The organism is Streptomyces sp. NPDC058751 (genome assembly GCF_042746485.1).
Lineage (GTDB): Bacteria > Actinomycetota > Actinomycetes > Streptomycetales > Streptomycetaceae > Streptomyces.
In genome coordinates this window covers 56,616-100,612 of the sequence record NZ_JBHYPZ010000037.1, presented here as the reverse complement: position 1 = coordinate 100,612, position 43,997 = coordinate 56,616, and the positions used below count along the sequence as shown (strand labels likewise).

The following is a 43,997-nucleotide window of genomic DNA, read 5'->3' as shown; positions in this document are numbered from 1 at the left end:
TGCGTCCGATTTTTATATGAGCCAGCCCCGGACCCGGCGGAGCGGGCGGGCCCCGGGCGGGCCTTCCCCGGCGGGCCGCGGGCCCGGGTCCAGGACACCGGCCCCGGGCCCCGGCCCGCCGCCGGCCGAGGACGGCGCCCTCACCAGACGAACGCCTCGCCCTCGCCCCGCTTCTCGATGCAGTACGTGCGAAAGGCCTGGGCCTTGGCGACGACGTCCTCGTCACCGCTGCGCCGCGCGGCCTGCACGTACCAGTCGAACGCCGCGGTGGCGTGCGCGTGCCGCTCGAAGTGCAGCTCGGCGAACGGACGGAAACCGGCCCGCATGGTCTCGAGGGTGAGCCCGGCGCCGGAGGCGATGAGCTCCTCCAGCTCCGCGTCGGCCGGCTCGGGGCGCTCGACGACCCGGATCGGCTCGGTCGCGGCGACGGTGCCGCGGATCTCGAGGGGCTCCCCGTCGTCCGCGAAGTCCAGGCAGAGCGAGAGCCGGGCGGTGCCGGAGGTGCTGCGCGCGGAGTGCGGATCGGTCGAGTGGATCTTCCACACCTCGCCGCGGCGGATGTGGTAGAGGATGTCGTTCTCGGAGTGCAGCGACTCCTCGCTGGTGCGCAGCGGAACCTGCAGCCGCGTGCCCGGCTTCGCCCACTCCAGGAAGTCCACGTGCGGGGCGATGATCCCCTCACGCAGGGCGAAGACGCGCACCCACTGCAGGCGGTCCAGCGGGAAGTGCCCGGTCACCAGCGACATGATGTTCGGCAGCTTCTTCCCCAGTTCGGTCAGGGAGAGGCTGCCGTCGTGGGGGCGGAAGGCGACATCGGAATCCGCGCCGCTGCCGTTGGCCAGCACATGCGACGACCAGGACCCGAAAGTGAAGGTGTCGTATTCGCCGCCGTACTCGTGCCCGTCGAGGATGGACAATTCCTCGGTCAGGTCGTACGAATCGATGGGCAGTACCGCAAGCCGTTCCGACTTCAGCAAGGAAATCCCCTCCAGCTCATGATTGTCTGACACGCCCCGAAACCACTGGGCGTTCCGCCCGATAACCGCTGGGCGTTCCACCCGATCGTCACCATAATTCTTCCCTGACGGGCAAGGCAACGAAGCTTCGGCGCACACGACTTGCGCCCACCGGCCGGTTCGGCCGCCATCCGTCATATGCTCCGGACGGGGCCGCGAGAACAGCGGACTGTCCTGCCGACAGGACAGCACGATGCCCGCCGGGCGGTCCGCACTGTCATCCCTTGCCCGGCGTTTCCCCGGCCATCTACCGTGGCAGCGCGGTGACTTCGGGCACGCCCGCCGAACGGGCGATCCATCACTTTCGGGTCTGTCGGGTCGCTGCGTCGGCCTTCCGGCAGCGGCGTGGACGGGCATTCCCGTCCGATCGAGGAAGGAAAAGGCTGGAAATGGAAACTTCGCCGAAGGTGGTCAACCGGCAGGACGGGCAGGATGCGACGCCGAAGAACGAGGCGGCGTCCTTCGGTGCGCCGGCATCGCTCGTCAGGGAAGTCTCGGCACTGTGGGCGAAACACTTCGGTGACCGCGAGGTCGGGCCGCAGGACGACTTCTTCGTGCTCGGCGGAAATTCGCTCACCGGAATCAAAATCATCGAGCAGGTGGCGAGGGACTACGGCGTCCAGCTGTCCGTGCGCGACTTCTACCTGGCGCAGACCCCCACCCGGGTCGCCGAGCTGATCGAGCAGGGGAGGAGCAGGACGTGAGGCTGACGCCCGGCCCCGCACGCGACGTCGACCTCGACACCCTCGACCTGTTCGACCTGGACCTGTACACCTCGGGAGATCCGCACCCGGTCTGGGACGTGATGCGGGCCAAGGCGCCGCTGCACCACCAAGTCCTGCCCGACGGGCGGGAGTTCTGGTCGGTCACCCGCCACGAGGACGTCTGCCGCGTGCTCGGCGACCACCGCGAGTTCACCTCCGAGCGCGGCACCACCCCCACCCACGTCGGGATCGACGACCCCGCGGCGGGCAAACTGCTGACCTCCACCGACCCGCCCCGGCACACCGAGGTCCGCCGGCCGCTCGGATCCAAGCTCACCGCCCGGGCGGTGAAGTCCTGGGAGGACTCCATCCGCGGCACCGTCGTGCGCTTCCTGCAGCCGGCGCTGGACGGCGAGACCTTCGACCTCGCCGAACGGGCACTGCTCCTGCCGGCGATGGTCACCGGCCCGCTGCTCGGCATCCCCGCCAAGGACTGGGAGGAACTGGTCCAGCTCACCGCGATGGTGACCGCCCCCTCGGACCCGCACTTCATGGTCGGCCACGAGGCCGCCACCCTGGCCATCTCCCACCACGAACTGGTCAACTACGTCACCGAGTGGGTCAAACGGCGCCGCGCGGCCGGCGGCGAGGACGACACCCTGCTCGCCCACCTCATGGGCGTCAGCGCGGGCGGCGCGCCGCTGAGCGACGAGGAGATCGCCCTCGACGGCTACAGCATCCTGCTGGGCGCCAACGTCACCACCCCGCACACCGTCTCGGGCACCGTGCAGGCCCTCGTCGAACGGCCCGAGCAGTTCGACAAGGCACAGGCCGACCCGACACTGATCCCGAACCTGGTCGAGGAAGGACTGCGCTGGACCTCGGCCGCCTGCAACTTCATGCGCTACGCGGTCGACGACGTGCACATCGCCGGCGGCACGATCCCGGCCCGCGCGGCGGTCGTCGCCTGGATCGGCTCGGCCAACCGGGACGCCTCCCTCTTCCCCGACCCGCACACCTTCGACATCACCCGACCGAACGCCAAGCGGCAGGTCGCCTTCGGGTTCGGGCCGCACTTCTGCATCGGCGCGCCGCTGGCCCGGCTGACCCTGCGGGTCTTCTTCGAGGAACTGCTGCACCGGTTCGGATCCATCGAGCTCGCCGGTGAACCCCAGCACCTGCGGTCGTACTTCATCGCCGGGATGACCCACCTCCCCATCGTCGCGCAGAAACGAAAGACGCCATGACAACCGGCCCCGCCGTCGCCCCCTCGCCGTGGTTCGTCCGGCCGCCCGCCGACCACCCGGCCCGGCTCTTCTGCTTCCCCTTCTCCGGATCGGGCGCCTCCGCCTTCAGCGCCTGGCCCACCGCGCTGGAGGACATCGAGGTCTGCCCGGTGCAGTTCCCCGGCCGCGAGAACCGGCTCGGCCACCCCCACTACGGCACCTACGAGAACCTCGCCGCCGACCTGGTCGAACCCCTCACCCCCCTGCTCGACCGGCCGTTCGCGTTCTTCGCGCACTGCGCGGGCGCCCTGCCCGCCTACGAGACCGCCCTCCAACTCGCCGAGGCCGGACTGCCCACACCGAACTGCCTGTTCGTCTCCGGCCAGCCCGCCCCCCACGACGCCTCCCGCGACCCGATGCTCACCATGACCGAGCCCCAGCTGCGCGACGAGGTCGAGGCGTTCGTCCGCGGCCGGGGCATCGAACCGCGCCCCGACATGCTCGACCTGGGCCTGATGGTCCTGGCCCGCGACCACGCCGCCGCCAAGAAGTACCGGCGCCAGACACCGGTCGCGGTGGACTGCCCCGTCGTCGTCGTGCACTGGCGCGACGACCAGGACGTGACCCTGGCCGACCTCCAGGGCTGGCGCCGGTACGCCGACTCCGTCGAGTTCCGGGTGATCGACGGCGGCCACTACGACTTCATGAACGCCCCCGACGAACTGTCGAAGCTGCTGACCCGCTGGCTGTGAACACGCTCCGGCCGCCCACGGCCCCGAGCACCCCGGCCGCGCGCGTGCCCGCCGTACACCGAAGAAACCGGAAGGAACACCCATGAGTGGCGCAGCCACCGATGTTGCCGTGATCGGGATGTCGTGCCGCTTCCCCGGGGTGCGCGGCGTGGCCGAGTTCTGGGACCTGCTGCGCGAGGGGCGGTCGACCATCGGCACGTTCCCCGGGCAGCGGGCCGCCGACGCGCAGTCGACGTACCTGTCCCACCCCGACGCGGCCACCCTCGGCTCGGGCTCGTTCCTCGACTCCGTCGACGGCTTCGACGCCGCCTTCTTCGACACCGCGCCCGGGGAAGCCGCCGCCATGGACCCCGTGCAGCGGCTCGGTCTCGAGCTCGCCTGGGAGGCCGTCGAGGACGCCCGCCTGCCCGCCGCCGCCCTGGCCGGCCGCGAGGTCGACGTCGTGGTCGGCGCCGGCTCCTCCGGTTACGAGATGCTGCGCAGGCTGTCCGGCAGCGACCGGGACGACCGCCACGCCGCGCTCGGCTCCAGCGGCGCGCTGGTCGCGAACCGGATCTCGCACCTGTTCGACGTCCGCGGCATGAGCCTGTGCGCGGACTCGGGCCAGTCCTCCTCCCTGGTGTCGCTGGCGCTGACGTGCGAACGGATCCGCGGCGGCGCGGCCGACATGGCGATCGCGGGCGGCGTGCACCTGATCGTCGACCCCGAGGCGGGAGCCGGGCTGGCGAATCTGGGCGCCCTGTCGCCCGACGGCCGCTGCTTCCCCTTCGACGCACGGGCCAACGGCTTCATCCGCGGCGAGGGCGGCGCGTTCGTCGTGCTGAAGCGGCTCGACCTCGCCGTCGCCGACGGCGACCACATCTACGCGGTGGTGCGCGGCTGGGGCGTCCGCAGCGGTGGCGCGTCCTCCCGGATGCCGGACCCGAGCCCCACCGGGCAGGCGTCGGCCGTGCTGTCCGCCGTGCGCCGCGCGGGCGTCGCGTTCGAGGACGTCGACTACGTCGAGGCCCACGGCACCGGCACCCGGCTCGGCGACCCGGCCGAACTGGCCGGCCTGCGGGAGGTGTTCCGTGCGACCGGCCGCGGCCGCCCGCTGGCCATCGGCTCGGTGAAGGCGAACGTCGGCCACCTGGAGCCGGCCGCCGGCATCGTCGGCTTCGTGAAGGCCGCGCTCTGCGTGGACCGCGCCCACCTGGTCCCCCACCCGGACTTCACCGCCCCCAACCCCGCCGTCCCCGACTTCCACGACGACTTCGACGTCCCGCGCGCCACGCGGCCCTGGCCGGGCGAACCCGGCCGGCCGCGCCGGGCGGGGGTGTCGTCGATCGGGATGGGCGGCACCAACGCCCACGTCCTGCTCGAACAGGCCCCCGCCCTGCCCGCCGAACCCCCCGCCGCCCGCGCCGGCGTGACCCCGGCGGTCGTCTCCGGCGCGGTGCCCTGGGTGCTGTCGGCCCGCTCGGAGCAGGCCCTGCGGCAGCAGGCCGCGCGGCTGCACGAGCTCGTGAGCGCCGACGCGTCCTTGTCGGCGGCCGAGATCGGGCACTCGCTCGTCGCGACGCGGTCCTCGTTCGAGCACCGGGCCGTCGTCCTCGCCGACGACCGCGAGGAGGCGCTGGCCGGCCTCGACCTGGTGGCGGCCGGAGGCGCGGCGGCACGGGCCGTGCGCGGCACCGCCACCACGGCCACGGGCCCGGTCGTCTTCGTCTTCCCCGGCCAGGGCTCGCAGTGGCTGGGCATGGGCAAGCAGCTGTACGCCGAGTCCGAGGTCTTCGCCCGCGCCATCGACGCCTGCGCGAAGGCGCTGGAGCCGTGGCTCGACTGGTCGCTGGTGGACCTGGTGACCGGGGCGGAGTCGGCGCCGTCGCTGGAGCGCGGCGACGCCGTCGTCCAGCCCGCGCTGTTCGCGATGATGGTCTCCCTCGCCGAACTGTGGCGGTCCCTGGGAGTGGTCCCCGACGTGGTGGTCGGGCACTCGCAGGGAGAGATCGCCGCGGCGTGCGCGGCCGGTGCGCTCTGCCTGCAGGACGCGGCACGGGTCGTCGCCCTGCGCAGCCAGGCGCTGACCGCGCTGGCCGGCCTGGGCGGGCTGAACGCGGTCGCCGCGCCCCTGACCTGGGTCGAGGAGCGGCTGGTCCGCTGGGCCGGGCGGCTGTCCGTGGCCGCCGTCAACGGACCGGCCTCCGTGGTGATCGCCGGAGACCTCCAGGCCCTGGAGGAGTTCGCCGCCCGGGCCGCCGAGGACGGCGTCCGGGTCCGCCGCGTCAAGATCGAGTACGCGTCCCACTCCCACCAGGTCGAACGCATCCGCGACCAGGTCCTTGAGGCCGCCGCCGGCATCACCCCGCGGGAGACGGCGGTGGAGTTCCACTCCACCGTCACCGCCGCACCGCTCGACACCCGCCGCCTCGACGCCTCGTACTGGTACGACAACCTGCGCTCGACCGTCCGCTTCGGCGAGGTCGTCGAGAACCTGATGCGCGAACGCGGCGGCGTGTACGTGGAGATCAGCCCGCACCCCGTGCTCCAGGTGGCGATGGAGGAGGCCGCCGACGCGCTGGCAACCGCGCCCCCGGTGGTGGGCACCCTCAGCAGACACGACGGGAGCGCGGGCAAGGTCCTGGCGTCACTGGCCGAACTGCACGTGCGCGGTGTGCCGGTGGACTGGACGGCGGTGTTCACCGCCCGGCGGCCGCGCCGGATCGGCCTGCCGACCTACGCCTTCCAGCGCCGGCGCCACTGGCTGACCGCATCCGCCGTCACGAACGACGAGGCGCGGCAGGCGGACGGCCGGGGCGCGCGCACGGCGGGCCCGGACTCGCCGTCGGCGGCCCGCGCCCTCGTGTGCGCCGAGACGGCCGTCCTCCTCGCCACGAAGGGCGTGGGGCTGACACCCGCCGATCTCGAGGCGCGGGCGGCCGACACCTTCAAGGCCCTGGGCTTCGACTCCTCGATGGCGGTGGAGCTGCGCAACCGGCTCAACGCGGTGGCCGCGGTGCGGCTCCCGGCCACCGTCGCGTTCAGCTACCCCACTCCGCAGCAGCTCGCCGACCACCTCTTCTCCCTCCTGCAGCCGCCGGCCCCCGACGCCGCGGAGCCGGTGGAGGAAGCAGGCCCGGAAGACCGTAGCGACGACGATCTCTACGCCTTGATCGACCGCGGATACCTGTAGCCGCACCCGTTCTTCTAAGTAACCGTTGAGGGAGGCCCCTGGTGGAGGAAGTCGACAAGCTCCGCTCCTACTTGCGACGTGCCGTCGGCGACGCGCAGGAGCTGCGCGAGCGGGTGCGCGAGCTGGAGGAGTCCGCGCGCGAGCCCATCGCCGTCGTGGGGGTGGGATGTCGCTTCCCGGGCGGGGTGACGTCCCCCGAAGGGCTGTGGGGAGTGGTGTCCGGCGAAGTGGACGCCATGGGCGACTTCCCCCTGGACCGCGGCTGGGACGTGGAGACGCTCTACGACCCCGACCCCGAGGCGCACGGCAGGACGTACACGCGCACGGGCGGCTTCCTGCCCGAACTCCCCGACTTCGACGCGGAGTTCTTCGGCATCAGCCCACGTGAGGCGCTGGCGATGGACCCGCAGCAGCGCCTCATGCTGGAGACGTCGTGGGAGGCGCTGGAGCGGGCGGGCGTCGACCCGGCCGGGCTGCGGGGTTCGGCGACCGGCGTGTTCACCGGTCTCTACGGCGTCGACTACGGCCCCCGGGTCGGCGGCGGCGCGGCCGGCGAGGTGGAGGGCTTCCAGCTCACCGGCACCTACCTCAGCGTGGCCTCCGGCCGCGTGGCGTACGTGCTGGGCCTGGAGGGCCCGGCGGTGTCGACCGACACCGCCTGCTCCGCGTCGCTCGTCGCGATCCACCAGGCCGTACGGTCCCTGCGGTCGGGTGAGTGCACGCTGGCGCTGGCCGGCGGGGTGTCGACCCTGCCGACTCCCGGGATGTTCGTGGAACTCGCCCGGCAGCGGGGCCTGTCGGCGGACGGCCGGTGCAAGGCGTTCGCCGACGCCGCCGACGGCACCGGCTTCTCCGAGGGCGCGGGCGTACTGGTCCTGGAGAAGCTCTCCGACGCGCTCCGCAACAACCGCAGGATCTGGGCGGTGATCCGCGGCTCGGCCATCAACCAGGACGGCGCGTCCAACGGGCTGACCGCACCGAACACGCTGGCGCAGCAACGGGTCATCCGGGCGGCCCTGGCCGATGCCGGGCTGTCGTCCGGGGAGGTGGACGCGGTCGAGGCCCACGGCACCGGCACCCGGCTCGGCGACCCCATGGAGGCCGAAGCCCTGCTGGCCACCTACGGCCAGGACCGGGACTCCCGGGAGCCGCTGTGGCTGGGGTCGCTGAAGTCGAACATCGGGCACACCCAGGCGGCCGCGGGCGTCGGCGGCATCATCAAGATGATCATGGCGATGCGGCACGGCGTGCTGCCCAGGACGCTGCACGTCGACCGGCCCTCGACGCACGTCGACTGGTCGGCGGGCGCGGTGGAGCTGCTGACCGAGGCCCGGGAGTGGACCACCACGCAGGACCGGCCCCGGCGCGCGGGCGTGTCGTCCTTCGGCATCAGCGGCACCAACGCCCACCTGATCCTCGAACAGGCGCCCGCCGCCGAGCCGGCCGAGAGCCCGGCCGGTGACGCCGCGCAGCCCGCCACCGGCGCGTCGCGTGCGGTGCCGTGGGTCCTGTCGGCACGGTCGGAGCAGGCGCTGCGCGAGCAGGCGCTGCGGCTGCGCGACAGCGTGGCCGCGGACGCGGACCTGACGGCCGCGGGCGTGGGACGGGCGCTGGTGACGACCCGGTCGCTGTTCGAGCACCGCCAGGTGGTCATCGGCGCCGACCGGGACGAACTCGTCGCCCGTCTGACCGCCGTCGCCGCGGGGGAGGAGCCCGCCTCCTCGGGCACGGTGACCGGAGCCGCCAAACCGGTGGGCAAGACGGTCTTCGTCTTCCCCGGCCAGGGCGCCCAGTGGATCGCGATGGGCCGCGAACTCATGGAGACCTCCCCGGTCTTCGCCGAGGAGCTGCGCGCCTGCGCCGAGGCGCTGGAGCCGTGGGTGTCCTGGTCGCTGATCGACACCGTGTGCGGCGGACCGGACTCGGCCGACCTGGAGGACATCGACGTCGTCCAGCCCGTGCTGTTCGCGGTGATGGTGGCGCTGGCGAAGGTGTGGCGCTCGCTGGGGGTGACCCCCGACGTGGTGATCGGCCACTCCCAGGGCGAGATCGCCGCCGCCTACGTCGCGGGCGCCCTGACCCTGCGGGACGCCGCCAAGATCGTGGCCCTGCGCTCCCGGCTCCTGGCCACCGTCACCGGTCAGGGCAGCATGGCCGGCGTCCTGCTGCCCGAGGACCGGGTGCGGAAGCTGATCGCGGGCCAGGAGTCCCGCATCGGGATCGCCGCCGTGAACGGACCGACCTCGACGACGGTCTCGGGCGAGACCGGGGCGGTCGAGGAACTGGTCGCGGCCTGTCAGGCCGACGGCGCCCGCGCCCGGCTGATCAAGTCCAGCGTGCCCGGCCACTCGCCGCTGATGGACCGCTTCGACGGCCGGCTCCAGCAGGAGCTCGGCCGGATCACCCCCATGCCCACACCCGTGGCGATCTACTCGACCGTCACCGGCGGCCTGATCGACCCCCTGCGGCTGGACACCGGCTACTGGTACCGCAATCTGCGGGAACCGGTGCAGTTCGGGACCGCCATGGGACGCCTGGTCGAGCAGGAGCGCAACAGCGCCGTCGTCGAGCTCAGCCCGCACCCGTTGCTCGTGATGAACATCCAGGAGATGTTCGACGCCACCCCCGGCGCCACCGGGTTCGTGGTGGGGTCGCTGCGCCGCGGTGAGGGCGGCCTCGCGCGGCTCTACCAGTCGGCGGCCGAGGCCTTCGTCGCGGGCGTCGCGGTGTCGTGGGACACGGTCTTCGAGGACGCGGCGGGCCGGTGGGTCGAACTGCCCACGTACGCCTTCCAGCGCCGGCGCTACTGGCTGAACACCCCTGCCGAGACCACCGCCGTCACGAGCACGTCGGACCACCCGCTGCTCGATGCCGTGATCGATCTGCCCGGCGACGACGGCGGCCGCGGGGGAGTGGTGGGCAGCGGGCGCCTGTCCCTGGAACGCCATTCCTGGCTCGCCGACCACGTGGTCCACGGCGCCGTCCTGGTGCCCTGGGCGGCGCTGGCGGAACTGGCGGTGTGGGCGGCCCACAGGACGGGCCGCGACGCCGTCGACGAACTCACCCTGGAATCCCCGCTGGTGCTCTCCCGCACGGCCGAACGCGAGATCCGTGTCGTGGTCGACGCCCAGGGCGTGATCGGCGTGCACTCGCGTGCCGACGGCGAGAGCGAGTGGACGCGCAACGCCGTCGGGACCGCCGGATCCGGCACCGCCCCGGCCCCCGCCGAGGACGGCCTCACGGCGTGGCCGCCCGCGGGGGCGACCGCCGTGCCCTTCGAGGACGAGTACACCAGGCTGGCCGCCCTCGGTTTCGGCCACGGGCCGCTGCTGCGCGGCACGCGCGCGGTGTGGCGCCGGGACGACACCCTGTTCGCCGAGATCGAGCTGCCCGCGGCCGACGGCGTGGAGCACGGCCGGTTCGGCATCCACCCGGCGCTGCTGACCGCCGCGCTGTTCCCGGCCGGCCCGGGCCGGTTCCTCGACCCGTCCCGGCCCGAGGGCCTGCTGCCGTTCCACTGCACCGGACTTCGCATCGACGCCGAACAGCCGGCCCGCTTGCGCGTGCGGCTCTCCCCCGCGGGGGAGAACACGCTGTCCGTGACCCTCGCGGACGGCAGCGGGACGCCGCTCGGCGGCGTCGCCTCGCTGAGCCTGCGGCCCGCGGACGTCGAGCGGCTGACCGCGCTGAGCTTCGACCACCAGGACGCGCTGTTCCAGATCGAATGGGCTCCCGTCGCGGTTCCCTCCGGCCGGCCGGAGAGCCGGTACGCGGTGCTGGAAGAAGCCCCCCTCGACGCGCAGCCCGGATCCCCGGGAGGAGACGGGGCGGCCTTCGCCGACCTCGCCCGGCTCGCCGCGTCCGGCGCGGACGTACCCCCTGTCGTCATCGCCCGCCTCGACAGCGACGGCGGTGACGGCGGCGACACACCCGCCGCCGCCGGACAGCGCCTGCACCGGGTGCTGCGGTGGACGCAGGACTGGCTCGCCGACGAGCGGTTCTCCGCCTCCCGCCTGGTCCTCGTGACACGCGACGCCTTCCACGACGACCAGGTCACCCACCCCGACCCCGCGGCCGCCGCGATCTGGGGCTTCGTACGCACCGCCCAGTCCGAGAACCCGCAGCGCTTCACCCTCGTGGACACCGACGGCCGCCCCGAGTCCCTCGCCCTGGTCCCGGCCGCCGCCGCCACCGGCGAGGCCCAGCTCAAGATCCGGGCCGGCCACGCCGGCACCCCACGACTGGCCCGCACGGCCCTGGTGCCGTCCCGCCCCAAGGCACCGCACCGGGCCCCGCTCGACTCCGGCACGGTGCTGATCACCGGCGGCACCAGCGGCCTCGGCGCGATCCTGGCCCGCCACCTGGTCCGGCACCACCAGGTGCGCCGGCTGGTGCTGACCAGCAGGCGCGGCCCGTCGGCCCCCGCGGCGGCCGCACTGCGCGAGGAACTGACCGCGGCCGGCGCCCACGTCCAGATCGCGGCCTGCGACGTCACCAGCCGCGACGCCGTCGCCGAACTGATCGCGGCCGTCCCCTTTGAACACCCGCTGACGGCGGTCGTCCACTGCGCGGGCGTCCTGGACGACGGCGTCGTCCAGGCCCTGACCGAGGACCGCCTCGATGCGGTCCTCGCGCCCAAGACACACGGCGCCTGGCACCTGCACGAACTGACCCGGCACCTGCGGCTGTCCGCGTTCGTGCTGTTCTCCTCCATATCCAGCGTGCTCGGCACACCCGGACAGGCCAACTACGCGGCGGCCAACGCCTTCCTCAACGGCCTCGCCGAGGCCCGCCGCGGCAGCGGACTGCCCGCCGCCGCCCTGTGCTGGGGCTTTTGGGCCGAACGCAGCGACATGAGCGCCGACCTCAGCGAAGCCGACGTCGAGCGCATGCGACGCCAGGGCGTCCTGCCGCTCTCCTCGCGGCAGGGACTCGCGCTCTTCGACGCCGCCCTCGCGGCCGACGAGCCGGTCCTCGTCCCGGCCCTGCTGGACCCGACCGCGACCGGCACCGGACCGGCCGGGCAGACGGCCTCCCCGCTGCTGCGCGCCCTCGCCCGCACCCCCGCGGCCCCCGAGGCCCCCGGGACCACCGACGTGCCGCTGGAGCAGCGGCTGAGGTCACTGCCCGCCGAGGAGGCCCACACGGTCCTGCTGGAGACGGTGCGCGCACAGACCGCGCTGGTCCTCGGCCACGCCGACACCGCACGGGTCGGCCCCGCGGCCGCCTTCAAGACCCTGGGCATCGACTCGCTCACCGCGCTGGAACTGCGCAACAAACTGGCGGCGGCGACCGGCCTGAAACTGCCCGCCACCCTCGTCTTCGACCACCCGACCCCCACCGCCGTCGCCCGGCTGCTGGGCACGCTCGTCCTCCCGGACCCCGCCGCCGACGAGCACTCCCCGGCCGGCCACCTGGTCGAGGAGATCGAGCACCTGGGCGCCCGCATCGAGGACGAGCTGCGCACCCTCGCGCAGACGGACCGCGCCACGATCTCCGCCCTGCTCGGCGAGCTGCAGGGCCGGCTGCGTGCGACGGCACACGACGACGGGGCACCGGCCGCCATCGCCGACCGGATCGGCGCGGCCTCGGCGGGAGAACTTCTCGCGCTGCTGGACAAAGAACTCGGCTAGGGGAAAGCAGATGACAAACGACAACAACGCCGAGGTCCTCGACTACCTCAAGCGCACCTCGATCGAACTGATCGAGACACGCAGACGCCTGCAGGAACTGACGGACGCCGCCGGCGAACCCATCGCGATCGTGGGCGCCGCCTGCCGCTACCCGGGAGGGGTGACCTCCCCCGAGGACCTGTGGGAACTGGTCCGCCAGGGCGCGGACGTCGTGGACGACTTCCCCGACGACCGCAACTGGGACCTGGACACCTTCTACCACCCCGACCCCGACCACCCCGGCACCTGCTACACCCGCAAGGGCGGATTCCTCCACGACGCCGGCGACTTCGACGCCGACTTCTTCGGCATCAACCCGCGCGAGGCCCTGTCCGCCGACCCGCAGCAGCGCCTGCTGCTGGAGACCTCCTGGGAGTGCGTGGAGCGGGCCGGCATCGACCCCGAGTCCCTGCGCGGCAGCGACACCGGCGTGTTCGCCGGACTCGCCTACTTCGGCTACGGCAACCACTTCGACACCCCCGAGGCCATCGCGGGCTACGCGCAGACCGGCTCCCTGCTGAGCGTGGCCTCCGGACGGGTCTCCTACGCGCTGGGCCTGGAAGGCCCGGCGATCTCCACGGACACCGCCTGCTCCTCCTCGCTGGTCGCGGTGCACCAGGCGGTGCAGTCGCTGCGGCAGGGCGAATGCTCGCTGGCCCTGGCCGGCGGGGTCACCGTCGTGGGGATGCCACAGGTGTTCCGGGAGATGTCCCGCCAGCGGGGCCTGTCGGTGGACGGCCGGTGCAAGGCGTTCGCCGACGCCGCCGACGGCACCGGCTTCTCCGAGGGCGTCGGCGTCCTGGTCCTGGAGAAGCTCTCCGACGCGCTCCGCAACAACCGCAGGATCTGGGCGGTCATCCGCGGCTCGGCGATCAACCAGGACGGCGCCTCCAACGGCCTGACCGCGCCCAGCGGCCCCGCCCAGCAGCGCGTGATCCGGGCCGCGCTGGCCGACGCCCGCCTGTCGGCCGGCGAGGTGGACGCGGTCGAGGCGCACGGCACCGGCACCACGCTCGGCGACCCCATCGAGGCGGGCGCCCTGCTGGCCACCTACGGCCAGGACCGAGACGGCCAAGGCCCGCTGTGGCTGGGCTCGCTGAAGTCGAACATCGGACACACCCAGGCCGCCGCCGGCGTCGGCGGCATCATCAAGATGATCATGGCGATGCGGCACGGCGTCCTGCCCCGCACCCTGCACGTGGACCGCCCCTCCACCCACGTCGACTGGTCGGCCGGAGCGGTGGAACTGCTGACCGAGGCCCGGCAGTGGACCACGGCCGAGGACCGGCCCCGGCGCGCGGGCGTCTCCGCGTTCGGCGTCAGCGGCACCAACGCCCACGTGATCCTGGAGCAGGCGCCCGAGGAGGAAGAGGACGACGAGGACCACCTGCCCTACTGCCAGGGCACACCGGTGCCCTGGACCCTGTCGGCACGCTCGCAACAGGCCCTGCGCGCGCAGGCCCGCAGCCTGCACGACTTCGCCGCCGCCCGCACGGACCTGGACCTCCTCGACACCGGCCGTTCACTGATCACGACCCGCACCCCCTTCGAACACCGGGCGGTGGTCCTCGGCCACGACCGGGACGAACTGCTGACCGCCCTCGACGCGCTGAGCCGGGGCGAGGACTCCGCCGCCCTCGTACGCGGCACGGCCGGCGAGGCCACCGGCCCCGTCTACCTGTTCCCCGGCCAGGGCTCCCCGTGGGCAGGCGCGGCACGGCAGCTGTACGACACCCACCCCGACTTCGCCCGGAGCCTCGACGAGATCTGCGCCCGCTTCGACGCCCACCTGCCCTACCGGCTCAAGCCCCTCCTGCTCGCCGACGAGCCCGAGGGCCGCGACCGCACGGACGTCGCCCAGCCCGCCCTGTTCACCCTCCAGGTCGGCCTCTACCGCCTCCTCGCCCGTTACGCCCCACGGCCCGCCCGGCTCATCGGCCACTCGGTCGGCGAGATCGCCGCCGCCCACGTCGCCGGCGTCCTCGACCTGGACACCGCGACCCGGCTCGTCGCCGCCCGCGGACGCACCATGCAGAGCGTCACCGAACCCGGCGCCATGCTCGCCGTCCGCGCCTCACCCGCCCACATGAGCACCCTGCTGGACGCCCACGACCGCGTCGGCGTCGCCGCCGTCAACGGCCCCGAGTCCGTCGTGCTCTCCGGCCTGCGCGAGCAGGTCCACGCCCTGCGCGACCGGCTCGCCGCCGACGGCGTCTCGGCCAAGCTCCTCCCCGTCGACCACGCCTTCCACTCCCCGCTGATGGACCCGGTCCTGGAGGAGTTCGCGGCCGCGCTCGGCGAACTGCCCGCGGGCGAGATGACGATCCCCATCGTCTCCACCCGGCTGGGCCGCGACGTCACGCCCGAGGAGCTGACGTCCGCCCGCTACTGGGTCGACCACGTCCGCGACCCCGTGCGCTTCTGGGACGCGGTGCAAAGCGCCCGCGCCGCCGGTGCGGGCGTCTTCGTGGAGGTGGGGCCCGGAGCGACGCTCACCAGCATCACCAAGGAGGCCCTCGCCGCCGAGGGCGTCGACGACGTGCTGGTCGTCCCGGCCTCGCGCCGCGACCGCACCGCCCCCCAGGCCCTGCTCGGCGCACTGGCCCAGCTGCACGTCAACGGCGCCCCGGTGGACCTCGGCGCCCTGTTCGGCCCGCGCCGCACGGTGGACCTGCCGACCTACGCCTTCCAGCGCCGCCGCTACTGGCTGGACTTCCTCGCCGGCACCCGCACCGCCGACGTCACCTCCGCCGGCCTCACCGCCCCCGGGCACCCCCTGCTCGGCGCCGTGGTGGACCACCCCGGCACCGACGAGCGGGTCTTCACCGCCCTGTGGTCCCAGCGCACCCACGGCTGGCTGGGCGACCACACCGTCTTCGGCGCCGTCGTCGTCCCCGCCACCGCCCACCTGGACCTGGCGCTGTCGGCCGGCGCCCACACCGGATGCGACAGGGTCGAGGAACTCACCCTGGCCGTCCCCCTGATCCTGCCCGAGACCGGCGAGGTGCGCATACGCGTCGTCGTCGGCGCCGCCGACGACAGCGGCCGCCGCACCCTGGAGGTGTACTCGCACAGCGGCGACGACACCCCCGGCCAGGGCGACTGGATCCGCCACGCGAGCGGCAGCCTGGCACCGGGCACCCCACCGGCCCCCGTCCCGGCGCTCACCGCCTGGCCGCCCGCCGGGGCGAAGCGGCTCGACACCAGCGGCCTCTACGACACCTTCGCGGACGCCGGATTCGACTACGGCCCGCTCTTTCGCGGACTGCGGGAGGTCTGGCGGCACGGCGAGGAGATCTTCGCGCTCGCCACCCTCCCCGACACCACCGACCCCACCGCCACCGGCGCCTTCGCCCTGCACCCGGCCCTGCTCGACACCGTCCTGCACGCCTCCATCGCCGCGGGCGCCATCGAGGTCACCGGAGAACAGGGCCGCATGCCCTTCGCCTGGTCCGGCGTGGACCTCACCGGCCCCTGCCCGCCGACCGTCAGGGTCCGCCTCTCCCCGGCCGGCGAGAACGCCGTGTCCCTGGCGATCGCCGACGAACACGGCCGCCCCGTCGCCTCCGTCGACGCGCTCGCCTTCCGCCCCGCGAGCGCCGAGCAGGTCCACCGTGCCCGCGGCGGCCGGGCACAGCCGCTGTACGAAGTGCGCTGGCGCCCGCCGAAGCAGGAGGCCGGACAGGAGACCGCCGGCACGCGGTGGGCCGTCCTCGGCACACCGGGCGACCTGTCCGCCCGGCTCACCGGCCCGGGCGACGGCCCCGTCCGCCACACCTCGATGGACGAGGCCGCCGCCGGGCAGGCACCCGGCCACCTCCTCCTGCTCCCGGACGACCTCACCACCGCCGGCACCGGTCTGCTGCGGACCGTCGCCGACACCGGCAAACGCGTACTGGAGCAGGTCCAGCGCTTCCTCGCCGAAGAAGCCCTCGCCGCCTCCACCCTGGTGGTCCTCACCCGCCTGGCCGTCGACACCGGCCGGGGCGAGGCCGTCGAGAGCCTGCCCGGCGCGTCCGTGTGGGGCCTGATCCGCTCCGCCCAGACCGAACACCCCGGCAGGTTCCGGCTGGTGGACCTCGACGACCAGGACACCTCCTGGGCCCTTTTGCCCGACGTACTCGCCCTGGCCGAGGACCAACTGGCCCTGCGCGACGGGCAACCGCTGGTGCCCCGGCTGGCACCGGCCCAGCCGGCCGGCCACCGCATCGAGGAACCCCCGCCCGGAGCCCACCGCCTGGGCATCCCCGTCAAGGGCACCCTGGAGAACCTGACCTGGATCGCCTGCCCCGAGGCGGAAGCACCCCTGACATCGGGCCAGGTCCGCATCGCCGTCCAGGCCGCCGGCCTCAACTTCCGCGACGTCACCATCGCCCTGGGCCTGGTGGACCGCACCGCCATCGACGCCGGACTCGGCAGCGAGGGCTCCGGCACCGTCCTCGAAGTCGCCGACGACGTCACCGAGTTCACCCCCGGCGACCGGGTCACCGGCATCTTCAGCGGCGCCTTCGGCCGCACCGCCGTCGCCGACCACCGCATGCTCGTGCCCGTCCCCGACGGCTGGAGCCACGCCCAGGCCGCCTCCATGCCGTGCACCTTCCTCACCGCCCACCACGGACTCTTCGGCGTGGCCGACCTCAAGAAGGGACAACGCGTCCTCATCCACGCCGCGGCGGGCGGCGTCGGCATGGCCGCCGTCCAGCTGGCCCGCCACGCCGGCGCCGAGATCTACGCCACCGCCAGCCCCGCCAAGTGGCCCGTCCTCAAGGCCCTGGGAATCGACGAGGCACACCTGGCGTCCTCCCGCGACCTGGAGTTCGCCGAGAAGTTCCGCCGCACCTCCGGCGGCCGCGGCGTCGACGTCGTCCTCAACTCCCTCGCCCACACCTTCGTCGACGCCTCCTTGACCCTGCTCCCGCACGGCGGGCACTTCGTCGAGATGGGCAAGACCGACATCCGCGACCCGCAGCGGATCGCCGCCGCCCACCCCGGAGTCGACTACCGGGCCTTCGACCTCTACGAGGCCGGCCCCGACACCCTCCAAAAGACGTTCCGGTCCGTCATGGACCTGTTCGCCGACAAACAAATCCACCTGCCCCCGCTCTCGCTGCGCGACATCCGCGACGCGCGCGCGGTGTTCCGCGAGATGAGCCAGGGCCGCCACATCGGCAAACTGGTCCTGGACGTCGGCGACGGCCTCGGCGGCGGCACCGTGCTGGTCACCGGCGGCACCGGGGGAGTGGGCTCCCTCCTGGCACGCCACCTCGTCACCGAACACGGCGTGCGCAGCCTGCTGCTGGCCAGCCGCAGCGGCCCCGCCGCCGACGGCGTCGCCGGCCTGGTCGCCGACCTGCAGGACGCGGGAGCGACCGTCCAGGTCGCCGCCGTGGACGTCGCGGACCGGGCCGCCGTCGCCGACCTGCTCACCACCCTGCCCGGCCGCCACCCGCTGACCGCCGTCGTGCACGCGGCGGGCGCCCTCGCGGACACCACCGTCGAATCGATGAGCGCGCAGAGCATCGACCACGTCCTCGCGGCCAAGGCCGGCGGCGCCGTCAACCTCCACGAACTGACCCGCGACCACCACCTGTCGGCGTTCATCGCCTGCTCCGCCCTCGCGGGCACGCTCGGCAACGCCGGACAGGCCAACTACGCCGCCGCCAACGCCTTCCTGGACGGCCTCGCCGCCCACCGCACGGCATCCGGCCTGCCCGGCACCTCACTGGCCTGGGGCTGGTGGGAACAGAGCAGCGGCATGACCGGCGAACTCGACGCCGCCGACCTCTCCCGGCTGCGCCGCACCGGCATCACCGCCATGCCCACCCCCCAGGCCCTGGCCCTGTTCGACACCGCCCTCGACCAGGGCAAGGCGGCCCTCGTCCCGGCCCACCTGGACCTCTCCGTCCTGCGCGGCAAGGACGCGGGCCAGGTGCCGCCGCTGCTGAGCGACCTCGCCGAGGGCACCCGCCCGCGCCGCACCGAGGCGAGCACCGCCAAGGACAGCAGCCCGGCCCGGTGGGGCGACCGGCTGGCTGGCCGGCCGGCCGCCGAGGCCGGAGCGGCCGTCCTGGAATGGGTCCGCGACCAGGTCGCCGTCGTCTTCGGACACCCCTCCGGCGCGAGCGTCGACGTCGACGAGGCCTTCACCCGCCTGGGATCCGACTCGCTGATCGCCGTCGAACTGTGCAACCGCCTCAACGCCTCCACCGGTCTTCGACTGCCGTCCACCATCGTCTTCAGCTACCCGACACCACGCGAACTGAGCGACCACATCAGCGACCTGCTGCGACCGGAGACCGACACCGGCACCGAAACGGCCGGGCCGGACGAGGACGCGGCGATCAGGGACGTGCTGCGGACCGTCTCCATCGACAGCCTGCGCAGCGCGGGCCTCCTCGAACCGGTCCTGGCCTGCGCCGCCGCGGCCGACGCCACCACTTCGGCGGCGCAGGCGCAGGCGCAGGCCGGCCCGGACGCACTGTCCGACCTGGACCTCGAAGCACTGGTCGACCTGGCCCTGGAAGAGAAGTAGGAGAGTGGCATGACCGACTCCGCGGAACGCACGGCGGACGGCACCGACCGGGTCCAGCGGGCGCTGCGCACGCTCCTGGAGGAACGCGACCGCCTCCGGCAGGAGAACGACGCCCTCAAGGCCGGCCGCGGCGAGCCGATCGCCGTGGTCGCCATGGCCTGCCGCTACCCGGGAGGCGTGACGAGTCCCGAGGAACTGTGGGACGTGGTCCGCGAGGGCCGCGACGTCATCGGCGACTTCCCCGCCGACCGCGGATGGCGCGACGTCTACGACCCCGACCCCGACGCCCCCGGCCACGCCTACACCAACCAGGGCGGCTTCCTGGACGACGTCGCCGGCTGGGACGCCGACTTCTTCGGCACCAGCCCGCGCGAGGCACTGGCCGTCGACCCGCACCACCGCCTGCTGCTGGAGACCTCCTGGGAGGCCTTCGAACGCGCCGGCATCGTCCCCGCCGACGTCCGCGGATCCGAGGTCGGCGTCTTCTCCGGGGTCAGCTCCTCCGAATACGGATGGCGCTTCCTGGAAGGCGGCCAGAAGGACCTGGAGGGCTACCTGCTGTACGGCAGCGCCCTGAGCGTCGCCTCCGGCCGCGTGGCCTACGAGCTCGGCCTGACCGGACCCGCCGTGTCGGTGGACACCGCCTGCTCCTCGTCGCTGGTGGCCCTCCACATGGCGGTGCAGTCCCTGCGCTCGGGGGAGTGCTCGCTGGCGCTGGCCGGCGGGGCACTGGTGATGGCGACCCCCGCGATGTTCGTGGAGTTCTCCCGGCAGGCCGCCCTCTCGCCCGACGGCCGCTGCAAGGCCTTCGCGGACGGCGCCGACGGCACCGGCTGGGCCGAGGGCGTGGGGGTGCTGCTCCTGGAGCGGCTGTCCGACGCCCGCCGTAACAACCACCCGGTCCTGGCCGTCGTACGCGGCAGCGCGGTCAACCAGGACGGCGCCAGCAACGGCCTGACCGCCCCCAACGGCCGCGCCCAGGAGAAGGTGATCCGCAAGGCCCTGGCGAACGCGGGCGTCACCCCCGCCGAGGTGGACCTCGTCGAGGCCCACGGCACCGGAACCGTGCTCGGCGACCCCATCGAAGCCGGCGCGCTGCTGGCCGCCTACGGCCAGGACCGGGACGAGGACAGGCCGCTGTGGCTGGGGTCCTTGAAGTCGAACCTCGGGCACGCCCAGGCCGCCGCCGGGGTCGGCGGGGTCATCAAGGCCGTGATGGCCATGCGCCACGGCCACCTGCCCAAGACCCTGCACGTGAGCGAGCCCTCGCACCACGTGGACTGGTCCGCGGGCGCGGTCCAGGTCCTGGCCGAGGGGCGCGAGTGGACGAAGGGCAACGGCCCGCGGCGCGCCGGGGTGTCCTCGTTCGGCGTCAGCGGCACCAACGCGCACGTCGTCCTCGAAGAGGCCCCGCCCCAGGACCAGGACCAGGACCAGGGCCAGGGCCAGGAGGGCGGGCGGCACGACGGGAGCGGTACGGACACCGGCGTCGTCGGCGGTCTGGTGCCGTGGACGGTGTCGGGCAAGACCGCCAGGGCCCTTCGGCGGCAGGCGGCCAGACTGCGCGACTTCGCCGCCGCCGGCACCGGCCCGGACCTCGCCGCGGCCGGCTGGTCGCTGCTCTCGGGCCGCTCGCGCTTCGAGCACCGCGCGGTCGTGCTGGGCCGCACCAAGGACGAACTCCTCGACGCGCTGACGGCGTTGAGCGAGGGCACGGAGTCCGCCGCGGTGGTCACCGGCACGGCGGGAAACCTCGGCGGCACCGCCTTCATGTTCCCCGGCCAGGGCTCCCAGTGGGTCGGCATGGGCCGCGAACTGTACGCGGCCTTCCCCGTCTTCGCGCGGAGCCTGGACGCGTGCGCGGCCGCCCTGGCCGAATGGACCGACTGGTCGCTGCTCGACGTCATCCGCGCGGTCCCGGGCGCTCCAGGCCTCGACCAGGTGGACGTGGTGCAGCCGGCACTGTTCTCGGTGATGGTGTCCATGGCCGCGCTGTGGCGGTCCTGGGGCGTCGAGCCGTCCGCCGTGGTGGGCCACAGCCAGGGCGAGATCGCCGCCGCCCATGTGTGCGGCGCCCTGTCCCTGCGGGACGCCACCAAGATCGTGGCACTGCGCAGCAAGGCCCTGGTGGAACTGATCGGGCACGGCGGGATGGCGTTCGTCGCGGAGTCCGAGACGGTGGTGCGCCGGCACCTGGCGCCGTGGAGCGAGCGGATCAGCGTCGCCGTGGTCAACGGGCCCCGCGCGGTCGTGGTGTCCGGGGAACCCGACGCCCTCGACGAATTCATCGAGAAGATGAAGGCCGACGGCTGCCAGGCCCAGCGCATCAAGGTCGACTACGCCTCGCATTCGCACCAGGTGGCCCGGGTACGGGACGAGGTGATCGGCGCGCTGTCCGACGTGAGCCCGAAATCGTCGGAACTGCCTTTCTATTCGACCCTGTACGGCGAAATCATCGACACCGCCCGGCTGGACGCCGATTACTGGTACAACAACCTGCGCGAGAAGGTCCGCTTCGAATCGTCCGTACGGCAGATGGCCGCGGACGGGTTCCGGGTGTTCGTCGAGATGAGCCCGCACCCCGTGCTGACCGTCCCCGTGCAGGAGATGACCGAGGACCTGGACGACGCGCTGGTGCTGTCCTCCTCCCGGCGCGGCCGGGGCGAGGTGGAAGCGGTGCTCGGCTCACTGTCCGCCCTGCACGTGCGGGGCGGGAACGTGGACTGGTCCGCCCTGTTCACCACACGCCGGCGGGTGGACCTGCCGACCTACGCCTTCCAGCGCAAGCGGTACTGGCTCAGCTCCGCGCCCACCGCGGCCGTGACCGCACAGGCGTCCCCCGCCGAGCTGCCGCAGGAGACCGACGACCAGCAGGTTCCGCTGCCGCAGCGGCTCGTCGCGCTCGTCCCCGACGACGCGCAGGCCCTCGTCCTGGACCATGTCCTCGAACGGGTCGCCGTCGTGCTCGGCCACCCCACCGGCGAATCCATCGACCCCGACGGCGAGTTCACGAAGATAGGCTTCGACTCGATGCTGTCGGCCGACCTGAGCAAACGCCTGACCGCCTCGACCGGCCTGAAACTGCGGCCGAACGTGGTGCTGCGCCACCCCTCGCCGCGGCTGATCGCCCGGCACATCGTCTCCTCGCTGGCCAAGCCCGGCGCACGCTGAACGACCGGGCGATCCGGCCGGGCCACGGGCCCGGCCGGATGCCCGTAAAAAACGCGCCGCCCGGGGAAATGCCCCGCCGCCCGAATGTCCCGCCGCTTCTGCGTCCCGCCGTCCCGGTGTCCCGCCGGCGGGACACCGCAAGCCCTCAAGCTGTTTGTCCCGCACCCGTACCGAACTGTCTTGACCTGCCGATTCACCTTCCGTGAAGGTGGGGTGATCTGCGAATTCCGCCGATTCCCGGACCTGTTTTCCAAGGGGTTGATCCGTGTGCCCGCATTCGCTGCTTCGTCCGCGCACAAAGGACTGTGGCTGGCGGAGGAAATGTCTGCCGACACACTGAACCATGCGCTGACCATGTGGGACGTGGACGGTGAACTGGACGCCTCCGTCATGGAATCGGCGTTCCTGCACGTGCTGGACGAGGCCGAGGTCCTGCGCGTCACCTTCGCCGACACGGGCGAGGGACTGCACCTGACCCCACGCGAACTGGGGGACTGGCGGCCCTTCCTCCTGGACCTGTCCGCCGAGGCCGACCCCGAGCGGGCGGCACGCGCCGCGCTGGCCGAGTTGATCCGCAAGCCGTTCGACCTCGGCCACGACCTGCTGTTCCGGATGGGCGTCATCACCCTCGCACCGGCCCGCTCCCTCGTGGTGATCGCCTACCACCACCTCGTCTCCGACGGGTTCGGCACCGGCGGCCTGCTCTCCCGGCGGCTCGCCGAGGTCTACACGGCGCTGGCCCGCGGCGAGGAGGTCCCCGACCTGCCGCACCCGTGGGACGCCGCCTCGTTCACGGCCGAGGCGGCCGGCTACCTCGCCTCCGAGGAGTTCACCGACGACACCGCCTTCTGGCGCGACTACCTCACAGGCGCGCCCGCCCCCGCACGGATCCCGCGCATCGCCCTGTCCGACACCGCGCGCGCCGCGCTCGCCGAGCCGATGGGCGACGCCGACCGCTGGGGCGAACTGACCGAACCCATCGGCATGGTCAGCCGCACCCTGACCGTCCCGCGCGCCGAGGCCGACGCCTGGACCCGGGCGGCCAAGGACATGGGCGTGTTCACCTCCACGATGCTGACCGCCGCCGCGGCCGTGTTCTTCCGCCACCGCTGCGACCGCCCCGAGTTCCTGCTCTCCCTGGCCGTCGGCAACCGGGTCGGCGTCGCGAGCAGGACACCCGGCCTCGCCGTGAACGTCGTCCCCGTACGCGTGAAGGTCCCGCTGGAGACGACCTTCACCGACCTCGCCGACGCCATCGTCGACGAGACGTACGAGATCTCCGGCCACACCGCCTGCCACTACTCCGACATCCAGCGCGCCGGCAAGACCGCCCCGAGCGAGCGCGGCAGCTTCGGCGCCGTCATGAACGTCGTCGAGTTCGTCGACCAGCTCCGCTTCGGCGACCACCCGGCCCGCTACCTCGGCGGAACCACCGGCTCCTTCGACGAACTGTCCATCGGCGTCTACAGCGACGGCAGCGCCGAAAGCGACCTGTACATCCGCCTCGACGCCCCCGCGCGCCTCTACGACCGCGCCGAACTGCGCCTCATCGGCGAGGAGCTGATCGCCCACATCCGCGCGGTGGCGGCCGACGGGGAACAGCGCGTCGGCGCCCTGGACACGCTCACCGGCGCCGGCCGGGAGCAGGTGCTGACCGCGCCGAACGGCACCGCGGCCCCCCTGCCCGCACTGACGCTCCCTCAACTGTTCGCCCGGCAGGCCCGGTCGACCCCCGACGCCGTCGCACTCCAGGCCTCGGACCTCACCCTCTCCTACCGGGAGCTGGACGAACGCTCCGGCCGCACGGCCGACGCGCTGCGCCGGCACGGCGTCGGACCCGACACGGTCGTGGCGGTGGCGCTTCAGAGGTCGGCGGACCTGGCCGTCGCCCTGCTGGGCGTGGCGAAGGCGGGCGGAGCCCACCTGCTCCTCGACCCGGCGCTGCCCGCGGCGCAGGCCAAGCTCGTGGCCGGCGACGCCGCCGCGCACACCCTGCTCACCGACGCGGCGACCGCCCAGGTGCTCTCGGCCGGCCTGGGCATACCGGCCCTCGTACTCGCCGACCTCACCACCCCCGCCGCCGACGACGACGGCGATGCCGCACCGGCCGCCCCCGTCGTGCACCCGGACAACCTCCTGGCGGTGACGGCGGCCTCGACGACCGGCGCCACCACCGCGGCCGGCATCACCCACCGCAACCTGGAGCGCCTGGTCCTGGACCGCGCCCGGCAGGGCGCCGCCCGGGCCACCGTGCTGTGGCACACCCCGCCCGCCTCCGACGCCCTCGCCCTCGCCCTCGAACTGTGGGCACCGCTGCTGGGCGGCGGCCGCGTGGTCGTGGCTCCCCCCGGCGAACTCGACGCCGACGCACTGGCCCGGGCGCACTCCGCGCACGGCATCACCGCGCTGTGGCTGTCCGCCGCACGGTTCACGGCGATCGCCGCCCAGCACCCCGCCTGCCTGGCCGGACTGCGCGAGGTGTTCACCGGCGGCGACCGCGTGCCCGCGGCCGCACTGCGCCGCATCCGCCGGGCCTGCCCCGAGCTGACGGTCGTCACCGTCCACGGTCCCACCGAGACCACCGCGTCCGTGACCGGCCGCCTGGACGCGGGCGAGGCGGAGCACCGCCCGGGCACCCTCGGCCGCCCCGCCGACAACACCCGCCTCTACGTCCTCGGCCCCGGTCTGGCACCCGTGCCCGCCGGCGTCACCGGCGAGCTGTACGTGGCCGGCTCCGGACTGGCGCGCGGATACCTCGGCCGCCCCGCCGCGACCGCGCAGCACTTCGTGCCCTGCCCCTTCGGACCGCCCGGCACCCTCATGCACCGCACCGGCGACCGGGTGCGCTGGGGCGCCGACGGCCTGATCGAGCACGTCGCCGACGCCGGCCCCCAGGCCGACGCACGCGGCGCCGGCGTCGAGGTCGCCGAGGTCGAGGAGGTGCTGGCCGAACACCCCCACCTGGTCCGGTCCGCCGTCGCCGTCAGGCCGGACACCGGCGGACAGCGGCGCCTGGTGGCCTACGTCGTCCCGGCGGACGGCCAGAACGTCTCCGCCGACGAACTGCGCGGCTTCGCCGCGGAACGACTCCCCGAGTCCGTGGCCCCGACCCTGTTCACCGTGCTGGAGCAGCTGCCGGTGACCGCGGCCGGACGCCTCGACCGGGCGGCCCTGCCCGACCCCGCCACCGAGCCGGACACCTACCGCGCACCGCGCAACGACACCGAACGCGTCCTCGCCGAGGCGTTCGCCGAGGTCCTCGAACTGGACCGGGTCGGCATCGACGAGGACTTCTTCGACCTCGGCGGCAACTCGCTGCGCGCGATCCGGCTGGTCGGCCTGATCCGGGCGGAGCTCAAGCAGGAGGTGTCCATCCGCCGCCTGTTCGCGGCGCGCACCGTCACCGGCCTGTCGGACATGTGGAAGGACCTCGGCCGCTCCCGCAGGCCGAGCCTGGGCAGGCGGACGAGGGAGGGCGCGGTCCTCTGACACCAGGGGTCCCTCGACACCGGGTCCTTCGACGCAAAGGGCCCCTCGACACCGGCTCCTTCGACGCCGGGGTCCATCGCACCGGGCCCGGCCCGGTCAGCAGCGGTTCGGCACGGCAAAGCGAAGGAAGCCATGGATTCTCTGACACAGGCCCTGCTGTCCGGGGCCGGCCCGGACGAACTCGGGCGGCACGAACTGCCCTCGCACTACCGGGCGGCGCACCTGCTGGCCGCGGACCTCGGCATGTTCGACGGCGTCGCGGACCGTGACGTCCGCAAGTCGCTGCACGTCGGCGAGGTCCCCATGCCCGACCTCGCGCCGGACGAGGTGGTCGTCGCCGTCATGGCGAGCTCCATCAACTACAACACCGTCTGGTCGGCCACGTTCGAGCCGGTGCCCACCTTCGCGTTCCTCGAGCGCGGCGCCCGCCAGGGCGGCTGGGCCGCCCGGCACGACCTGCCCCACCACGTGGTCGGCTCGGACGCCTCCGGCGTCGTCGTACGCGCCGGCGCCGGGGTGCGGCACTGGAAGACCGGCGACCACGTCGTCGTCAGCTGCGTCCAGGTCGACGAACAGGAACCGGCCACCCACGCCGACGCGATGCTCGGGCAGGGCCAGAAGATCTGGGGCTACGAGACCAACTTCGGCGGCCTGGCCCACTACGCGGTGGTCCGCGCCAGCCAGCTCCTGCCCAAACCCGCCCACCTGACCTGGGAGGAGTCGGCCGGGGTACTGCTGACCGCGGCGACCTCCTACCGCATGCTGGTCGGCGACAACGGCGCCCGCATCAAACAGGGCGACATCGTCCTGATCTGGGGCGCCACCGGCGGCCTCGGCGCCTTCGCCGTACAGATGGTCAAGAACGCCGGCGGCATCCCCATCGGCGTCGTCAGCTCCGAGCACAAGGCAAGGGCGCTGCGCCGCCTGGGCTGCGACGTGGTCATCGACCGCAACGACATCGGCATGGGCGGCGACGACGCGCTCACCCCCGAGCGCACCATCGAACTGGGCAAACGGCTCGGACGCGAGATCCGCCGCCAGGTCGGCGAGGACCCGCACGTCGTGTTCGACTACGTCGGCCGGGCCACCTTCGGGATTTCCGTGTTCGTCGTGCGCAAGGGCGGCACCGTCGTCACCTGCGGCTCCAGCACCGGCTACGACCACCACTTCGACAACCGCTACCTGTGGATGAACCTCAAGAAGATCATCGGCAGCCACGCCGCCAACCTCCAGGAACAGGCCGAGTGCAACCGCCTCTTCCACCTCGGACACCTTGCGCCGGTCCTGTCCGAGGTCTACCCCCTCGCGGACGTCGGCGAGGCCGCACGACTGGTCCAGCAGAACAAGCACACCGGAAAGGTCGGCGTGCTCTGCCTGGCCCCCGAAGAAGGACTCGGCGTCACCGACCCCGCCCTGCGCGAGAAGATCGGCACGCGAGCCCTCAACCCGCTGCGCCGCGGCGCACCCGACCGGGCCGAGGCGACCTGACATGGGCATCGGCATACTCTCCACCGGCTCCTACCTGCCCAAGCACGAGGTCGGCAACGAAGAGGTCGCCGAACGCGTCGGCGTCACCGCGGAATGGATCGAACGCAAGACACAGATCCGCTCCCGGCGCTACGCCGCCGAGCACGAGGCGACCTCCGACCTGGCCGTCAAGGCAGCCGAACGCGCCCTGGAACAAGCCGGGCTGACACCCGAGCAGGTCGACCACATCATCGTCTCCACCTCCACCGGCGACTTCCCGCAGCCGCCCACCTCCCACCTGGTCCAGCACGGCCTGGGCGCCTACGGCGCGGCCTGCTTCGACATCAACGTCGTGTGCAGCGGTTTCGTCTACGCCCTGGCGCTGGCCCACAGCCTGGTGACCGTGAACCCGGCCGCCCGCATCCTGGTGATCGGCGCGGACGTCTACTCCCGGATCCTGGACTTCACCGACCGCAGGACCGCGATCCTGTTCGCCGACGGCGCCGGCGCCGCGGTCGTCGGCGCGGTCCCCGAGCCGCACGGGATCATCGCCACCGACCTGTCCAGCCGCGGCGACGCCCACCACCTGATCCGCGTCGAGGCCGGCGGCAGCCGCAGACCCGCCTCGGCGGCGACCGTCGCCGAGGGCGGCCACTACTTCAAGATGGACGGCCGCGGCGTACGGGACTTCGTCGCCGAGCACGTCCCGCCCGCGCTTCTCGCCCTCACCCACAGGGCCGGCGTCGACATCGCGGCGGTCGACCACTTCGTACCGCACCAGGCCAACGGCGTCATGCTCGGCGAGGTCGTCGAGCGCACCGGACTGGGCGCCGCGCACACCCACCGCACGCTGACCCGGTACGGCAACGTCGGCAGCGCCTCCGTACCGGTCGCCCTGGACGAGGCCAACCGCACCGGCGCGCTCAAGCAGGGAGACCTGGTCCTGCTCGCCGGGTTCGGCGGCGGCATGTCGATCGGGGCGACACTTCTGAACTGGGGGACCCAGCCATGACCACGTCCACACACAAGGCCGCACCCGCCATCGAGCGGGTGGGCGTCGCCGGCAGCGGCATCATGGGCACCGGCATCGCCGAACTGTGCGCGAAGAACGGGCTGGACGTGAAGGTCGCCGTGTTCTCCGAAGCCTCCCTGACCACGGCGCCGCAGCGGCTGGCCGCATCCCTGGAACGGGGCGTGGCCAAGGGCAAACTGACCGCCTCCGAACGCGACGCGGCCCTGGAGAGGGTGTCGTTCACCCGCGACCTCGCCGACCTCGCCGACCGGCAGCTGGTCATCGAGGCCGTCAAGGAGGACGAGCAGCTCAAACTGGAGCTGTTCGCCACCCTCGACAAGACCGTCGAGGACCCGGACGCGATCCTGGCGACCAACACCTCCTCCCTCCCCGTCGCCCGGCTCGCCGCCGCCACCCGCCGCCCCGGCCAGGTCCTCGGCATCCACTTCTTCAACCCCGTGCCCGCCCTGCCCCTGGTCGAGCTCGTCTCCTCGGTCCTGACCGAGGAGAGGACCGGCGAGCGGGCGCTGGCCTTCGTCCGCGACACCCTGGGCAAGAAACCCGTCGCCTCCCCGGACCGGGCCGGCTTCCTCGTCAACGCCCTGCTCTTCCCCTACCTGCTGTCCGCGATCCGCATGGTCGAATCGGGACTTGCCACCGCCGAGGTCGTCGACCAGGGCATGGAACAGGGCTGCGCCCACCCGATGGGCCCGCTGCGGCTCGCCGACCTCATCGGCCTGGACACCACCGTCTCCATCGCCCGGGCCATGTACGAGGAGTTCAAGGAGCCCCTGTACGCGCCGCCGCCGCTGCTGCTGCGCATGGTCGAGGGCGGCCTGCTGGGCAAGAAGTCCGGCCGCGGCTTCCACACCTACGCCTGAGCGCGCCACGCACAAAAAAAGGGGGAGGGCCCGGGGTGATCCGGGCCCTCCCCCTTTTGTGCGTGCCGCGCGGGTCAGGACGCGACGGCCCGCGTGAAGAGGTCCTCGGTGACGGCGGCGGCGACCCGCTCGAGCTGGTCGAAGAGGTAGAAGTGCCCGCCGGGGAACACCTCCACCCGGAAGTCGCCGCTGGTGTGCTCCCGCCAGGTGCGGGCGTCCTCGACCGTCGCGATCGGGTCGCTGTCCCCGATCAGGGCGGTCACCGGGACCGTGAGCGACACGCCGACGGGCCCGCGGTAGGTGCCCAGGACGCGGTAGTCGGCCCGCAGCGCCGGCAGCACCAGGTCCAGGATGTCGGGGTCCTCCAGCATCGACTGGTCGGTGCCGCCCAGCCGGCGCACCTCGGCCAGCATGTCGGCGTCGTCGTAGAGGTCGTAGGCACGGTCCCTGAGGTCGGGACCGCCCCGGCCGGAGAAGAACACCCGCCGCGGGGCGGGCAGCCGGCGCGCGGCGAGCAGCCGGGCCGTCTCGAACGCCACCAGCGAGCCCATGCTGTGCCCGAACAGGGCGTAGGGCCGCCCGTCCGCGGCCAGTTCACGGGCCAGCTCGTCGGCCACCGCCTCCGCGAGCGGCCCCAGGGCCGTGAACGGCTCCTCGCGGTAGCGGTCCTGGCGGCCCGGGTACTGCACGGACACCACGTCGAGGTCCGGGTGCAGCAGGCGCGCCAGGTCCTTGAACGCCGTCGCGGAGCCTCCCGCGTGCGGGAAGCACACGAGCAGCGGCCCCTCTCCTGCGGTCGTGGTGAAGCGTCGCAACCACGTGCTGTTCACTGTCGGGGTGTCCCTTCTGGGGTCGTCACGGCCGGATCCCGCAGGCAGCGGACCGGCCGGCCGTCGGTCTCGGTAAAAGGCCGCTCAGCCTTCCAGGGCCGGGCCGAACCAGGTTTCGAGGGCGGTGCGCAGTGCGGTGCCGTCGGGCGCCGCGCCGGCGGATGAGGCCCAGGCGACGTGGCCGTCCGGGCGGATCAGGACCGCGGCCGGCGCGGGGACCTCACCGAGGGCCGGGACGATCCAGTGGTCGTCCTCGCCGCGTGCCCCGACGACGTCCACGCGGTCGGCCCAGCCCTTCGCGACGGCCGCCGTCCACGTCGTGTCGCCGGACAGGTCGAGCAGGACCGGGCGGGCGGCGTGCAGCAGCTCGTGGACCCCGCCGGTGCCCCCGGAGGTCTTCAGGTCGGCGTCGGGGACCCGGCGCCCGGTCAGCGGGTGCTCGCCCTCGACGGGGTAGCGGATGTCCAGGGCCGTCAGCAGATGACGCAGGTACTGGTTGACCTCGTCGAACACCATCAGGGAAGCGAACACCTCGCGCAGCGCGTCCGTCTGCGGCCCGGGACGCACCAGGGCCGACTGCGCGCGGGTGTTGTGCAGCACCCGCTCCCCGACCGGATGCCGCTCGGCGTGGTAGCTGTCCAGCAGACTCTCCGGCGCCCGGCCGCGCACCACCGAGGCGAGCTTCCAGCCCAGGTTGACCGCGTCCTGCACGCCCATGTTCAGCCCCTGCCCGCCGGCCGGGAAGTGGATGTGCGCCGCGTCGCCCGCGAGCAGCACCCGCCCCTTGCGGTACCGGTCGGCCTGCCGCGCCGCGTCGTTGAACCGGGAGACCCACCGGGGGTTGCGCATGCCGAAATCGGTGCCCGCGACCCTGACCAGGGACGCGCGCAGCCCCTCGAACGTCACCTCCTCGTCGCGGTCGGCGACCCGGTCGAACTCCGAGGTGATCACCCGGTGCCAGCCCGGCTCGAACGCGATCGCCGACCAGTCCCCGACCGGCGTGCGCCGCACCCATACGTAGTCCTCGGTCAGACCGGGCAGTTCGACGTCACCGATCAGCGCCGTCATCGTCGCCTCGGTGCCGGGGAAGCCGATGCCCGCCAGCTTGCGCACCGTGCTGCGCCCGCCGTCGCAGCCCACCAGATAGCGGGCGCGCAGCACCGCGGACGTCTCCCGCGCCCCGCGGGTCCGCACCGTCACGCCGTGCTCGTCCTGGCCGATCCCGTCGACCTCGCACGCGCGGCGCACCTGCACGCCGAGCTCCAGGGCCCACTCCTCCAGCAGCCGCTCGATGGCGGACTGCAGGATCATCAGCGGGTAGGGGTGCCGGGACTCGGACTCGTCGAAGTCGAGGTAGAGGCCGGAGAAGTGGCCCACCGGCTGCAGTTCGCCCTCCGCCAGGAAGCGGTCGAGGATCCCGCGCTGGTCGAGCACCTCCAGGGTGCGCGAGTGGATCCCGCCGGCCCGTGACTCGCCCGAGCGCTGCGCGAGCCGCTCGACCACGATCACCTCGGCGCCCGCCAGGCGCAGTTCGCAGGCGAGCATCAGGCCCGTGGGCCCGGCGCCCGCGATCACCACATCCGTGTCCGTGCCGGTGTGTCCCACGTGTGCCCCCTCGTTTCCGCCGCGTCCGTCACGGCATCCCGTGACCCCCCACGCTCACGCACGCGGGGGAGCGGTTCAAGGCGACCGGGCTGTGGTGCGCGGCGGTTCACGGGCGGGCTTGCCGTGTCCCGCCGGCCGGTCCCGCGTGTCCCGCCGGCGGGACACGCGGCGGTGTACGAGGACGGGAGCCGCCGGACACGCCCCGGCTCCGCCGGAGGGTTCTCCGGCGGAGCCGGGGCGTGCGGCGGCACGGAGCGGTGCCGGGGCCTGCCTGCGGCGCGGCCCGTGTCAGGCGGCGTCGAGGGCGGCGGTGATCTTCTGGGCGGTCGCGGTGAGGGTGGGGCCGGGCTCGCCCTTGGAGGCGAGGGCGGCGGCCTCGACGGCGACGAGGACGGTGCTGCGGAAGTTGTCGGCCTCCTCGGGGGCCTGCTTCTTCAGCAGCTGCACGGAGGCGGTCAGGGCGGGCAGCACACGGTCGGCGATCTCGGCCGCGGACTTGCCGCCCATGTCGCCGACCGAGGACTTCTCCGCCAGCACGTGGCCGACCAGGCCGGTGCCGGTGGTCAGGGCGATGCTGCCCTGGGTGGCCACCTTGTGCGGGGAGGCGGCACCGGCGGCCGCGGCCATCAGCGTCACGGCGCCGTAGGCGGCGGTGCGCAGGGTGGTCTTGTCCTGGTCGCTGAGGGTGATGGACATGGAGGGGGCTCCTTCGTGTCGTGCGCCGCGCCCGGCGTCGCTCCGATTGCTTGGCCCCACTGTGGCACACCTATGGCGCCATGACGAGCCATTAGTGGCGCCAATATGAGCCAAGAAGTGGGCCGTGCTCGTAAAGCCACAGCTCGACCGGCGTGCCCCCGGTGCCAGAGCGACCGAATATCGACGGCGACAGACAGGAGGCCCACCGGCACCCTCGAAGGATTGTGGGGACACCGGCGGGCCCGTCGGCGCTCCCGGAAGGCTCATGACCGTCCGCACCGGAGCTCACGCCCCGAGCCTCGCACGCCCCGCTCGAGGAGACCTCGAGCGCCGCTGGAGACGCCCGGCGCGCTCTGGCGACCGTCGTCCGGGGCTCCGCCCGGCCTCGAGCGGCCGGGCGGGAACCGGCGGCCGGCCCGCGCCGCCCCTGTGCCCATCCTCGACCGGGAAGCGAGCGCGAGGGGCCATAGATGGACGGTGCAGCCGGTCATCCCGGTGGACCGAGATCCCGAACAGGAGATGGTCGGCATGAGGACCAGCGTGGGCGAACGCACCGGGAACACCGCCGGCGAACCCGGCGATCTCTTCCACGTCTTCGACACGACGCTGCGCGACGGCGCGCAGCGCGAGGGCATCAACCTCACCGTGGCGGACAAGCTGGCCATCGCGCGGCACCTGGACGACTTCGGGGTGGGCTTCATCGAGGGCGGCTGGCCCGGCGCCAACCCCCGCGACACCGAGTTCTTCGCCCGCGCGCAAAGCGAACTCCGCCTGCACAGCGCCCGGCTCGTGGCCTTCGGGGCCACCCGCAGGGCCGGCGGCAAGGCGAGCGAGGACCTCCAGGTCAAGGCGCTCCTGGACTCCGGTGCCCCGGTGATCACGCTGGTCGCCAAGTCCCACGACCGGCACGTGGAGCTCGCGCTGCGCACCACGCTGGAGGAGAACCTGGAGATGGTCCGCGACACCGTCTCCCACCTGGTCGCCGAGGGCCGCCGTGTCTTCGTGGACTGCGAGCACTTCTTCGACGGCTACCGCGCCAACCCCGCCTACGCCAAGTCCGTGGTGCGCGCCGCGCACGAGGCCGGCGCCGACGTGGTGGTGCTGTGCGACACCAACGGCGGCATGCTCCCCGCCCAGGTCCAGGCGATCGTGCAGACGGTCCTGGCCGACACCGGCGCGCGCCTGGGCATCCACGCCCAGGACGACACCGGCTGCGCGGTCGCCAACACCCTGGCCGCCGTCGACGCGGGCGCCACCCACGTGCAGTGCACCGCCAACGGCTACGGCGAGCGGGTCGGCAACGCCAACCTCTTCCCGGTGGTCGCCGCGCTGGAGCTGAAGTACGCCATGAAGGTCCTGCCCGAGGGCAGGCTCCGCGAGACCACCCGCATCTCCCACGCGATCGCCGAGGTCGTCGACCTGACCCCCTGCACCCACCAGCCCTACGTGGGTGTCTCCGCGTTCGCGCACAAGGCCGGCCTGCACGCCTCCGCCATCAAGGTCGACCCCGGCCTCTACCAGCACATCGACCCCGAGCAGGTCGGCAACACCATGCGCATGCTGGTCTCCGACATGGCCGGCCGCGCCTCCGTCGAGCTCAAGGGCAAGGAGCTCGGCATCGACCTCGGCGGCGACCGCGAACTGGTCGGCCGGATCGTCGAACGCGTCAAGGAACGCGAACTGAAGGGCTACACCTACGAAGCCGCCGACGCCTCCTTCGAACTCCTGCTGCGCGCCGAGGCCGAGGGCAGACCGCTGCGCTACTTCCGCGTCGAGTCCTGGCGGGCCATCCTGGAGGACCGCCCCGACGGCAGCCACGCCAACGAGGTCACGGTGAAACTGTGGGCCAAGGGCGAGCGCATCGTCGCCGCCGCCGAGGGAAACGGCCCGGTCAACGCCCTGGACCGCGCCCTGCGCGTGGGCCTGGAGCAGATCTACCCGCAGCTCGCCCGCCTGGGAGTGGTCGACTACAAGGGCCGCATCCTGGAGGCCCGGCACGGCACCGAGTCCACGACCCGGGTCCTGATCTCCATGACGGACGGCCGCTACGAGTGGTCCACGGTGGGCGTCGCCGAGAACGTCATCGCCGCCTCCTGGCAGGCGCTGGAGGACGCCTACACCTACGGCCTGCTGCGGGCGGGCGTCGAACCCGTCGACTGACCCGGCCACCCCCGGCCGGGGCAGCGCCCCCGACCCCCGCCCGCCCCACGGCACCCGCGGCCGCCGGCCGCACGGCACAAGACCGCGCATGGCGCCACGACGCCCCGGATGGCCCCTCGGTGTTTCCACAGCTGAACGGCCCGCCGGGGGAGCCCTCCTCCCGGGGCCGCGCCCGAAGCTTGCATGTGGCGCCAATATGGTGCGATTATGGCGCCATGGATCTTGCGCCGTATGTCGACACTCTCCGCCGGGAACTCGCGGTGGCCGCCGAGGCGGGCGGCAAGGAAGCCGGCGAGCTGGCCGAGCGGCTGACCGCCCCGCTGGAGTCGGCGACCCGGCTGGTCATGCTCAACGTCCTGTCCGCCGCGATGGACGAGATCACCCGTGAGCTCGCGCCCGGCTCGGTCGACGTAAGGCTGCGCGGCCTGGACCCCGCCTTCGTGGTCACCCTGCCCCCCGCCGACGAGGGCACCGCCACCGAACCGGCCGAACCCGCCGAGCCCCTCAGGGCCCCGGCCCCGGCCGACGGCGACGAGGGCGGCACCGCCCGCGTCAACCTGCGGCTGCCCGCCCACCTCAAGGCACGCGCCGAGGAGGCGGCGAGCCGCGAGGGCCTGTCGGTCAACGCATGGCTGGTACGCGCCGTGTCGGCCGCCGTCGACGGCGGCACCCGGCCCCGCGCCCCCGAACGCGCCCAGGCCGTCGGCCAGAGCTTCACCGGCTGGGTGCGCTGACCGCACCCGCACCCGCACCCGCACCCGCACCCGCACCGCTTCGCTCACACCACGTCCCACCAGCGGGACACCCTGAACACCCGGAGGACGGGGCAGCCATGCCTACTTTCGACACCCCCGAAGCGATCGAGGTCACGGCGCGCGTGGATGCCGGCTCCATCCAGTTCACCGCCGCCGAGCGCACCGACACCGCCGTCGAGGTACGCCCCCGCGACCCGGACAAGAGCCTGGACACGCGGACCGCCGAGCAGACCGAGGTCAGATACGCCGGCGGCGCCCTGACCGTCCGCACGCCCCGCTCCAACCTCTTCGGCCGCAGCGGCACCGTCGACGTGACGGTCGAACTGCCCGCCGGCTCACGCATCGACGTCACCGGGGCCTGGACCCAGGTGATCGGCGAGGGCCGGCTCGGCGAGGTCCGCGTGAAGACCTCCTCCGGCGACACCCGCTTCGATACGACCGGCCCGATGCAGCTGACCGCCTCGCACGGCTCGATCACCGTCGAGCGGGTCGAGGGCAAGGCCGAGATCACCACCAGCACCGGCAGCCTGCGCGTCGGCCTCATCGACGGCCCCGCCGTCCTGAAGAACTCCCACGGCGGCACGACCGTCGACGGCGTGACCGGCGAACTGCGGGTGAACAACGCCAACGGCGACATCGAGATCCGGCGCGCCGCCGACTCGGTCACCGCCACCACCGCCCACGGCACCATCCGCGTGGACGAGGTGGCCCGCGGCACCGTCCAGCTGGAGACCGCCTACGGCGCCATCGAGATCGGCGTCCGCGAGGGCACGGCCGCCTGGCTCGACATCAGCGCGGGCTCCGGCCAGGTGCGCAACACCCTCACCGCCTCCGAGAGCCCGGAGAAGAGCGAGGACACCGTCACCATCCGCGCCCGCACCCGCCACGGCAACATCCACGTCAGCCGCGCCCGTTCCTGACCCCGGCCCCGGCGGCGGGCGGGGGAGGGGGAGGGGCTACCGGGCGGGCCCCGCGAGCCCCCGGGCCGCGTCGACGACGCGGTCCGCGACCTCGGCCACCGGCTCGCACGCGTCGACGACCGTCGCGCCGAGGCCCTCGTAGAGCGATCGGGTCCGGGGGTTCCACTCCAGGGCCGCCGCGAGCTCCTCGGGGTGCCGGCCGAAGGCGTTCGTGGTGCGGGTCGCGAGCCGGTGGCGCAGGGTGGCCTCGTCGATCACCAGGCACACGAGGAGGTCGAACAGGCCGAGGACGTCCGCCTCGTTCTCCGCCGACCCGCACAGGAACACGACGCGGGAACGGGCCTGTTCGGCGAGGGCCTCGACGCGCTCGCGGACGATCACCCACCCGTACCGGTGGAGCCAGCCCCCGGGAACCGGGTACGGAGGATCCGTCACGGCCTCGCCCCGCACCCGGTCGATCCAGTGGCAGAAGCCGTCCTCGTCGGCGTCGAACGCGACATGGCCGCGCGCCCGCAGCGCCTCGCAGACCGTGGACTTGCCGGCCCCTGAATTGCCCGTCACCCACACCAGCGTCACGGCGTCAGCGTAGGCGCGGCCACCCCGGGGCGACAGGGCCTCAGCCGTCGTGGCCGGCGTCCTTCGGCGCGGTCTCCCGGGAGTCCGTCCCGAGCCCGGAGTGCAGGACCTCGCGGGCCTGTTCGGCGGCGCGGGTGATGCTCTCGCTGATGAAGTCGAGGAAGCGGGCGACGTTCTCCAGGCGGACGGCGGCGGGGGTGTCACGGCCGAGGACGGCCACGCCCTGGCGCGCGGTCCTGACGACCTCGTCGTTGGCCCGGGCGCTGGCGATCGTCGCCTGGTAGAAGAGCTCGTTGTCGACGACGTAGCGGTCGCGGCGGCCCTCGTCGCGTTCCCGGCGCACGAGGCTCTGGCTCTCCAGGAACGTGATGGCCTTGGAGATGGACGCCGGGCTGACCTGGAGGCGCTGGGCGAGCTCGGACGCGGTGAGGCTGCCCGCGTCGGAGGTGAACAGGCAGGTCAGCACCCGGGCCGGGATCTTGGGCATGCCCGAGCCCATGAGGACGGTGGTGAACGTCTCCTCGTACTCGGCCACGGCCTCGGCGTCGCGCCCGTGCGCCAGGGGGGCCGCCTCCGGCCCGCGGGAGGGGGCGGTCCTGCGCCGGTGGGCACGGCGTTCGGTGGCACGGTGGGCCAGGTTGGCGCGGTAGGCGGTGGGACCGCCGTTGCGCATCACCTCACGCGTGACCGTCGAGGTGGGACGGCCGAGCCCCCGGGCGATCTCGGCGTAGGGGAGGCTGTCGGCCAGCCCCAGCGCGATCTGCTGGCGTTCCTGCTGGGTGAGTCTGCCTCCCGGCATCGCGGTCTCCTCGGTGATCCCTCGCGGTGGTCCCTGAACCCCCTCACCATAGCGTTCACCTCTCACCCATTGCAATGATCGCGTCGGTCGATGTTGCGTTACCTTCCAACTCGTTGCAACATTTTTAAGCTGTTCACCTGCGTAGATATAGATTCTATGCAACGGGCATGTTGCCCGGCGACGGAAAGCAACGTAGCGTTTCCAATGTCAGAAACGACCCGTGAGCAAGGGAGAGCACGATGCGCACCTTCGACACCCCCGCCCCGGTCTCCGCCGTCCTGGACGTCCCCGCCGGACGCATCCGGTTCGTCGCCGCGGACCGCACCGACACGGTCGTCGAGATCCTGCCCGCCGACCCCGCCAGGAGCCGCGACACCAAGGCCGCCACGCGGACCACCGTCACCTGCGCCGACGGCGTCCTGCGGATCACCGCCCCGGCCGGCGGCGACGGACTCCTCGGCGCCACCGGATCCCTGGAGGTCACCGTCCAGCTCCCCGCCGGCTCCCACGTCGAGGCCAGGACCGACGGTGCCGAACTGCGCTGCGAGGGACGCCTCGGCGACATCGCCTTCGACGGCGCCTGGCGCCACATCCGGATCGACGAGGCCGCGAGCCTGCGCCTGACCGCGAGCGACGGCGACGTCGAGGTCGGCCGGCTGGAGGGCCCCGCACGGATCAGCACCGCACGCGGCGCCATCCGCGTCGCCGAGGCCGTGCGCGGCACGCTCGTGCTCGACACCCAGCTCGGCGACATCACCGTCACCGCCGCCCCCGGCGTCTCGGCCCGGCTGGACGCCGGCACCGCCGACGGCCGCATCGCCGACACCCTCAAGAACGACGGCACCCCCGCACTCGACATCCGGGCCACCACCTCCCGCGGCGACATCACCGCCCGCAGCCTCTGACCCGCCCCCCGGCGCACCCGGCAGAAGAGAGAAGAGACCCATGAAGAAGAACAAGAACAACACCCCCGCGAACGGGGCACCCTGGACCGGCATGGTCCCCGTCGACGACACCGCCCTCGCCGTCACCGACACCGGCGGCCCCGGCACCCCCGTCCTCTACCTCAACGGCCAGTTCGCCACCCAGGGCTACTGGCGCCGGGTCATCGCCGACCTCGGGCCCGGATGGCGCCACATCACCTACGACGAACGCGCCCGCGGCAAATCCAGGCGCTCGGCGGACTACTCCTTCGAGGCGGCCGTCCGTGACGTCGACGCCGTCCTCGCCGCCCGGGGAGTGGACCGCGCCGTGGTGGCCGGCTGGTCCTACGGCGCCTTCGTCGGGGCCCACTGGGCCCACCGCAACCCCTCACGCGCCCTGGGCGCGGTCCTGGTCGAGGGCGCACAGCCCTACGACTGGCTGGACGAGGCCATGGAAGCCCGGATCCGGAAACTGTTCCGCAGGATGGGCTGGTTCCTGCCGCTGCTGCGCCCGACGGGCCTGGCCCCGCGGATGAACGCCGAGCAGATGGCCGCCACCAACATCGAACTCGGCAGGCTCGCCCGCGAACGCGAACTGGCCCCCGTCCTGGACGCCATCACCGTCCCGGTGCGCTACGTCGTCGCCTCCGGCGCGTCCCTGGGGAGCAAGGGCGACGAACAGGAACGGATCCGCGCCGCCCTCGACGCGGTGACCGTCCGCAACCCGAACATCGAGATCAGCGCGAAGGTCCCCAGCAACCACGACGCCATCCTGAAGAAGGACCACGCGGCCGTGGCCGAGGCCATCCGCGACGCCGCCCGGGGCGCGAACTGACGACCCGGCCGCCCGGCACCCCGTCCCGCCACGAGACCACCCCGCGCCGCCCCGCCCCGAGGGTGAGCACCGCCTTTCCCGCGGCGCTCACCCTCGTCTTTTTTGCAGGTCTGGAGCCCGGCGCGCCGTACTGATAGTATTGATCTTGAGCTGAACGGCGGAAGTCACGCCGGCCGGTGATGCGTTGGTGGTCCAAGGAAAGACGCCCCGCTTCCTGCGGGGAAATGCAGGTGCAAGGCCTGCCCGGCGCTCTGCGAAGACCCTGCCCCGAAGAATTCGGGGCAGGGTCTTTTTCGATGCCCGCAGCCGGTCTCACCCCGACGAACCGGAGCCGGTGACGGTGAACGCCCCGGTCGCGCGGGCCGCGCACACGGTCACGTCCGTCCGCTCGCCCGCGGCCAGGCCCGCCTCGCAGAGCCGGCCGCCCTTCTCGCGCAGGTCGAGGTGGAAACGCGTGGATCCGCCGTCCTGCTCCAGGCCGTGGATGCGTTCGTCGATGTAGCCGAGTCCGTTGAGGGTTTCGCGGACCATGGCGGGGGTGGGCGCGGAGACCCTCTGCAGCGCCTCGATGATGCGCTGCTCGTGCTGGACGCTCGCGCACCGGTCGCGGTCGTTCAGCCGGTCCTCGGGCCCTGCCGGGAGGGCACCGGGCTCGATCGGGCCGCTCGGGGGACTCTCCCCAGGTGGGAGGCTCTGCTCGCCGCTCGGACCGGTCGGACCGGTCGGCTTCTCCTTCCTCGGTTCGGGCGCGCTCCCGCCGCCCGCTCCCGGGGCGTTCCCGCCTGCCGGGGAGCACGGCCGCGCGACCTTTGCGAGCATCGCCGCGAACGCCGCCCGCTCGGCCGGGGACGCGGCACCCGCCCGGGAGCCGGCGTTCCCGGCCGATCCGCCCTGCGCCCGGTCACCGCCCGGCTCGCTGCCGCCGCAGCCGCAAAGGGCCAGGGCGGCGAGGGCGGCGGTCACGAGGACGCGTCCGGTGCGGGCCGAGGCGGGGGCGGGATGACGTGTCATGCGCGCAGTCTCCGACCTGCGCTTCGCACCCCGCATGAGTACGCGTACTCATGCCGGATGAGTAGTCGGCCAGGTTTGGCCTGAGCCCAAAAATGGGTGAACTCCCTTTGTTTCCAAGGGGGTTGTGGAAGCGATCGAAACTGATCTACTGTCCGCACCGTTCCTTGAAGGATCATTCACATTTCCAACACGAGGGGGGAACTCGTGCGCAGAATTGCGCTGCCCGTGTTTGCCGCACTGTCGTTATCCCTGATGCTCCCGCAGGGGGCGGCGGGGGCGGCGGGGGCGGCGGGGGCGGCGGGGGCGGCGGGGGCGGCGCCTTCGGGCGCCTCGTCCGCCGCGGCGGCCACGGTCGCCGATCCGCCGCTGGCGGACGGTGACATCCAGCAGATCGGTCCCGGTCTGTACCTGAGCGCGGACCAGTCCTTCCAGATCTCCGAGACGGACGTGTCGGAAGGCCTCATGAGCCGCAGCCACACCGTCAGCGCGCAGGCGGGAGGTGTCGCCACGCCGGAGTCCGCACCCGCGTCCCGCGCCGACATGGGCGTCTTCGGTCCGGGCTGGGAAGCCGAGTTCGTGGGGGGCCAGCTCGACCGCCAGCTGGAGCGCAAGACCGACTCCGTCGTCGTCACCGACCTCACCACGAACACCCCGGTCACCTACGCCCTCAAGAGCAGCGTCGACTACCCGAGCGGCGGCGGCGTCAAGAAGTACGCGACCACCGAGGGCGACAAGCTCACCGAGACCACCAGGTTCGACGAGACGTCAGGCACCCTGGTGTCCACCATCGCCGAGGTCGTCAGCGTGGCCGGGTCGGCCGCGGACGCGGACCAGTCCGCCGACACCGATGCCGACGCTCCCGTCAACCTCGACAAGCTGGCCCCCACCTACACCTGGAAGCAGGCCGCCCCGGGTACCGACGCCTGGCGCGTCACCGGGGTGGGCACCGTGGCCGACGGCGCTCTCTCCACCGTCGGCTACGACACCAAGGGCCGGGTCTCCACCGTCACCGAGGCCGCCGCCGGGGACACCCCGGCGCAGTCGCTGAAGGTCACCTACTCGACCGCCACGACGGCCGCCGGCACGACCCTCGGCGAGTTCACCGGACGCGCCAAGGAGATCAGCGTCACCACCGGCGCGACGACACAGACGCTCGCGCGCTACTCCTACGACGCCTCGGGCCTGCTGCGTTCGGTGGCCGACCCGTCCGAGGGCACCGAGCCGGTCTCCTCGTACGCCTACGACTCCGTCGGACGTGTCTCCGACGTCACCTCGCAGACCAACGGCGACTGGGACCTGAGCTTCCCGGGCAGCTCGGCCGCCCCGGACGTCGAGCCGGTCGGCCCCGCGCGCCCGAGCTCGGAGGCGCCCCTCGAGGGTGCGTCCGGCATCGTCGACGAGGCCGCCACCGCCCCGCCGGCGACGGACTTCTCCGACGGAGAGGTCATCGACTCGCAGGCCTACCCCCGTCACTGCACCCGCTCGGTGGACTGGATGTGGTACCTCAAGAGCGGCTGCGCCGCGTGGGCCGCGCACTACGGCTGGCACAAGCCGTACTGGAAGCGGACGCCGACCGGACACGCCGTCGTGGGCATCAACTACGACGGCTGCAGCACCCCCGGACCCAACATCAGCTGGCCGCTCGGCTACAACTTCCGGCCCGCGTGCGACATGCACGACTACGGCTACGGCCTGATCGGCAACACGTACAAGGGCTACAAGTACTACCTCGACCGCAGCAGGAAGTCGGACGTCGAGAACACCTTCTACACGACGATGAAGAAGTACAGCTGCAACGCCTACCGCATCACGAAGAGGCCGAAGTGCTACGGCCTCGCGTACGCCTACTACAAGGCCGTGGGCCTGGCGGGCAACCCGAGGAACGGTGCCAACGCCACCTGACCGGGGCCGCCGCGCCGCCCGACGGCGCGTAGCACGACACCACGCACGGGCAGCATGCCGGCCGGGCACGACGGAGCCGGGCGGCGCGGACCTCCCGCCGCCCGGCTCCCCCCCGGCACACCCGTGCGCCACTTCCCGGCACCACACCGCTGTCCTCCACACGTCGCTCCGGGCTGAGTCACGCCTGCCTCCCACGGCCGGGCCGGGACAAGCCCCCTGTTCACCGAGGCGCCATGAAGAGAACGAGCTGGATGACGGTCGTCACCGCGATGACGGCCCTCTCCCTCGCCGCTGCGATACCGGCCCAGGCATCCGCGCCGCCGAGCCCTTCGACAGCAGCCGAAGACACGACCGACCCCATCGACCCGCCGCTCTACGACAAGACCGCGAACGGCAAGAAGGTCCGCGTCAACGTCCTCACCAAGCAGCGCGCGGACCTGTCCGCCGCGGCCGGCACGGGCAAGACGGTGCAGACCTTCCAGACCCTGCCGCTGGTCACGGTCAAGGTGGACCAGGCCGGCCTGGAGGAACTGGCCGCCCAGAGCAACGTGGTCAGCGTCACCGAGGACGTCCCGGCGCGGCCGTCACTGGACCAGAGCGTCCCCCTCATCGGCGGAACCGCGCCCGCCGCGGCGGACAAGACCGGTGCGGGCACCGCGATCGCCGTGCTGGACACGGGAGTCGCCACCAGCCACCCGTTCCTGAAGGGACGGATCGTCGCCGAGGCGTGCTTCTCGCCGGCCGACGCCGACTCCTCCGCCACCAGCCTGTGCCCCAACGGCGCCGAGGAGCAGGAGGGCACCGGCGCGGCCGACTCCGAGGCCGGGCCGTGCGCGACCATCGCCGAATGCGACCACGGAACCCACGTGGCCGGCATCGCCGCCGGCAACGGCAAGGACATCACCGGAGCCCCCGCCCGCGGCGTCGCACCCGGCGCCGGCATCGTCGCCGTCCAGATCTTCAGCAAGTTCAGCTCGGAGGACTTCTGCGGCGTCGGCGCCGCACCCTGCGTAGGGAGCTTCACCAGCGCCCAGCTCGCGGGGCTCGAGAAGGTCTGGGAACTCAAGCAGTCCGGGACCCCGCTCGTCGCGGCCAACCTCAGCCTCGGCGGCGGCCGTTACGCCGGTGCCTGCGAGAGCGACCCCCGCAAGGCGGTGATCGACCAGCTGCTCGACTCCGGTGTCGCCACCGTCGTCGCGGCCGGGAACAACGGATACACCGACGCGGTCAGCGCGCCCGCCTGCGTCCCCTCCGCCCTCGCGGTCGGCGCCACGACCGACGACGACGAACTGTCCTCCTTCACCAACCGCGGCCCGCTGCTCGACCTCTTCGCCCCCGGCACCAGCATCGTCTCCTCCGTGCCCGGCGGCGGATACGCCTCCAAGGGCGGCACCTCCATGGCCGCCCCGCACGTGGCCGGCGCCCTCGCCCTCCTCCGCCAGGCGTTCCCCGCCAAGAGCGTCACCGCTCTCGAAGAACTGCTGGAGGACACGGGAAAGCCCGTCACCTACACCGGCGCCACCACCCCCCGCATCGACATCGGCCAGGCACTTGGCCGCAAGGCGGACAAGCCCGGCGACTTCAGCGGTGACGGCAAGTCCGACGCCGCCTACCTCTACGACTACGGGGCCAACTCCGACGGCACCAACCACTCCGCCCTGTGGCTGCAGACCTCGAACGGCAGCGGCTTCAACAACCCGGTGAAGAAATGGGACTCGGGCACCGGGTCCTGGAACTGGAGCCTCAGCAAGACCGTCTCCGGCGACTTCAACGGCGACGGCAAGTCCGACGTGGCCGTCCTGTACAAGTACGCCAACACCTCCGACGGGCGCGGTCATTCGGCGCTGTGGAGCTTCACCTCGACGGGCAGCGGCTTCAACGACCCCGTCAA

Annotated in this window: 23 protein-coding genes and 2 pseudogenes; 18 read left to right on the top strand and 7 right to left on the bottom strand. The window is 73.0% G+C overall.

Translation table 11 applies throughout. The annotated features are described in order from the left end of the window. Window positions 1-140: 140 nt before the first annotated feature. Window positions 141-1,010, bottom strand: coding sequence for a putative nonproteinogenic amino acid hydroxylase (locus ACFW6B_RS29795; protein ID WP_386600746.1), 870 nt, complete (start codon window positions 1,008-1,010; stop codon window positions 141-143). Window positions 1,011-1,405: 395 nt separating this feature from the next. Between ACFW6B_RS29795 and ACFW6B_RS29790 the strand changes: the two genes are divergently transcribed. The 11 genes and pseudogenes from ACFW6B_RS29790 to ACFW6B_RS29740 all read left to right on the top strand — a co-directional run bounded on the left by ACFW6B_RS29790 (window position 1,406) and on the right by ACFW6B_RS29740 (window position 29,094). Next, entirely contained in the window at window positions 1,406-1,720 is a 315-nt protein-coding gene (locus tag ACFW6B_RS29790) for a phosphopantetheine-binding protein (protein WP_386600744.1), read from the top strand. Next, the gene (locus tag ACFW6B_RS29785; protein ID WP_386600741.1) at window positions 1,717-2,967 is read left to right on the top strand and encodes a cytochrome P450; all 1,251 of its coding nucleotides are present in this window, start codon (window positions 1,717-1,719) and stop codon (window positions 2,965-2,967) included. Before ACFW6B_RS29790 ends, ACFW6B_RS29785 begins: the two co-directional genes overlap by 4 nt. Continuing rightward, complete coding sequence (locus tag ACFW6B_RS29780; RefSeq protein WP_386600739.1) at window positions 2,964-3,698, top strand: thioesterase II family protein; 735 nt, start codon at window positions 2,964-2,966, stop codon at window positions 3,696-3,698. The genes ACFW6B_RS29785 and ACFW6B_RS29780 overlap by 4 nt, the downstream gene beginning before the upstream one ends. Window positions 3,699-3,780: 82 nt before the next feature. After that, the gene (locus ACFW6B_RS29775; RefSeq protein ID WP_386600737.1) at window positions 3,781-6,870 is read left to right on the top strand and encodes a type I polyketide synthase; all 3,090 of its coding nucleotides are present in this window, start codon (window positions 3,781-3,783) and stop codon (window positions 6,868-6,870) included. An 80-nt stretch (window positions 6,871-6,950) separates the two neighbouring features. Further along, window positions 6,951-12,503 (top strand): annotated as a pseudogene (locus ACFW6B_RS29770) (SDR family NAD(P)-dependent oxidoreductase); the annotation flags it as partial. Between the two features lie 31 nt (window positions 12,504-12,534). Then, a pseudogene (locus tag ACFW6B_RS29765) lies at window positions 12,535-19,074 on the top strand (type I polyketide synthase); the annotation flags it as partial. 9 nt (window positions 19,075-19,083) lie between these two features. Beyond that, window positions 19,084-22,245, top strand: coding sequence for a type I polyketide synthase (locus ACFW6B_RS29760; RefSeq protein WP_386600735.1), 3,162 nt, complete (start codon window positions 19,084-19,086; stop codon window positions 22,243-22,245). Window positions 22,246-22,329: 84 nt separating this feature from the next. Then, the gene (locus ACFW6B_RS29755; protein WP_386600733.1) at window positions 22,330-25,734 is read left to right on the top strand and encodes an AMP-binding protein; all 3,405 of its coding nucleotides are present in this window, start codon (window positions 22,330-22,332) and stop codon (window positions 25,732-25,734) included. A 132-nt stretch (window positions 25,735-25,866) separates the two neighbouring features. Further along, window positions 25,867-27,222 (top strand): crotonyl-CoA carboxylase/reductase, encoded by a 1,356-nt coding sequence (gene ccrA, locus ACFW6B_RS29750; protein ID WP_386600731.1) that lies wholly within the window; start codon window positions 25,867-25,869, stop codon window positions 27,220-27,222. A gap of 1 nt (window position 27,223) precedes the next feature. Beyond that, window positions 27,224-28,213, top strand: coding sequence for a 3-oxoacyl-ACP synthase III family protein (locus ACFW6B_RS29745; protein ID WP_386600729.1), 990 nt, complete (start codon window positions 27,224-27,226; stop codon window positions 28,211-28,213). Continuing rightward, window positions 28,210-29,094, top strand: a complete 885-nt coding sequence (locus tag ACFW6B_RS29740; RefSeq protein WP_386600726.1) for a 3-hydroxybutyryl-CoA dehydrogenase — start codon at window positions 28,210-28,212, stop codon at window positions 29,092-29,094. Before ACFW6B_RS29745 ends, ACFW6B_RS29740 begins: the two co-directional genes overlap by 4 nt. 74 nt (window positions 29,095-29,168) lie before the next feature. Here the strand turns inward: ACFW6B_RS29740 and ACFW6B_RS29735 are convergent, their stop codons facing one another. The 3 genes from ACFW6B_RS29735 to ACFW6B_RS29725 all read right to left on the bottom strand — a co-directional run bounded on the left by ACFW6B_RS29735 (window position 29,169) and on the right by ACFW6B_RS29725 (window position 32,225). Then, a complete protein-coding gene (locus tag ACFW6B_RS29735; RefSeq protein WP_386600724.1) occupies window positions 29,169-29,924 on the bottom strand; it encodes a thioesterase II family protein in 756 nt (251 codons plus the stop codon). 84 nt (window positions 29,925-30,008) lie between these two features. After that, the gene (locus tag ACFW6B_RS29730) at window positions 30,009-31,529 is read right to left on the bottom strand and encodes an FAD-dependent monooxygenase (protein WP_386600722.1); all 1,521 of its coding nucleotides are present in this window, start codon (window positions 31,527-31,529) and stop codon (window positions 30,009-30,011) included. A gap of 288 nt (window positions 31,530-31,817) precedes the next feature. Then, a complete protein-coding gene (locus ACFW6B_RS29725) occupies window positions 31,818-32,225 on the bottom strand; it encodes a hypothetical protein (protein ID WP_386600719.1) in 408 nt (135 codons plus the stop codon). A 528-nt stretch (window positions 32,226-32,753) separates the two neighbouring features. On the opposite strand from ACFW6B_RS29725, the gene cimA reads away from it, so the two are divergent. The 3 genes from cimA (at window position 32,754) to ACFW6B_RS29710 (ending at window position 36,060) form a co-directional block, all read left to right on the top strand. After that, entirely contained in the window at window positions 32,754-34,385 is a 1,632-nt protein-coding gene (gene cimA / locus ACFW6B_RS29720) for a citramalate synthase (protein WP_386600718.1), read from the top strand. 215 nt (window positions 34,386-34,600) lie between these two features. Then, complete coding sequence (locus ACFW6B_RS29715; RefSeq protein WP_386600716.1) at window positions 34,601-35,119, top strand: hypothetical protein; 519 nt, start codon at window positions 34,601-34,603, stop codon at window positions 35,117-35,119. Window positions 35,120-35,217: 98 nt separating this feature from the next. Then, window positions 35,218-36,060, top strand: coding sequence for a DUF4097 domain-containing protein (locus ACFW6B_RS29710; RefSeq protein ID WP_386600714.1), 843 nt, complete (start codon window positions 35,218-35,220; stop codon window positions 36,058-36,060). A 36-nt stretch (window positions 36,061-36,096) separates the two neighbouring features. On the opposite strand, the gene ACFW6B_RS29705 is transcribed toward ACFW6B_RS29710, so the two are convergent. Both ACFW6B_RS29705 and ACFW6B_RS29700 read right to left on the bottom strand, forming a co-directional pair. Then, window positions 36,097-36,636 (bottom strand): hypothetical protein, encoded by a 540-nt coding sequence (locus ACFW6B_RS29705; protein WP_386600712.1) that lies wholly within the window; start codon window positions 36,634-36,636, stop codon window positions 36,097-36,099. A 40-nt stretch (window positions 36,637-36,676) separates the two neighbouring features. Beyond that, window positions 36,677-37,435, bottom strand: coding sequence for a helix-turn-helix domain-containing protein (locus ACFW6B_RS29700; RefSeq protein WP_386600710.1), 759 nt, complete (start codon window positions 37,433-37,435; stop codon window positions 36,677-36,679). Window positions 37,436-37,674: 239 nt separating this feature from the next. On the opposite strand from ACFW6B_RS29700, the gene ACFW6B_RS29695 reads away from it, so the two are divergent. Both ACFW6B_RS29695 and ACFW6B_RS29690 read left to right on the top strand, forming a co-directional pair. Further along, window positions 37,675-38,340 (top strand): DUF4097 family beta strand repeat-containing protein, encoded by a 666-nt coding sequence (locus ACFW6B_RS29695; protein ID WP_386600708.1) that lies wholly within the window; start codon window positions 37,675-37,677, stop codon window positions 38,338-38,340. A 40-nt stretch (window positions 38,341-38,380) separates the two neighbouring features. Beyond that, on the top strand, window positions 38,381-39,193 hold the full coding sequence (locus ACFW6B_RS29690; RefSeq protein ID WP_386600706.1) for an alpha/beta fold hydrolase: 813 nt from the start codon (window positions 38,381-38,383) through the stop codon (window positions 39,191-39,193). A 312-nt stretch (window positions 39,194-39,505) separates the two neighbouring features. On the opposite strand, the gene ACFW6B_RS29685 is transcribed toward ACFW6B_RS29690, so the two are convergent. Next, entirely contained in the window at window positions 39,506-40,204 is a 699-nt protein-coding gene (locus ACFW6B_RS29685) for a hypothetical protein (protein WP_386600704.1), read from the bottom strand. 252 nt (window positions 40,205-40,456) lie between these two features. Between ACFW6B_RS29685 and ACFW6B_RS29680 the strand changes: the two genes are divergently transcribed. Both ACFW6B_RS29680 and ACFW6B_RS29675 read left to right on the top strand, forming a co-directional pair. Further along, window positions 40,457-42,106: a phospholipase A2 gene (locus ACFW6B_RS29680; protein ID WP_386600702.1), complete on the top strand. Its 1,650-nt coding sequence runs from the start codon at window positions 40,457-40,459 to the stop codon at window positions 42,104-42,106. 233 nt (window positions 42,107-42,339) lie between these two features. Further along, on the top strand, window positions 42,340-43,997 hold a 1,658-nt coding region (locus ACFW6B_RS29675; protein WP_386600700.1), incomplete at its 3' end, for a S8 family serine peptidase.

Coding starts and splice junctions, on each gene's coding strand:
- ACFW6B_RS29790 (WP_386600744.1), top strand. CDS start 1,406: ATGGAAACTTCGCCGAAGGTGGTCAACCGGCAGGACGGGCAGGATGCG.
- ACFW6B_RS29780 (WP_386600739.1), top strand. CDS start 2,964: ATGACAACCGGCCCCGCCGTCGCCCCCTCGCCGTGGTTCGTCCGGCCG.
- ACFW6B_RS29775 (WP_386600737.1), top strand. CDS start 3,781: ATGAGTGGCGCAGCCACCGATGTTGCCGTGATCGGGATGTCGTGCCGC.
- ACFW6B_RS29760 (WP_386600735.1), top strand. CDS start 19,084: ATGACCGACTCCGCGGAACGCACGGCGGACGGCACCGACCGGGTCCAG.
- ACFW6B_RS29755 (WP_386600733.1), top strand. CDS start 22,330: ATGTCCCGCCGCTTCTGCGTCCCGCCGTCCCGGTGTCCCGCCGGCGGG.
- ccrA (WP_386600731.1), top strand. CDS start 25,867: ATGGATTCTCTGACACAGGCCCTGCTGTCCGGGGCCGGCCCGGACGAA.
- ACFW6B_RS29745 (WP_386600729.1), top strand. CDS start 27,224: ATGGGCATCGGCATACTCTCCACCGGCTCCTACCTGCCCAAGCACGAG.
- ACFW6B_RS29740 (WP_386600726.1), top strand. CDS start 28,210: ATGACCACGTCCACACACAAGGCCGCACCCGCCATCGAGCGGGTGGGC.
- ACFW6B_RS29725 (WP_386600719.1), bottom strand. CDS start 32,225: ATGTCCATCACCCTCAGCGACCAGGACAAGACCACCCTGCGCACCGCC.
- cimA (WP_386600718.1), top strand. CDS start 32,754: ATGAGGACCAGCGTGGGCGAACGCACCGGGAACACCGCCGGCGAACCC.
- ACFW6B_RS29715 (WP_386600716.1), top strand. CDS start 34,601: ATGGATCTTGCGCCGTATGTCGACACTCTCCGCCGGGAACTCGCGGTG.
- ACFW6B_RS29710 (WP_386600714.1), top strand. CDS start 35,218: ATGCCTACTTTCGACACCCCCGAAGCGATCGAGGTCACGGCGCGCGTG.
- ACFW6B_RS29700 (WP_386600710.1), bottom strand. CDS start 37,435: ATGCCGGGAGGCAGACTCACCCAGCAGGAACGCCAGCAGATCGCGCTG.
- ACFW6B_RS29695 (WP_386600708.1), top strand. CDS start 37,675: ATGCGCACCTTCGACACCCCCGCCCCGGTCTCCGCCGTCCTGGACGTC.
- ACFW6B_RS29690 (WP_386600706.1), top strand. CDS start 38,381: ATGAAGAAGAACAAGAACAACACCCCCGCGAACGGGGCACCCTGGACC.
- ACFW6B_RS29685 (WP_386600704.1), bottom strand. CDS start 40,204: ATGACACGTCATCCCGCCCCCGCCTCGGCCCGCACCGGACGCGTCCTC.
- ACFW6B_RS29680 (WP_386600702.1), top strand. CDS start 40,457: ATGCTCCCGCAGGGGGCGGCGGGGGCGGCGGGGGCGGCGGGGGCGGCG.